The sequence below is a fragment of the Vibrio sp. MED222 genome (genome assembly GCF_000153005.1).
Lineage (GTDB): Bacteria > Pseudomonadota > Gammaproteobacteria > Enterobacterales > Vibrionaceae > Vibrio > Vibrio tasmaniensis_A.
Window position 1 is genome coordinate 334,056 of the sequence record NZ_CH902606.1, and the last position, 57,671, is coordinate 391,726.

Sequence of the window (57,671 nt, forward strand, 5' to 3'; positions counted from 1 at the left end):
CATTTGCAATTAGAAGGCGGTGAGTCGATTTTGATCGATCTACCGTGTCAGTTGCGGGTGAATACCATCACGGCATGTCTAACAGCGTGTGTGGATGGGCTCGGCTTGGCGGTGCTTCCTGAATTCATTTGTCGGGAACACTTCAAGACAGGTAAGCTGATTCGCTTGTTACCTGAATATGAGATGCCAGAAGTTTCAGTAAGCCTAGTGTATGCAGACAGACAGTTGATGCCGAAACGTAAGAAGGTCTTTATCGACTATCTACTGACTGCTTTTCAAAATAGGAAGCACAAGTAACGGGCTGAACATTAGCGGTTAAATAAGTGCTTAAGCTTCCTATTATTCGTTTTTGTCTAAACCGTATCGAAGCTAACTATGATTGTGCTGCCAGTCGACGACTTGCCCATTCGCCAATATAGCTTTGACCGATAGGGCAGCAATATCGATACCGTTGTAACGAAATGCCTTGTTAGAGAAGTTGGCAATGATCTTACTCCCGTCACTGAACTCGGTTTGTTGAACTTCGCCGCTTTTGTCTAACCAGTCGAAATCGACTAACTGTTTATCCCATAACTGTTCGTGCATCGGTTCAAAGCCATCTTGATAGTGTTTGAGTGCTTTGATCCTTGGACTTGAACTTGATAAAGCTTCATCTCTGGTCAAGTGAACCATCGGTGGTGTGTTGTACAACATGGCGGTTAAGTCTCTTTCTGCTTGTACATTAGTGAACTTAAGGCTGTCTGAGTGCCAATGGTGCGTATTGATTACTTCATCATGGAAAACGGCTTGGTAAAGCGGAATTCGATATTGAGGCGAAAACAGCAATGACTTGTAGGGTTCTTTGACCTTAGCTGACTTGAAGAAAAAGTCAGGTTTATGGTCTGGATACCAACGACCCAAGTAATAAGGTGATTGTAGGTCTTCTTTCATCTCTTTGTCTGACCAACCAAAGCCGACCGTTTCTAAGCCGTGTGCAAAAGCGATGCCTTTTGTCGTCAGGCTATTACCATCTTCAGAACCAAGCACCAAATCGGGTTGATCGCTTAACCACTGCATTCGGTTATTGAAGGCAGAAAGCATATCCGTCTCACTGCTATTATCGCTGTAGTCCTCACGCGCCATCGCAGTCGCATCAACATCTAGGAACAGGCTATTGAAGTGACCAAAACGCATGATGTCTACGGCGCGCTGTTTTACATAATCCAAATGGCAATTCGGGTTCAAGTAAAAACCGTTTCCTCGAAACCCTTTTTTTAGGCTGCCATCCGCCATTTCAATCGCACAACTTTCACGCATCGGTTTTGGTAATTGGGCGGTTAGCCAGTTGTCATTGAGCTTCGCAGGGATGGCTGTGTTGTAGGAGTCATAGGTTCCAACCAGATAACCAGATTGCTTAGCCAGTTCTACTGCATTCGGTTGATAGAATGCTGGCATCCAGTTATCAAAACCTAACCAAAGCTTATTCAAGCCCGCTTTGTTTAGATTGTTGACCATGCCTGATGACAAGGCTTGTCCCCAAGTATCCGGTGCATTGAGATAAGAAGAGGCATGCTTAATCAACCAGCTTTTCTTGCTCTGAGCAGCGGTGTGTTGAGCTTTTATGGTGTTATCAGGCAGTGTTGGCGTTGCAACAGGATACAAGCTTTGTAATGACTGGTTAATAGAGTCCAACAACAGTTGTTTGTGATACTGGCTAAACCAATCTTTGCCTTTAGACAGAGGGGATAACTCACGCTTCGCTTCACTTGAAATGTTTAATTGAGAGTCTTCGAGATACCAGGCTTTTAATCCCCACCAGTCTCTCACATCTTGGATACTTAAAGCATCTTTACCAAACAAGTAGACGTGGCTTGCGCCGATTAGCTTATTTACATCTGGGTTACGCTTTTGCTTTTCGACAAACGATTCAGAGAGACCATTCTCAATACGCCAATCACGGTATTGTTTAGCACCATCTAACCAAGAGTCTCCAAGTGTTATCCGAACCGTAAAAGGCCGTGATTGATTCAGCGTTGTAAATTGGTGTGAAGCGCTCATATCAATCTTGGTCTTCTCATCAGAGGACGTATCCGACGATACATCAGAAAAGAACAATTGGTTGTTGGTTGGGGTAATCATCTGATAACTGATGAATTGATCGTTCTGTTGTACCGTCCAAAAAGGCATTTTTAAGTCTTGAGTGGTGTTGCTTCCAGAATGGTTGTCGACTAGGTAATTGGCCCACTGCTTATTGTTGGTAGGAACGCGCATACCCTCACTAAAGGGCAGAAATAGAGTCTGAGTTTGTTGTTCTGCTAGGTCAAACCAAACGAGTTCAATGGGTTGGTTTCGTTTTACTTGTGTGTTTTCAGGTAAGGTGAATTGGACAAGAAGATTATGTTCCTTCAACTCAGCTTCAACATTGATTCCACTCGGCATGAGTGTCCAAGATGCCTTGGTTTTTGAGTCTATGACTAGGTGAGTAACTTTTTGAGGTTGACGATCAACGGTCAAAGCAGCGCTATTCACACTTAAGCCATTCCAATCTATCGCTAATGTTTTTGTTGAAATCGACACTATATTGCTGGCGTTAATGTTGTTGGTGTGGCTATTGCTGATAAGAGTGACTTGATTATCTTGTGCGTTTGCCGAGAGCGCACAAGTCGTGAATAGAGCTGCAATAGCAAAAGACGTAAAATTAAGTTGATGACGAACGTTGACCATATCTAGATTCCGTAAAGGGTAAGTACGGTCATTACACCCAAATCGCGTTGGTATTTTGTCACCTATATGTCTCTATTTTTTCCCTTCGGTGTTTAATGCCATTGTATAGCGAGCTTAACTTAGAAAGGCATCGCGACACGCTGTACATATTGGATTTCAATCGCACCTTGGTATTCAAACATTTCAACCGATGCACTCAAGTGTTTAGCTTCAGATCCGGTTGGGCTTTCTGTAGGAAGAGATGCTTGCGTTGTTTTGATTGGCACCTTGAAACCTAGCATATCGTAGTTTTCGTCAAACCACTGCCAACTGACATTGGCGTCTGGGCAGCTGTCGATTATCTCAGGCGGTGTTACCACAATGTGAGGGTCGTTGAGTTTGCTTTCGAGTGTTAGCCATCGCTTGTTGTCGTCTAAAGCAACAATAATAGGGTAGTTGTTCGAACCTATCGTTAACTGATAAACACCCGATTCCGGTTTGATGAGCATCTCACTGGTTTCAATCTCTTGATATTCGACATCAGAATTGAGTTGTCCTTCGATAACCACTTTTCCATCAGGCGAGACCAGAGAAATACGTTGTGTTTGATCTTCTAACACTTCGTTGAGTTGCTCCGCAGACACTTTGATCTGATAGCCTTGTGATGAAAGACCGTGGCGCTTGATAAAGCTAACTTGAATGTGGTTGTTGGGTGTAGCACTTTGTTCAAGAGTGCTTCCACATTGAGTCCGACTCAGGATCTCTTGTTTAACGGGTAGCCAAAGTTGGCTATTAAGCTCTGCCTGATCAAGCGCGATTTGCAGTTCTTGCCATGCCACTTGCGGTTGATCATCGAGCAGTGATTGATAGGTGTGTTGCAATGGCGTGTCTGTAAACCAAGCCGCATTACACGCAAAGGGCATTGTAAAGGGTAATGTGCAGAACAGTGTTGTTAATAAGCTTACTTTCATTGTGATTCCCCAACCAAACGATAACCAACCCCACGATGCGTTTCTAGTTTCAGCGTTGGTAGCTTTTGACGTAAACGCAGTATGTGGTTATCAACGGTTCTTGTGCTTGGGAAGGCTTGATAACCCCAGATTTTATTCAATAACTCATCTCGGTGGAACACGCGCCCTTGGTTTTGAACAAACAAAACTAATAGCTGAAACTCTTTAGGTTTCAACGTGATTGGGCTTTCATCCAGATAAGCGATCCGTTCCGACAAGTTGATTTGGATATTTGCGTAATCTAAATGGCTAACACCTAACGGCCGAAGCTGCGTAATGACTCTAGCAAGCAATTCATCATTCGAAAATGGCTTAGTCACGTAATCCTTGGCACCTGCCATTAAACCTTCAACACGTTGTTGAACTTCAACTTTGGCGGTCAACACTATCACAGGTAGCGCTTTGATCAGTAACCAATTAGGCAAGTGTCGCAAGCTGTCGCCGTCTTCAAGTTGTCGATCAAGCACCACGAGATCGGCTCGTAACCACAGCTTACCGGCACTCTGAGCATCTTGCACCCAAAGGCATTGATAACCATTGGACTCAAAGAAGCTGACGAGGCCTTGCCCAAGCAGTTGGTCGTCTTCAATCAGCAGTAGGGTGTTCATAAGCGATTTCCAAAATACATCGAGTTGGATTACGGAGAATGATGAGACGGCCATTCGCTTGTTTCATCAAGTGTTCGACAATAGTCAGGCCAATGCCCATATTATCTTGTTTGTGATTGGCGCACCGTGTTGTTCTTGAAATAAGTCGTTGTATCAAAGAGGGGAAGTGACCCTCATCTTGTACTTCTATTCTCAGTTTATCTGAAAGGGAGATCTTAACTAAAACCTTACCTTGTCCATGCTGCTTAGCATTCTTGATTAAGTTATCAAGACAGATGGTCAGCCAGTAATAAGGCAGGTTAAGTTCAACATCTCTTGCTTCACATTGATAAGCAATATTGTGCTTTTCGCAGACATGGTCGAGCCACTCTTCCAATGATGCGTTTTGCTTCAACAAAGGCTCCGACTGATCCGAACTTAGATACACTTTGCTGTTTTCGGTGAGCTGAGAAAGCCTTTGATAGTCTGAAATTAAACGCCAAACTGCCCCTTGGATCTCATCGGGAAAATCGTCGTAGCGGTTTCTGAACATTTCGACGGTTAGACCTAGGCTAGTAATTGGCGTGCGCAGTTCATGAGTAAGAAGCTGTAAAATGAACTGCCTCTCTTTTCGTTGTTTTGTTCTTAGGTATAAGACTCTACCTAGGCCGGAAATCAACGTTAACAGCAATGTAAAGATCAACGTTTTCATGATCAGATTGTCATTGCTAGGCTCGCTTAAGCACACGTTGCTGTAACGAAAAGTGCAGGTTTCACCCGTCAAAGACACCTCTTGCCGCTCTGCAATAGGTTGCCAAACATTTAAGGGAATGGCTTTCCAGCCTTGTTCGCCACTTAACCAAAGCACATCGTCCTGTTGCCAAGCTCGGTATCCACTGAGCAGTGCTTCTCTGCCTTGTGCACTTAGGTTTTCTAGCTGGTTATATAAAGGGTGCTGCGGGTTGGTAAGACTCAAAAATGGGCGTATCTGCTCGGTCACATCTGGGTAAGCGGCTAAATAACGATCAGCAAAACTGCCACCTGCAGGGTGTCGTTTGGAGTGTGCTGCAAACCAAATGGAATCCAATGCTTGTTGCTGACACAAAGCGAGCTCAAACTCGATGGCATCATCTAATGAAGGGTTATTGCTTTCAATCGCTCGGCAGTGATCTTGTATTGACGCTAACGCTGCGATGTCGTCCCAACTGAATTGGTTGAAATCAGGATAGCGGCTACGTTCATGAAGCAGAACTTTCGGATACTGAGCCAACTCTTGTTGAGAGACTAGGATTGGGGATGATTGCCAGCTCAGTTGATACAGGGTTTGCCACTTGTCTTGCAAACTTTGGGCATTGGCTAGAGTTGGGAGCCAAAAGATCAAGCCAAGGGCTAAGGTAAACCTGCGCATCCAATCATTCTCGTTAAAAGTCGTGGGGAGAGTCTAAAGAGTTTTGGATGCGATTTGTAACCTGAATGTCAACAAGTGTTCTTTTAACAACAAATTGTCGAGTGGGTCATGCTTTTAAATAATAAAGTAAAAATACAGTAAGTATCATTTGTTTGGGTTAAATTAGATAATTGTGTACTTATTGTCATTACTGGGCGTGTGGAGGGAACTATACTGGACTCATACCTAATAAGAGGAACTATCATGAAACTCATCATCAAATCAGTATTAGCAATTAGTATTTTGGCGGCAGGCTCTGCTCAAGCGTTCGAATTAATCAGCAACGATATTCAAGAAGGTCACCCAATGGCGAAGACCTTTGAATACTCAAGTTGGGGTTGTGACGGCGGTAACCTATCACCACAATTGATGTGGAAAGATGCTCCAGCAGGAACCAAAAGCTTTGCAGTCACGGCTTATGATCCAGACGCTCCGACTGAAAGTGGTTTCTGGCACTGGGTCGCGTTTGATATTCCAGCAACAGTGAGCGACCTACCTCGCGGTGTCGATATCTCTAAAGTGGGTGGCAAAGAAGGCCGAATCGATTATGGAACGGTAGGTTTCGGTGGCGCTTGTCCTCCAGAAAAAGATGGTATGCACCGTTATCAATTCACGGTTTGGGCATTACCAACGGACAAACTTAACCTAGACGAAAACACGCCGTCGGCAGTGGTTGGATTCACGTTGAACAGCATGGCTTTAGACAAAGCGAAACTGACGGCAACTTATACACGCTAATAGCTTATGTACGTTAAAAGCTTATACACGTACATAATAAGCAAATAAGCAAATAAGGGGATGAGATGAATCAATATCAAGTGACGATCTTTCGTGCAGAGCAGTTACAAAAACTGCGTAATGTGAGGATTCTATCCCCTAGTATTATTCAGATCATTACAGGCAGTAAGCGCCTGTTTTGGAAAGACTCAGCGGCAGAACTCTCACATTCTGAGCTGCTGTTGTGTGAGGCATCAGCGTCATTGAGTTTTGAGAACATGCCCCACAAAGGGCGTTTCCTTTCGCGTGTATTCAGTTTTCATTTCCAACCGACGCAAGCAATGCTCGATCTGAGTGAGGATCGAGCAATTGAACTGGATTTACCCACCGTGGAGGCAGATCGAGGTTTGCAAGATTCTCTCAATGCGTTGTTTTCGTTTGATCGTCAGAGCATGAGTGAACAAACCCAACAATTTTGGTTGCAGGGTTTGTATCAGCAATTAGCCGAGAAGGGCGTGTTGCATCGATTGTTTATTAGCTCAAACGTTTCGTTTAGCCAGAAACTTAGCCACTACCTTTCGCATTCACCGGACGAGAAACATCCGTTAGAGTCGGTAGCAGAGCGCTTTGCGATGAGTCGCGCCACGCTTATCCGAAAGCTCAAACTGGAAGGTATGCAATATCGTGAGGTGTTGGCTGAAGTTCGGTTGAGTCACGCACTTTATCTGATGCAAAACGGACAGCAGAATGTGGCGATGTTGGCCCAGTCTTGCGGTTACCAATCGGAAGGACGTTTTAGTCAGCGCTTTAAAGGAAAATTTGGTTTATCGCCTAGTGAGTACATCAAGACAGTGGTCAGCAATTAAGTCGTAAGACGTATCGAGCAAAGTAAGCCTAGTTAATTACAGGTCATTGAATAATTAAATAAATACCGTTTTAATAAGCTCAAAACCAAATGTTTGTAAGAGCGCAGATTGCTGTGTACCAGAGATGATGGCGCTATACCAGAGAAGGTCACCCATGACTGATTTGAACCCAAAAAGTGAATTAAATATAGAGAAGCTCACCAACGATTTCCCGTTGTTAAAACAACTTATAGCGTTAGAAGAAGTGAGTTGGTTTAACCCAAACATCACGACGTTAGAACAGGGTTTACCTTATGTGGGGTTAAGCGAAGAGGACATTCAAGATGCAAGCCTGCGATTACAAAGGTTTGCCTCTTATCTGGCGAAGGCATTCCCTGAAACACAAGTCACCAATGGCATCATCGAATCTGAGCTTATCGATATCCCTGCAATGAAGTTAGCATTAGAAGCTCATTATCAGCAGCCAATAAAAGGGCGTTTGATGATGAAGAAAGACAGCCATTTACCGATTTCAGGTTCAATCAAAGCGCGCGGTGGTATCTATGAAGTACTAACGCATGCCGAGAAGCTTGCCATTGAAGCTGGGTTACTGTGTGAGAGCGATGACTACAGTAAGTTACTCGAACCTGAATTTCGTGACTTCTTTAAACAATACAGTATTGCGGTAGGGTCTACGGGTAACTTAGGCATGTCGATTGGCATAATGAGTGCCAAGTTAGGCTTTACAGTGTCGGTTCACATGTCTGCTGATGCGAGAGCGTGGAAGAAAAACAAACTGCGTGAGCATGGTGTCAATGTGGTCGAATATCAGCAAGATTATGGCGTTGCAGTAGAACAAGGACGCAAAGAAGCCGCACAAGATCCTCGATGTTTTTTCATTGATGATGAAAACTCACAAACCCTGTTCCTTGGCTACTCGGTGGCGGGGCAAAGACTAAAGCAACAGTTTGAACAGCAGCAGATTCTGGTCGATGAAGACCATCCACTGTTCGTTTACTTGCCATGTGGAGTCGGTGGCGGCCCCGGTGGTGTGGCATTTGGCATGAAGATGGCTTTTGGTGACCATGTACACTGTATTTTTGCTGAGCCAACCCATTCGCCTTGTATGTTGCTCGGTGTTCATACCGGTTTGCATGATGAGATTGCGGTGCAAGATCTGGGTATCGATAACCTCACCGCCGCAGACGGTTTGGCGGTGGGTCGGGCTTCAGGTTTCGTGGGTCGCGCGATGGAGCGCTTGCTTGATGGTTATTACACATTAACCGATGAACGCATGTATCAATTGCTAGGCGAACTGAACCAAGCAGAGGGTATTCAACTTGAACCTTCAGCACTCGCAGGCATGCCAGGTGCGGTTCATGTTGAGCGAAATAGCGAATACCTTGCTCGTCTACAAATTGATGAATCGACGCTAGCGAATGCAACGCATCTTGTGTGGGCGACTGGCGGAGGCATGGTGCCAGAGCAAGAAATGGCAGCTTATTTAGCTAAGTCATCGGTGTAAATTGGATAGAAAGACGGATGATTGATGAGTTGAAACGAAGCAATAAGTTACGCAGATCGTTATCTCAAACACATATTTTATAAATTAGGCTTCTTAGATGTTCTAACTATCAGTTAGGTTGAGTGGCATTCAACTTGATAGGGATTGAGCAATGCAGACGGACAAAGTGATACAGACAAGACATATAAACACACCAGAAAAATTACTACAGCGTTTAGATGCGATTGGGGAGTCTTTGGAAGCATCGGGTAAGGCTCATGCTTTACTGGGATTGGGCTCGGTAGGTATTGAAACAGAACGACTTGATCAGTATTCAGATGTCGATTTTTTCGCGATAGTACAAACGGGGCATAAGCAGTATTTCTTAGACAGCTTGCATTGGCTCTCAGACATTCACCCAATCGACTACGCGGTGAGAAATACCGTCGATGGCTATAAAGTCCTGTACGCTGACGGAATCTTTTGCGAATTTGCGGTGTTTGAATCCCACGAGTTAGCGCATATCCCATTTGCTAAAGGGCGCATTGTTTGGCAGCAACCTGAATTTGATACTCAGTGTTGTGTTCCACCAGCAAAAGGCGAGGCACACGCAAACTCTCAAGAATGGATCATCGGTGAAGCACTGACCAATCTTTATGTGGGCATGAGCCGATATAATCGCGGCGAGAAGCTTTCTGGCTCTCGCTTTGTTCAATCTTACGCTCTTGATCGTTTGATCGATCTTGTGGATCAAACTGAGCATTCTGAGCCTGAATTCGTTGATGAATTTATGTCGGATAGAAGGCTAGAAGCACGCTTTCCTAAGTTTGCTCAATTGCTACCAACCTTTACCCAAGGTTACGAGCGCACGGCTGAATCGGCACTTGCCCAACTAGCGTTCCTCAACACCCACTTCACAGTTAACCAAGCCATGTGTGACCGAATCACTGAACTGTGTTCCAGTAAAGATTAAGCCTATAACCTGTTAATCTTAAGACCTATTTTCTTGGTGCGCGTAAATAACAGTTGTCGCTCGTCTGTATTGTTGATAGGTTTTAACCATGAAATTTAATTCTGCTTCAACTTCAACTTCAACTTCAATTTTCTTTTGGTGGTGCTCTCAATAGAGCAGCACGGAATACTTACATTCTTTAGCTGCTGGACGGTAGCTAAGAATGTCATCAAAAATGTCGCCTCTTTTTATCTCCAGTAGCCTTTTTAACTTGGAGATACACCATGAATACCAACTCAAACAGCCATACCGACAGCAATAATATTGGCAGTAAGAACAATACCAACAAGCCTGAAATTATTCTGACTGGCGATAGAGCAACTGGGCCTTTACATTTGGGTCATTACGTCGGTTCACTTAAACAAAGAGTCTCTTTGCAGCATATTCACGACCAAACGATATTGGTCGCTGACATGCAAGGGCTTACCGACAACGCCCATAATCCTTCGAAGGTTTCTTCCAACATTCTCAATGTAGTCGCTGACTATCTTGCGGTGGGTATCGACCCGACCAAGACCACGATTTGTCTGCAATCACAGCTGCCGGTGTTAGCTGAGCTCACCATGTTCTACAGCAATCTTGTTTCTATCGCTCGCTTAGAACGGAATCCAACAGTCAAAAGCGAAATTCAGAACAAAGAGTTTGGACGTTCAATTCCAGCAGGCTTCCTCACTTATCCCATCTCACAGGCGGCAGACATTACTGCTTTTAACGCGACTTTAGTGCCTGTTGGCGATGATCAACTGCCGATGTTAGAACAAACCAATGAGATAGTAAGGAAAGTGAATTCGCTCGCTGGCAAACCAATCTTGAATGAATGCAGGCCGCTTCTCAGTAATGCATCTCGTCTGCCTAGTACTGATGGTAAAAGTAAGATGTCTAAATCGATGGGCAACGCCATTAATTTGGGTGCAACAGAGAAAGAGATCAGAGCTGCAGTCAAATCCATGTATACCGATCCAAATCATCTACGAATTGAAGAGCCAGGCAAGGTAGAAGGCAATATCGTGTTCACTTATCTTGATGCTTTTCACACAGACGCTAACTATGTCAGTCAACTAAAAGAGCATTACCAAAGAGGTGGGCTAGGCGATGGACAAACTAAGAAAGTGTTGGAAGAGTGCCTGCAAGAGATGCTTCGTCCTATTCGTGAAAGAAGAGCTGAGTTACTGGATGATAAAGCGCAGCTCATCGATATTTTGCGAAATGGTAGCGAAGTCTCTAGGGAAAGGACGCAAAAGGTACTGTTCGATGTAAAAGGCGTCTTTGGTCTGAATATTATCTAGCACTGGCTGTATGTAAATAAAGTCAATTAATTTGAATGATGATTACGGTTGATTTATAAAATGGATTTTGTGAATGGAAATGAGGTTGTATGGCAACGCATGATTTCACACTCCAGCTTTCAAGTTATGGTAATTAAATGAAAATTAACGTTTTACTCTCTGTCTTATTTTCGGCTTTGGTTTCAATGTCTGGCTGTTCAGATGTGGTCAGCGATGAGTACTCGACTTATGCGCAAGCCAAACAAGAGCGATTGTTTGACAGGGGATGGTTACCCGACATTCTGCCTAAATCTACCGTGAAGATTGAAGTGAAAAATGATTTGGATGCGAATACTTCAGAAGGAAGCTTCGTTATCAACGAGCCAGCATTGTCTGAATTTATTGGGAAGTTAAAACCGACTGAATCAGCCAATCAATTTCAGTTTGTGGATGGCGAGAATGTTTGGGTGTTCAAGATTGGTGATGATAGTGTAGTTTCCTACACGCTCAGTAAGCGCGAAGGCTAAGTTCAGTAATTCCAACCTACATTTCTGTTATGAGTTATGTGGGTTGTCGAATGACATTGTTCACCTAACTGTGCCTAGTCACCGCCAATAAGCCCTTATCACTCTCAATTACAGGCAAGTAATGACGGAAATCAGTCATTTAGATCATTTGGTATTAACCGTGAAAGATTTACAAGTTACGGTCGATTTTTACCAACGGGTACTTGGAATGAAGCCTATCGAATTTGGCGAGGGCAGGTTGGCGTTGTCATTTGGGACGCAGAAGATCAATTTACACCTCAGCGGTAGCGAGTTCGAGCCGAAGGCAAGGCGTGTGCAGGTCGGTAGTGCAGACCTCTGCTTTGTTACCAATACACCAATGGCTCAAGTTGTCGAACATATCAAATCGCAAGGAGTCGCGATAGAAGAAGGGCCCGTACCACGAACAGGTGCAATAGGGAAAATTGTCTCTGTTTATATTCGTGATCCTGATGGCAACCTGATTGAGCTCTCGAATTATTAGTCTTAGGCACTAAACCTGTACGCTTTTGTTTACTCTTCAAGAACGCGACTTTTTGTGTTTACTCCGCTTATCACTGGATGTCGTCAGCCAAACAAAATACAATCGAACAATGCTTTATTGAGGTTATGTTTATCATTATGGTGAGACACTTACTCACATTCATCGTTAGCCTGTTTTTTTTAACCGCTTGCTCCACAACGAGTAATGAGCAAATCGAAGAGAAGACACTGACCAACGAAAACACTTTGTCGAACACTGTCGAAGAAGATACGGATCTAAATGTCATTGCTGAGTCTACTGATGAGATAAATGCGGATTTAGTTAAAGACTCAAATATAAGCGGCAAGACGCAAGCTGAATCAGTTGGAGCTCCTCAAGCTAATGCTACGCAAGAAAGCACATCTCAAGTAACCGTTAAACAAGCGACCGAAGATCAAGTCGAGACCGATAATGAAAAAGGGCTTGGAAGTTACCTATTACTTAACAATGAGCCGACTAAGAAAGTGATTAAATCTCTAGAAGGCGTGACAGACGCATTGAACGTCATGACGTTTGGGATATTTGCCACTGGTAATGGTTAAACCGTTAACCAAGAACACTAACCTAATAGATAGAATGAGACGTGAAGGCGAGCCAAGTGGTTCGTCTTTTTGATCTTACAAACCTTGTCGTCGTTGCATTTTATATGCATTGATCGCTTATCAAGCCGCTCAGTCAGGGGACAGTCAACAAAGTAGGAAATTACTCGTTCTGGAAGGGAGTCGCCGTATTTACTGTGTTTGACTTGTTCTATACATCTAGGGTTCTAATACTCATCCCAAAGTAAGCAATGAAATCTAATCTTACAAAGACAACCCTTATATTCACTTGTGAGCATAGTAAGATGTTTGCTGTTAGGTTCGGTTTAGGTATCAATATTCTAGGGAAGAAATATGAACAACAAGAGTGTGTTTTTAAGCGTCGCGATGGTGATGTTATCTGCTCAAGCAAATGCATCTGATGTGAACCATGAGTCTGTCTCAGATGGTGTTATCGCAGAACAAAGAGCTAAGCTTTCTGAAAACACCCAAGGGCAAGGTTTTGGCCCGCAAGCCCCACGAGATTTGGGTTCATTAGAAGGAACAAATACCAGACTGTTTTCGGATGCCCCTGATTCAACAGCAATGAACTTATGTAATATTCACTTCCATAAGAACGCTGAGCATAAAGGCGGTGAGTTTACTCAATACGCTGGCAACGGTGATGGTAAGGGATTCCAGAGTGGATTTAAATACACAGGCAAGTTGAGTTCAGCTGAGCTGAAACCATTTGAGGGCAAGGTTTGTCCGAGCGCTCATGGCTCTTTGCATTCAGGTGACACCATCGAAGTGCATTATGTGTACTCGACAGCACAAGTTGAACCGGGTGAAACACTGGGCGCTTGTTTTAACGATGCAATTACCAACCCGCAACTGCGTGTAGAAACCCAAGTTTACGTATTAGTGAATGACGACAAAGCACTCGATTTCGAAGCATTGGCGAAACACTCTAAAGTGGATGGTTTGCACCAAGCAACCAACATTCCACAAGATACTGGCTCAGCGATTCAATACGCAGGTTCTACAACAGGCCCTGGTTATAATGAACAAGGTTCGCCCTTCCAAGTAACATGGAGCGTTCGTCCACAAGTCGCGAAAGTAAATATCGCGACAGTAGGTAGCTGGTGTGAAGGCAATGACTTTAACGAAGATCACGCCCACGGTGTGAGAAATATAGTCGTAAGCCCTGAGTTGTTGTCACCAATATTGAATTAATCTTGTTACGTTGATTTTCGATCATTGTTTCGAAGGCGGGCCTCTAGGTTCGCCTTTTTTGTGTCTTAACGAAAAACAATTTGGTGATTGGTTTAAGTTGAAGTTTATGTCTGGGGTTAAGGCTAGGCTAGGCTTAGGCGTAGTGGGGAAATTACGTGTGACACTTATTCAAAACATGAGTTGTGTGAATCGTTTTTAGTTAAAAACGTTCTTTACCCGAATCGGAGCTCCGTGATACGTTCAAAACTTATAATGTTGAATGATATTTGAGGGACGGCAGATGTCACTAGAAGGCGCAGTTACATTCTTTATTGCCATGTTTATATTTGGTATTACTCCGGGACCTGGCGTATTTGCGATTTTGGCTCGTGGTATGGTTCATGGATGGCGCAAGTGCATCACGCTTTCGTTAGGTATGATTTGCAGTGACCTTATTTATCTTACGCTCGCCTGCTTCGGCCTAGCGACCATTGCCGAGAATTGGTCGATTGCGTTTGAGGTGATTCGCTACGTTGGTGCAGCTTATTTGATTTACTTAGGCTATAAGATGTTTAAGAGCTTACCTGAAGTGCAAGGCTCAGCTGAACTCGCTGCCAAACAGAGCCAGAAATCCGAACTCGCGAGTTTCGCGCAAGGCTTTTTGATTTCAGCTTCAAACCCTAAAGTGATTCTGTTTTATATTTCGTTCTTGCCGACTTTCATTGATCTGACAGTTCTGCGCTCACAAGATATTGTCTTGGTTTCTGGTTTAGCATCTGTTGCTCTAATGTCCGGTTTAATGCTTATCGCTGTAGGCGCGGGTAGAATGGCAGGTTTGCTAAAAACGCCACGCGCGCATAGAAGATTAAATCAAAGTGCTGGTGGAATAATGATTGCTGCTGGCTCATATTTGGCGATAAACAGATAAATACAGCTCAATTTAAATAGAAAAAGCGCGTTGCTGCCTAGTGGCAGTAACGCGCTTTTTTGTATTTACTTTCCGGTGCGGTATTCGCTTACTAAAGCAGTATTAGCGAATTGCTGCGTTAATTGAAGGCAGTAAATCGCGCTTCTTAATCACGAATCGCAAGCGAACTAACATCAGCGTAGCAGAGATACTTAAACCCGTAAGAATACCAATCCAAAATCCTTCTTCACCCATTGCTGGAACAATGTGGTCTGTTAGCCCGAGCACCATGCCCAGTGGTAATGCTAAGCCCCAGTATGAAGCGATGGCTAACATCATCGGGATCTTAGTATCTTTATAGCCACGTAATGCGCCGTTAGCAGAGGTTTGCAGAGCATCACTGAATTGATACATAGCAGTAAAGGTCAACAATACCGCTGCCGTTGCGCTTATCGCAGGATCGGTAGTGTAAAGCCTGATGATCCACTCTGGGAACAACAGGAACATCGCAACCGAAAGCAAGGAAATTAACGCTGCAACTAAGATACCGACTTTACTGCGCTCAATTGCGCCTAGTTCGTCTTTCTCACCCAAAGCGTGACCAACACGAATCGTAATACCAAACGAAATACTCATCGGAATCACGTAAGTCAGGCTCGAAATGTTAAGTGCAATTTGCGCGGCTGCCACGTTCTCTGCACCAATACGACCAATCATCAACGCGATAACCGCAAAGATACTGCCGCACACCGCGATGTTCATGCCGATAGGTAAACCTAATCTTAGAAGGTGAAGCATCTCTTTTGCTTTTGGCTTTGCATCTGAAAAGTTGATGATGGTTTTGTAGTGGTGATGACCTTTAATGTAGGAATACAGCATTCCCGACATTAGCCAATACACTAAGCTAGTCGCCCAGCCACAGCCCACAGCCCCCATTTCAGGGAAGCCAAACTTGCCGTAGATAAGCACGTAGTTGACCGGAATATTCACCAACAAACCAACCACCGAAATGATCATCGGTACTTTGGTGTTGTTCATACCCTCACAAAAGCCATTCAAGGTGTAAAACAGGGCAATACCCGGCACACCGAAGGCTAGGGCAAACGCATAGTCGCTACCAATTGGAATGATCTCAGAGGCAACCCCAATCCACTCTAAGATCGGTTTCGCACTCACTAAGTAAGCGATGAGCAAGACGCTAGCAATTAATGCCAACCAAACCATTTGGAAGAACTCAACAGAGATACTTTGAAAGTCACGTGCGCCGCGGTGGTAAGCGACTACAGGCGTTAGCGCCATAATCACGCCACGAAGTAGCAGCAACACAGGAATCCAAAGGCTAGTACCCAGTGCAATAGCGGCGAGATCGGCAGGGCTTACTTGGCCAGCCATTGTCGTATCGACAAATCCCATCGCTTGGGTCGCTATTTGAGTCAAAATAATAGGAACCGAAAGATGCATAAGCGCACCCGATTCACGAGTAAAAGGACGAAGTTTCGTTAGCATGGAAGTTCACAACATCAATATAAATACACGAATGATGGCAGGATGGCCGGTGTGCATTTTAGGATGTGCCCCGTTGGGCGGGCGACAATATAAACACCTTACCGTATAGGGTCAAGCATTGGATTTATAGGGGCTAATTTGCTCTGGAAGAACGCTAGATTTGCATGGTGTTAGATACTGTTTCTATGTACATAACCTGATGATTTTAATGTGAATCATGCTAGATAGAAAGTTTCTATATTTGCTTGTTGAATTTCAATGTACACATCATAAGTCACTGTTATGGATGAACTAAATTTAGTACAATTGATGGCATAAGAAACTAGATAGAAAAATTCTATATTAAATACAGAATTTTTCTGTCTAAGAGCTGTTGAACTAAGCCGCTTCGCGGAGGGCTTTCCTCTCACTTACCTGATAGACCAAACTTATGATGTATCCATAGATTAAGGAATACATCATGACCTTATTAAGACAACAACTTATCGATGAAATGGCGGTTCGCCGTTTTTCTCCGAAAACCCATGCAAGCTATTTACGTTGGGTTAAAGAGCTATCTACTACTTACGATCTGTCTCCCGATTTACTCACTGATCAACAGATTAGTGCGTATTTACGTACGCTCACCACAGAGCGGAGCTTAAGTAGTAGTACTTGTGCTCAAGCTTTGAATGCCATCTTGTTCTTTTATCGTGCCGTTTTGAATAGAGAATTTGAAGAGCGACTGGTTCCCCCGATTAAACGCGCCAGTAAAATACCGGAGCTGCTTAATCGCGAGGAAGTAAGAAGTATCATTAGTCATTGTCGAAGTCTTAAATATCAGACCGCACTTGAAATGTGTTATGGATGTGGCCTACGTGTCAGTGAGGTCGTAGGCTTGTACGTGAAAGACATTGATGGTGCGGCGAAACGACTGCACATTCATTGTGGTAAAGGTAAAAAAGATCGCTTTGTTCCACTGGGTGATAGCCAACTGAATCATCTTCGAAATTACTGGTGTCATTATCATCCCACCGTAGTGCTGTTTCCCAGCCTAGAGCCCGAAAAGCCATTGGGTATTAGCTCTCTGCAGAAATGCTTCAAAGCAGCAAAAGTAGAGGCAAACGTCAGAAAATTAGGAGGAATACACGCCTTGAGGCACGCTTATGCGACTCATCAGCTTGAATCGGGCATGCCTTTGAATGTTCTTCAGCGTTACCTCGGACATTCGAATATCAAAACGACATTGAGGTACACCCATTGGATAGGTCATCACAACGAAAGCTCGGACGGAAGTAAGTTCGACTTAGTTGCTCAACTATGGGAGGAGAGCGAATGAACGCATTATCTCCTTACCAAGCCGTATTAACACAAGGCTTAGAAGAGCTTGATAAAAGCAAAGTCACACCGAGACAGTGGCAAGTGCTTAACCATTTAAGAGACTGCCGAACAGAGCGTATGGGCAGCTACGACTGGCGTTGTCAGCAATGTGGTCATGAAACGCGTTGGTACTGCTCTTGTCGAGACCGTCATTGCCCCAATTGCCAAGAGCAGATGAGACAGCAATGGCTAACAAAGCGAAGCCAAGATATTTTACCTGTGGCCTACCATCATATGGTTTTTACCTTACCTCACGAGTTCAATGCTCTGGTTAAAGCGCATCCTAAGGTGGTTTATCAATGCTTGTTTCATTCAGTGTGGGCCACATTATGCGCGTTTGCTAATGAGCGGCATCACCTTGTCGGTCAACTTGGAGCATTAATGGTTCTTCACACTTGGGGAAGAAATCTGAGTCAACATACTCATATTCATTGCCTACTACCGAGTGGGGTGCTTACAAAAGATCGGCAATGGCAACCGACAAGAAAAGAGAGTTACCTGCTTCCGGTTAAAGCCCTATCCGTTCGCTTTAAGAAAGAGATGTTATGCCGAGTAAGCGAGTTGATAGCAACGCACAGTAATTTATTAGAGGAAGCCGCTAGTAAGAGGTGGGTTGTGTACAGTAAACCTGTACTCCACGAGCCTACAGCGGTAGTGGGTTATCTATCTCGGTATTGCAATCGTATCGGGTTAAATCCCAACCAATTAAGTTATAACGTGGATGGCCGTATCACGATGAGTTACAAAGACTATCGAACCAATGGGACGCAAAGAATGTGTTGTAATGCGGGCGAGTTACTTCGACGCTTACTTTTACATGTGTTGCCTAAAGGGCTAATGCGAATACGCTATTATGGCTTTTTAGCTAATGCGGTACGGGTAAAAGCGATAGCGGAAATTAGGCAAAGCTTACGAAAGCGACCCGCAGAGAAGTCGGAAGTGTCGAAAGAGAAACCGTGTTGTCCGAACTGCCATAGCAACAGCATGGTACTCGTGTGCATCAATATTAGACCTAGGATAGTCGTTTCAGAGCATCGACTGACCTAGTTGTCTGATTGTAATGAATAAAATTATCGTTGTGTTATGGCGAGAGAGGGGCATTGTTCGCTTTTAAAAAGATTATGCAACGGGTATGGTCGCAGTAGATAAATTGGTGGCTAGAAGTGGAAAATGGACGGCTGATGGGGTACCAGTCTTAATGATAAGAGTGGAACGTAAGTCAGTCCTAAAAAGCAAACTCCATAGATAGAAGCGGCCAAGTCCAACAGGTATTTATCCATTGTGCTACGACAACGGATAAATACTTAAGCGTTATATTCACAAAGGAGGGTACAGTGTTTGACGTAAAGGAATGTAAATTCCCAGAAACTACCACTGATGAGTTTTTTAAATACACATCGAAAAAAGTCACTGGCTTTGCTGGTTTACAAATACGAAACGGTGCATATGGAAGTATCTCAAGTCCTGAAAAATCAGATGGTACAATCCACTTTTGTTGCGATAAAGACTTATCAACAGAAGAGTTTTTTGATGTAGTGAGTTGGATTGAAAAAAATGCGCTAGGTGTACTGAATAAATCGCTTGAGTCTTTTGTTGAACAATATTGGTATATGCGTGATTTAGTAATCGATAGCCTGATTGATGAAAAACCTGATGATATCGTTCCTCAAATTTCAACGCATAAAGATCTTTCAAAACTTTGTGGGATTGTAGCGGTTCATATCAAAGGTGATAGTACTATGGATATTCCTCGTTTCGGAATTGAATTCGGTTGTAATTGGGAGGAAGAGCATGGCGCAGGAGCTAATTTTAAAGGTTTAGATTTAGTAGAGACTGGAAGTTCCTCGGTGGGCTTTGATTTCGAGTGATAATTCGTTGCAAAGTGAATATAACTAATAAGGATTAAGGTGTTGCGTAGCCAACACTAAATCCCAAGTGTTGAACAAGCCCGAAGCCACTTTATTAAGTAAATTGTACGATTGAACTTGAAGGGCACATCGCTTTGAGGCTTTTCTCAAGGCGAGCGAGGTCAAGATAAGGTTGCGATAGCAATCTTATCAACCAGTTAGCTGTTTTTCGTTTCTTTCGTCGTCACATCTCCTCTGTTTTCGTCAATGCCATTCTCCTTATTATCCAATGCCTTTCGGCTAGGTGGGTCGGCTTACTCCAACACATGCCATTTCATGTGCACAGCAAGGGCATACTCGTATCGCTTTGCTCCTTATCGGTGCTGTCACTGGCGGCATCATATAGAGTAGGTTCAACAGCAACAGCTGAATACGAACTCTTAAGGCGTGTGCTTGACCACGTAAAAATCCGTAGTCTCTTACTCGCTGTAACCCTTTGGGGAGCACGTGCTGCAAAATGAGCAGCAAGAACTTAAGGATGGGCAAAGTGCGCGTTCGCCATGTATTGGTTTGGCTCTCTTTATAGCGGAACGTGACCGTATCATCGGTGATATGGATGATGTCTTCATCAGGCAACACACCACGATAGAGATAGCGAGCTAAATAGCTCAGTGCAGCCTGACCATAACCAACCTGCCTACAATCGACCACCCATTGTTTGGGAATGCCACTCGGCAGCCACAACGTTGGGTGCTGATTAATTGCTTCTAGCATTCTTGCTCGCCAGACTTTGGCTAAAGCAAATGCGTTAAAAAGGTAACGTTTGTTGCCTTTGTGCCACGTTTGTCTTGATGGGTCGTATTGGCCTGCCGCCACAATAATGTGCAGGTGTGGGTGCAAGTTTCGTTGTCGGCTGTGGGTATGCAGCACGGCTGTAAACCCAAGTTCACCTTGCATCTGCCTCTTCGCAAAGTCCTTTAAAACCCCCGACGCCACCTTAAACATACCGTTATATGTCGCTTTAGGTTGATGCCTTGCTAAAACCCTTAGTTGATACGGTAAAGTGAAGGTCACCATGAAATAGTGAACAGGCAACCGCTTTTGCTGCTGACGTTGTAGCCAGTCAGAAGTGGTGCGTTGTTGGCATTGAGGGCAGTGTCGATGACCACAAGAAAGCGGTAATCGATCGCCTTGATGGCAGTGGCTGCAGAACCACTGTGAGCGACCTTGTTGCTCTGTTTTACAACGCAGCATCGCACCAATGGCCCGATGCATATCGCCATTCATCTGCGCATAATAGTGACGCTTAATCGCAGAATGATGTTGGCGAAGCAGTTCAATAAAGGTACTCATGTAATGCTCCCCGTTAAGTCTAGAGCATCAGTTAAATGGTTGATGGCCATTGCCGCATCACGTTGCTTTATCTGAGTCATTCGGGTGTAACGGGCCGTGGTATTAAGGCTTGCGTGACCCAGCAGCGTTTGCAGTGAACGCAGGTCAAGCCCTTGCTCAAGCAAGTGCGTTGCAAAGCAGTGTCTGAGAGAGTGGGGACTCGCGTGTTTTTGGATGTCACACTCTTTGAGCACAAGCTTCATGGTTTTTTGAATGCCGCCTCTGTCCATCGGTGCGTCGTCACCTTTTCCAAGCCCGGGAAACAGCAAGCGAGGGTGCTTGTGGCTGAGCCAGTGTGTGCGGAGTGCCTTAAGTGTTCGCAGAGGAAGCGGCACCATTCGGTCTTTGCCGCCTTTTCCTTCGCGTATGTGAACCCGCATCGTTTGGCTGTCGATATCGTGAACCGTAAGGTTGAGTCCTTCACCAAGGCGTAATCCCATGCTGTAAAGAGTTAAGAAGAACACTTGATAACGGGCTTGTCGCGTGTGGTTAATCAGCGAGCTGATTTGTTGCGGTGTGAGTATGTCAGGCAGTCGTTTTACCTGTGGCGGCTTGACGATATTGAGCCACTTCCACTGTTTACCCAGTGTGTAGCGATAGAAAAACTGCAAGCCATTACGATCGAGTTTAATGGTGCTCCACGAGTGGGTTTGGATAAGAGACGCAAAGAACTGTTTGAGATCGGCCGTGGTTAATGTGTCAGGAACGCGATCGAAATGAGCGGTGATCCGACGAACTGCACGAGAATAGGCATCAATGGTCGCGGGTCGTTTACCTTGCAGCTTTAGGTTGGTAAGGTGTTGTTCATAAAGGGCGTTGTAGCGTTTTAAGTCGGTGGGATTCATAAGTTACTCCTGTCAACGACCATCAGGGTGATGGTGTGACAAGAGTATGGCTTGCACTTGTTTTACTCTGCCGCGCAGCGGCTTCGTTCAACAACCTGTTTAAGACAGATTCTGTAGTTGACCCGATCTACTGGACACCTTCAATTGTAATTGGAGGTGTTTATGCCAGCTTATAAATCAGGTAAAAAACTCAACAATATCCCACGGAATTTAAGGTAATTGCCATCCGATTTTCGCTTCGAGAAGGAGCTACAGTTAAAAGCGTGGCGCTATCATTAGATATCCACCCTTATATGCTTTCTAAATGGCGAAAGGACTATCGAGAAGGGGGTATTATGGAAGATAAACGCAAGAAAAGGACTCAGATCCCGAGCCAGAAAACTGAGTCTAGTCGGATTGCAGAGCTTGAACGTCAGAACGAACAACTTAAGCTCGAGAATGACTTGTTAAAAAAATGGCAACGATTCGTTGCCCAAGAAAATCGACAAAACTCCGATTCATAGCCCATTACAAAACACGTTATTCCATAGTATTGATGTGCCGTTTTCTATCTGTTTCTAAGTCGGGTTACTACGCATGGCTTGGCAGAGAGCCAAGTCGCTATGCTCAAGAAGAGCAGGCTTTGAAGAAGCGAATAATTAAAGTGTTTTCTCAGAGTCAAGAGACCTACGGTAGTCCAAGGGTTCATGCAGAGCTTAGGCGCCAAGGAGTTTTGGTTAGCCGCAAGCGTGTGGCTCGGATCATGAGAGAGCAAGGCCTACGAGCGCGAAGTTATCGGATTTACCTAAAGATGGCCAAGCTACATCGGTTCTATCAATCGATTAAGAATATTGAAAAAGATACACCAAAACCAACGGCAGTTAATCAACAATGGTCTGGAGATCTAACGTATATAAAGCAAGGTAAACGTTGGATGTATCTAGCGGTCGTTATCGATCTTTACTCGCGTAAAATCGTCGGTTGGTCGCTTGGTAGCAAGAAGAGTACACAGCTAACGATGAGTTCGTTGAGAATGGCAATTAGAAATCGAAAGCCACAAGAGCGATTATTGTTTCATACCGACAGAGGCTCTGAATATCGAGCCCATGAAGTTCAAGCTTTACTATCAAAAAATGGAATTGTCCCGAGTATGAATCGTCCAGGTCATTGTACTGATAATGCGGAGGTGGAGTCGTTCTTTCATACGCTCAAAGGCGACATAATTAGGAAATATAGCTACGTGGCATTTTTGAACTCCCTCGAAGTAAATTCTTACTGTTTTGCATAGTAAACTAGTTGCTCTTAGCCTATTGGCTTTACAATGCCAATTAGGAGTGGATATGTTCAAGTGCCCAAACTGCGCAGAGCCCTTGACTGTGAGGGATAAGTTTAAATTCATCCCTGGCAAACTAATAAAATGCAAAAAGTGTTCTCATGAGTTAAAGCTGTTCAAGGTCTATTATTATGCTACCTTTTTTGTTGCAGCTTCGGGTAGTTCCCTTTTCGTCAATCAATTCGGACTTAACGAGTTAAATGCCGCAGGATTAACGTTTGCGTGTTGTTTTTTGTGGTTTATATGTCAACCAATTAGGAAAGCGTAGTTTTAACAAAACGACGTTTAAGACGGATTCCCAACGCTTGGCATTTTCGGATTGCTTTGAATTTAGTGTTTACGGCACGATGGTTTAGGTTTGGTGGTCAACGTTTACCCACTGCTTAACGCGGTGCTAGTTGCCGTACGCCGTATTACGTTGCTCACCACATAAGCGGCCGTCATACATCGCTAGCCAATGAGTGATAGATATATGATTTACAAATGGATTTGTGTTTTAGGATGTATAACTCTCTTGATTTACAGTTGTAGCCGAAAACAAGAAATACAAAATGGCTGCTTTCAATCGTTCTCTATATTGGCAACCGATTATTTTGGAACAAGTGAGCCTCAGGTATGGAAAATTATTGGAAAGAATGCGGGTGACGACTTCTTGCTGGATAATGAAATTTTGGGTTTTGTTGTAGACCGTGATTTTAGCTCTTATATGGAGCCACTTGCTGATAGGGAAGTGCTTAAGTTCACAGGTCGCGTATATAAGTCTTGGCCGAGTTGGCCAGAAAAACACCTTGGTGGCGGCCGCAAGAACATTCAATATGAAGTCCTTATTAACCATGGTAAGTATTTGGTTCTTGATAGAAGGTCTAGAAGTAAACACATACCATCAATTGAAAAGCGCTGTGATTTTTAACGCACAGGCGTATAACAAGCATTTGAGAGTGATTCGCAACGCTTGGCGTTTTCGCTTTGCTCAAAGTATAGCTAAGCGCCGCTCACAACTTAATGCAGCGTATACGCTTCGATGTCAATGGAAGGGAAATCGATGGAAATATCAAAGAAAGTTATTGTAATCATTACCCTTACTATTTTGCCTTTAGTATTTTTAGGTTCAAAAGTACTCACGGACACGAAACAGCGGCTGGTTGATGAAGAACTTAATCTTGTCCGTCCGATATTAGAGGGGATTGCTGAAAATTTAAAAGAGCCATATAGATTTCCTCTGGATTCACGTTCAGAATTACAGGGTTTTGCCTCATTTAATACTGCTTCTCGATTTCCTCATTTATATCATGCTGCCATAGACTATTTCGCTGAAGTTGGAGAGCCGGTATACGCTATTGCTGATGGTGTTGTAAGTTATTCTGGTTACATGAACGGTTATCCTGGCGTTGTGATTATTGATCACCCAAAAGAAAACCTTTATTCATTGTACGGTCATCTGTCATTAAAAAGCTGGTTAGTCTCAAAAGGGGCAATTAAAAAAGGGGATTTGCTTGGTTATATAGCTGACCCTTCAGAGGATTTTGGCATTGGTGTAAATGCCCATATACATTTTTCAATAAGAATGGGGTCACGTATGGAATACCCAGAAACTGGTCCCGATCGTTGGATGGGGGGATACACAACAGAACCTCCAATATTTAAAGGGTACATAGACCCTGAACAATTCATATTACTAACCAAGTCTAAATTATCACGAAACTAATCCAATACGCGTATAACAAATAATGATTGAGCGTTGCCTAGCCAACGTTAAATCCCGAGTGTAAAACAAGTCCGAAGTCACTTTATTAAGTAAATTGCACTAGCAACCAAATAACTACAAAAACAAAAAAGCGAACCAAGTGGTTCGCTTTTGTTTATCTAAAATCTACAAAAATTAGTCTTCGTAGTTATCGATACTTGGGCAAGAACAGATTAGGTTACGGTCACCGTATACGTTGTCTACACGGTTAACAGTTGGCCAGTACTTCGAGTTCTTGGTTGCTTTCGATGGGAAGCAAGCCAGTTCGCGAGAGTAAGGGCGATCCCATTCTGCGCCTGAAAGGTCAACTTGTGTGTGCGGTGCGTTCACTAAAGGGTTGTTGTCTAGTGGCCATTCACCGGCTTTCACTGCTGCCATTTCGTGACGGATTGCGATCATCGCTTCACAGAAACGGTCTAGCTCTTCTAAATCTTCTGATTCAGTTGGCTCTACCATTAGTGTGCCAGCTACTGGGAAAGACATAGTAGGCGCGTGGAAACCGAAGTCCATTAGACGCTTAGCAATATCTTCTTCGCTGATGCCTGTGTCTTCTTTAAGTGGACGAATATCGATAATACATTCGTGCGCTACGCGGCCGTTAGTGCCACGGTAAAGAACAGGGTAGTGAGGACGTAGTTTCTCCATCACGTAGTTCGCGTTCAGAATCGCTACTTTCGTTGCGTCTGTTAGGCCAGGTTCGCCCATCATTGCGATGTAAGCCCAAGAGATAGGTAAGATTGAAGCACTACCTAGATCTGCTGCTGATACTGCGTAGTCAGAACCTTGTACACCGTTTTCGATGTGACCTGGTAGGAAAGGTGCTAGGTGCGATTTAACACCGATAGGACCCATACCCGGACCGCCACCACCGTGTGGGATACAGAATGTTTTGTGTAGGTTCAAGTGAGATACGTCTGAACCGATGAAGCCAGGTGAAGTTAGGCCTACTTGAGCGTTCATGTTCGCGCCGTCTAGGTAAACCTGACCGCCCGCTGCGTGAACTTGTTCACACACTTCTTTCACTTGCTCTTCGTATACGCCGTGCGTAGAAGGGTAAGTGATCATGATGCTTGATAGGTTTTCTTTGTGCTTCTCGATTTTCGCTGCTAGGTCTGTCATGTCGATGTTGCCATCTTCATCACACTTAACAACCACTACCTTCATTGAAACCATTGATGCTGTTGCAGGGTTAGTACCGTGCGCAGAGCTTGGAATCAGACAAACGTTACGGTGAGCTTCACCGCGGCTTGCGTGGTAACGTTGAATCGCGATTAGACCTGCGTATTCGCCAGATGCACCAGAGTTAGGCTGTAGTGAGAAATCGTCGTAACCGGTAATTTCACAAAGCTTCTCTTTAAGATCTTTCGCTAGCGCTGTGTAACCTGCTGCTTGATCAAGAGGTGCGAATGGGTGAATAGAACCAAACTCAGGCCATGTTACTGGGATCATCTCAGCAGCAGCGTTCAGCTTCATCGTACAGCTGCCCAGTGGGATCATGCCGTGCGTTAGTGAGAAGTCTTTGTTCTCAAGCTGTTTTAGGTAACGCATCATTTGCGTTTCGCTGTGGTGCGTATTGAATACTGGGTGAGTTAGGAACTCTGATTCACGACGGCAGTTTTCTGGAATTGCTGCAAACTCGTTTGATGCAATGTCAGAAGAGAGTACTTGAACGTCTTCTTTCACGTCGAAGATTGCGAACAGTGCGTTCACGTCGTCGATTGTTGTTGTTTCATCTAGGCTGATACCAATCTTATCAACAAGTCGGCGAAGGTTGATGTCTGCTGCTTGCGCTTTCGCGTACAGTGCATCTGTCTTGTCTTCTGTGTTCAGCGTGATGGTATCAAAGAAGCTGTTGTTCGTTAGCTCGTAACCCGCTTTAGTCAGGCCAGCCGCTAGGATAGCTGTCATGTGGTGTGTACGACGAGCAATTGTACGTAGGCCTTCTGCACCGTGGTAAACCGCGTAGAAAGACGCCATGTTTGCTAGAAGTGCTTGAGCTGTACAGATATTCGATGTCGCTTTCTCGCGGCGGATGTGTTGCTCACGAGTTTGCATTGCCATACGAAGTGCTTGGTTACCGTGCGTATCGATAGATACACCAATTACACGACCTGGCATTGTACGCTTATGCTTTTCACGTGTTGCCATGAATGCAGCGTGTGGACCACCGTATCCCATAGGAACGCCGAAACGTTGCGCTGAACCAATTGCTACATCTGCGCCCATTTCGCCAACAGGCTTAAGTAGTGCAGAAGCAAGAAGGTCAGTTGCAACGGTTACAAGAGTCTTGTTAGCTTGAGCTTTCGCAATGATGTCAGTTAGGTCGCGAACTTCGCCTGTTGTACCAGGGTATTGGAGAAGCGCACCAAATACGTCTTGCTCTGGAAGTGTTTCAAGAGCACCAACCATGACTTCAAAGCCGATGTACTCTGCACGAGTCTTAACAACTTCTAGTGTTTGAGGATGAACATCGTCGGCAACGAAGAATACTTTGCTCTTGCTTTTACCAGCACGCTTACACAGTGTCATCGCTTCGCCAGCGGCTGTCGCTTCATCAAGAAGGGATGCATTCGCGATTTCCATACCAGTTAAGTCCATTACCATTTGTTGGTAATTGAGTAGAGCTTCAAGGCGACCTTGAGAAATCTCTGGTTGGTATGGGGTGTAAGCTGTGTACCAGCCTGGGTTCTCTAAAACGTTACGTAAAATAACGTTTGGAGTGAATGTGTTGTAGTAGCCTTGGCCAATGAAGGTACGTTTCACTTGGTTTAGGTTAGCGATCTCTTTAAGAGAGGTCAGCATGTCCATTTCGCTCAGTGGCGCAGCAAGTGTCATTGGTTTTTCAAGACGGATTTGTGCAGGAACCGTTTCGTCGATCAGTGCGTCTAGGCTAGTCGCGTTGATCGCTTCAAGCATTTTTTGCTGGTCTGCTTTATTAGGGCCGTTATGACGAGCAACAAACTCGTTTTGCGTACCCAAGTCTTTCAGTAATTGGCTTTGAAGTAATTCAGTCATGATATGTTCTACTTTCTCTCTGGAGCCGTGAGCTAGCCCCTAAAATTAAGCTGCTCCAAAGAGCAGCTTTATCGTAATGAGGTTACCTATTAGTCTTCTTCTACAGAGCTTAGGTATTCTTCCGCATCTTTAAGGTTGTTTAGTTCAGACGCATCAGACATCTTCACTTTAACAATCCAACCACCTTCATAAGGTTCTTCGTTGATTAGCTCTGGGCTATCTTCTAATTCTTCGTTGATTTCTACAATTTCGCCAGAGATTGGTGCGTAGATATCAGAAGCTGCTTTCACTGATTCAACCAGAGAGAAGCTTTCGCCAGCTTCAATTTCGTCTTCAGTGTCTGGCAGGTCAACAAACACAACGTCACCTAGTAGCTCTTGAGCGTGCTCAGAAATACCAATAGTTACAGTACCGTCACCGTTGTCTTTTACCCACTCGTGGCTGTCTGCAAACTTTAGTGTATTGTCCATTGCTTATTCTCCAAAAATTTATGAGGTTTTAATTTAAATCTTAAAATTGGTTTAACGGTAAAGAGGGAAGCGTTTGCAAAGCTCTTTAACTTGCTTGCGAACACGTTGCTCAACTTCAGCATTGCCTTCAGGGCTTTCAACTAAGCCATCAAGTACATCACCGATCCATTCACCGATAAGTTTGAATTCTTCAGTGCCAAAACCACGACTGGTTCCAGCTGGCGTGCCTAAACGGATACCAGAAGTAATCATAGGCTTCTCTGTATCGAATGGTATGCCATTTTTGTTACATGTGATCCCTGCACGCTCTAATGCTTCTTCAGTTACGTTACCTTTCAAGCCTTTAGGGCGAAGGTCAACCAGCATTAGATGTGTGTCTGTACCGCCAGTCACAATGTCACAACCGCGAGTTTGCAACACTTCAGCAAGAACTTTTGCGTTGTCGATCACTGAATCAATATAAGTATTAAATTCTGGGCCAAGTGCTTCGCCAAACGCCACTGCTTTAGCCGCGATAACGTGCATTAGTGGGCCGCCTTGAAGGCCAGGGAACACTGCAGAGTTGATCTTTTTGTTGATGTCTTCGTGGTTCGTCAGAATCATGCCGCCACGTGGGCCACGAAGTGTTTTGTGCGTTGTTGTTGTAACAACGTGTGCGTGTGGTAGAGGGCTAGGGTGAGCACCTGTCGCGATAAGACCCGCGATGTGTGCCATATCGACCATTAGGATAGCGCCAACTTCGTCAGCAATTTCGCGGAACTTAGCGAAATCAATAACGCGTGGGATAGCACTACCACCTGCAATAATCATTTTAGGTTGGCTTTCGACAGCTAAAGCGCGAACTGCTTCGTAATCGATTTCAAGTGTGTCACGGTCTACGCCATATTGAACTGCGTTGAACCACTTACCAGACATTGCAGGACGTGCACCGTGAGTGAGGTGACCACCAGCATCTAAAGACATACCAAGGATTGTGTCGCCAGGTTGAAGTAGGGCAAGTTTTACTGCACCGTTTGCTTGAGCGCCAGAGTGAGGCTGCACGTTTACGTATTCACATTTGAACAGCTGTTTAGCACGTTCAATTGCGATAGCTTCAACGGTATCTACGTGCTCACAACCACCGTAGTAGCGACGGCCTGGGTAGCCTTCTGCGTATTTGTTGGTTAGGCAAGTGCCTTGAGCTTGCATTACTGCTTTAGAAACGATGTTCTCAGAAGCAATAAGTTCGATTTGTTCGTTTTGACGAGTGTTCTCTGCTTGGATTCCAGCAAATACGGCGTCGTCAGTACCTGATAGGTTCGTAGAGAAAAAACTGTCTAAGCTGTGGTTTTGGTAAGCGTTCATTGTCGAGACCTTTCATTAAGCTAATGGTAATTGTTTTTATAGTCCATTAGGTCTTACGTTGATTTCTGCATCGGTATCGTTTGCGCTATATAGGTACAGACATACGTTGATTGCGTATTAAATATACTCTTACAGCGTCTAAGCGATCGTTGTAGGGTCAATGCAGCACGAATTGGTTCCCAAAAAATAGGGTAAAAAACAGCTCTTACAAATGTTAAATCTATCATTTGCGGCAAGCCGAAGTAGCATCTCTTCATCTAACAAGTCGATAACATAGCTCCGTTAAAATCAATTTTCAACAAAAATTTCCAATAGGAAACAGATTTTCTTGTTTTGCTACGGGGAGCACGCTTTATTTCTCTGTGTGCTCTTTAATCAACAAAGCGCTTTATGCAACAATGAAATTAATAGACAGGAAGTAAAAAATTAGTGAGGGACCTATGTCAGAAGACATTTATGATGAGTACCCATCTCTAACGTTGGCGAAGGAAACGTTAGACCAGAATATTGAACCACTTAGGCTTGGCCAGCGCATTAAAGACATCCGCGGTAAGCTTGGGATCACGCTAGAAGAAGCAAGCCAAAGAACAGGCTTGGCGCGTTCTACGCTCAGTAAAATAGAGAATGAACAGATCTCTCCGACCTTTCAAGCGATGCAGAAATTGGCTATGGGGTTGCAGATAGATATGCCGCAACTCTTTGAACCACCAAGAAAAAAAGTCGCTACAGGACGTCGTGATTTAACCAAGGTAGGCCAAGGTAAACCACACCCAACACCCACTTATGAACACGAATTGCTTGCCACAGAGCTCTCTAATAAGAAGATGATGCCGTTTAAGAGTCGAGTGAGAGCTCGTACTTTTGAAGAGTATAACGATTGGGTGCGTCACGATGGTGAAGAGTTCTTAATGATCATCACGGGTGATGTGATGTTCTACTCAGAATTCTACGAACCCGTACCAATGAGTGAAGGTGATAGCATGTATTACGATGCGAATATGGGTCATATGCTGATTTCAACTAGTGCTGAAGATGCACTCATTCTGTGGGTCACTGCAAAATAACTGTAGGTCACTGCAAAATAAGCTAACAAACTTTGAATTTCTTATAGTGAATGCAAACGTTTGCTTTTGTTTTGAACGTTAGCTAATAGACGCGATATTGATGCGAAAATCATCAATATCGCGTTTTTGTATGTATCGAAAAATTGTTTTTAAATTGTTAAATGTCACATTTTGAACTGTTTGACTATTGTTAAGGGTGTAAAACTGACGCAGGCTTGTTTATTATAGTGAACATGGTTTACTCATGTTGATTGAAGTTTACTGAAGTGAATTCTTAGAAAGTGAGTTGTATGGGTTCTGTACAGTTATTCATAATTTATAGAGCCAACGATATAAGCCTATATAAAGGACATCACTTTTTACTATCTACTGTTTCTAACGTTAACCAGTATCGTTAGAGGCGACTCTAAATAGAGATATAAGCGGCAGACTCGATTTTGGACAGCCTGCAACGCTTCATGGAGAATAAAATGACTCAAGAACACGCTAATCAAGACCTACTAACAACACCACTGCATGCACTTCACGTTGAAGAGGGTGCAAAGATGGTTCCTTTCGCTGGCTACGATATGCCAGTCCAGTACCCACTTGGTGTAAAGAAAGAGCATTTACATACTCGTGATGCTGTTGGTCTTTTTGATGTTTCTCACATGGGGCAACTTCGTCTACATGGTGCAAACGCAGCTGCTGTCTTAGAATCTTTGGTTCCTGTAGATATTATTGACCTTCCTTCTGGTAAGCAGCGCTATGCGTTCTTTACTAACGAGCAGGGCGGCATTATGGATGACCTGATGGTTGCTAATTTAGGCGACCACCTATTCGTTGTTGTGAATGCAGCTTGTAAGACACAAGATATCGACCATCTAACGGCGCACCTTCCAGCTGACGTCGAAATGGAAGTGATTGATGACCGCGCTCTATTAGCCCTTCAAGGCCCTAAAGCGTCTGAAGTTCTTGCTCGTTTCCAACCTAGCGTTGCAGACATGTTGTTCATGGACGTTCAAAAAGTCGATATCGATGGCGTTGAATGCATCGTGAGCCGCAGTGGTTACACGGGGGAAGATGGCTACGAGATCTCTGTTCCTAACGATCACGCTGAAGCATTGGCACGCAAGCTAACTTCAGAAGCGGAAGTTGAGTGGATTGGCCTTGGTGCTCGTGACTCACTTCGTCTTGAGTGTGGTCTATGTCTATATGGTCATGATCTAGACACAACGACAACGCCAGTAGAAGCTAGCCTTCTATGGGGTATTCAAAAAGTACGTCGTACAGACGGTGAACGTGCAGGCGGCTTCCCTGGCGCTGATATCATTCTTGAGCAAATCGCAACGAAAGATGTTCAACGTAAGCGTGTTGGTCTTGTTGGTCAAACTAAAGCGCCAGTACGTGAAGGTGCTGAATTGTTCGATGCTGAAGACAACAAGATTGGCGTTGTAACAAGCGGTACTGCTGGCCCTAACGCAGGCAAGCCTGTTTCTATGGCTTATGTTCGTACTGACTTAGCGGTAATTGGCACTGAAGTATTCGCTGAAGTTCGTGGTAAGAAATTACCTATGACAGTAGAAAAAATGCCATTCGTACCTCAACGTTACTACCGTGGCTAATCTATTTTAAGAGAAACTATTGAGCTAAACAAAGCCTACTGTTTGCTTCTCTGTGTAGAGAAGTTCAACGGTAGGCTTTTTGGTTTTAAGCCCATCTCCCTTTTTATGAACGTATCTATTTTTAAGAGCGTTTAACTTTCTATATAGCTACAAGCCCAGATACCTGAAAGTTCGTTTTTTTAAAACGAGACAAATGGCTATATCATTAAAATTGCTTACTATAATATTAGTCGTAACGTGTTATGGTGACGATTCATCATTTTTGTAAATAAGTAGTAAGGGTTACAAGGAGTTATCTATGAATGTTAACGATACAATGAGTCCGGTTCGTAAAGCCGTTTTAGGGCTGTTAGCTCCATTGATTTACACATCAAGTGTTATGGCGACGGAAAACTCGGTCGAAAGTGCTCCTAATGTCGGTGTTTCACCTTATATCGTTAACGGTAGCAACGCTTCAGTCACCAATTTCCCATCAATGGCGAGCTTGTTTATCGATCGTATTGATTACGATGGGGTTTACTCAACTGGCTCATATTGTGGTGCGACGATTCTTGACCCAAGCCATGTTTTGACTGCTGCGCACTGTATTTATGGTGATGAGGAAGGACAGTTGTTTACTGTCGTTGTTCCTCAGATAGAAGATACCTCTCAATTCCCTAAGGGTAATATCCAGAAAGCGCGCGTTTCTGAGGTTTATTACCCTAGTGATTACTCGGATGAAATCAGCGACTTTTTACGCAATGATGTTGCTATTCTCAAGCTAGAAAGTGCACTCAATGTTGATTCGATCAACGATGTTGTGAAGCGTCCATCAAATGAAACTTATCGTAATGCGGCGAGTGATTTTGTGGCCGTTGGTCATGGTAATACACGTACAGGCTTTGACGGAACCACCTTATTACAGAAAGTAACTCTGGCTTACGTAGATAACACAACCTGCAAGAACGCATTTGCAGACAAGGACAACCCAAATCCTCCTCTAACTGGTAAACAAATTTGTTTCACTGGTGATTTCAACATTTTCACTAGTTTATATGGAAGTACCTGCCAAGGTGATTCTGGTGGTCCTGTTTACTGGAAAGATGGTTCAGATTATCGACAAGTCGGTATTACTAGCTTTGGTCCTGCAACCTGTGGCGGTAATTCTGTTGTAACGTCCGTATTTACTGAAATATACGATTATAAAGATTGGCTCGATAGCGTGATCGCGGGTACAGAAACCGCTAAGTTTGTTTCAACTCACGCTAAGAGGTCGGCATACTCCGGCTTGAAGAAGAAGCCCGTTACAAGCTCTGGTAGCAGTGGTGGGAGCGTATCATTTAGCTTGCTAGGTATGTTGATGTTGTTTGCTGGCTTTAGAACGTTTAATCGTTTTAGAAAGTAGCATTACGTTAAACACCCTGTTTTTGATTAAGTCGACGCTTTAACAAGCGACAGCGTCGACTTAGTTACTTCTCAATTCTATCAGTTCAAACTTGTCGATAAGCCTGCTTATTGATTTTCGCCTTCCTGCTATACCTTTCGACAATTTCATCCATTTGCTTTATTGCATCGTTGATATTTTGAATACCACCTTGTACAACACCTTTCTCGCTTTGGTTCAATGCAGAAAAAGCCTGTTTTAATTCTTTATCTTCCAGCATATTTCCGTGTAACAGTACTTCTTTGTAAGTCAGTAATCTCTGCTGTACCGCAACAATTTCATTACGGGTATCTTCTGATTCTAAAGCCTGTTGTATGCAAGGAAATGCCAATTTATAGAGATTCGCAATTTCCAATTTCACGCTATCATTATTCGCAATTTGCAATTTTTCTTATTTCCTAGCTCTGATAATTCAAACTTATCTACCCGCGAGTTAACGTCGTTGTAAGTGTGAAAGTCCATGAAACGTAACGTTTTTATCGGCCGAATAATATGCCTTTAATCGCTTATGTAAACTGTTCTAAGTCAATATGGTCTGCTTCTTGCTGAAATTAGGTCATAACTGTCTATTCTGGAGGTGCTTATGTCACAAGAACCTATAGTCATTGCGCTGATTGAGCGTAGGAAGCTAGGCAATTGGTCTCAAGAAAAATTAGCGGCTAGCGCAGGAATGAGCTTGAAAACCTATCAACGAATTGAGCGCGGAGAGGCTGATATCAAAATGTCTCAGTATCGTTCGATCACGAGAACTTTGAAAGTGACGGACTTGGATGTCGTACTCGACGTTGTAGGAGCGTCTGAAGCAGCAGCGGAAGATGTAGCTGCTGCTAGTCGTTTGTTAACCAGTGAAGAGCGAATGCTGTTGATTAAACTGATTTTGTCGGTCAAAAAACAGAAGTAGCGTTTTGTTCTAATAGATACTTTCTAATCAATAGTATTGCGAATATGTAGCCTCAAAGAACCAGTCTTCGAATAAATAATGTCAGGTATCGTCTTTTGTCCAGCTAGTTAGAGCTAAAATGATTGTTTCATGGTGAGGTGCTCACTACGGACATGAAACAATTAGTCTACTCTTCCGCGAAGTTGTTTGGTGGTGCTTCTTTGCTTTTTACTTTCTAAACGTCTTTTTTGAGAGCCGCGTGTTGGCTTGGTTGCTCGTCTCACTTTTTGAACTTTTGTTGCTTCTAAGATCAGCTCTTTCAAACGTACCAAAGCATCGTCTCGGTTTTGCTCCTGAGTTCTGTACTGTTGAGCTTTAATGATAATCACACCATCTTTAGTGATACGACCATCTTTATGTGAAAGGAGTTTTTCTTTATAGAAATCGGGTAGGGTTGAGTGCTTGATGTCAAAACGTAAATGTATCGCACTCGATACTTTATTGACGTTTTGACCTCCGGCTCCTTGAGCTCTGATCGCGGTTAGCTGGAGTTCCCAGTCTTGAATTGAAACAGAGTTAGATATTTGTAACATAAACATCCATTTTGAACAGTAATATGGGGTCATGATACTGAATATTGGGTATGGTATCAGTAACTTTCTTAAAGAGTGATAGTAGTGATGAAAATTGATTTAACGGCATATGAAGGATTAATCTTTGATATGGACGGTACGTTGATCGATACAATGCCAGCACATGTAAAAGCATGGCAGCAAACGGCGGAAGAGTTCGGCTTTTATTTCGAAGCGTCTTGGCTGCATAGCTTAGGTGGAATGCCGAGTTATAAGATCGCGGGTGAGGTAAATAGTAAGTACGGTTTATCGCTCGACCCACAAGCGGTTTCTACGTTTAAAATGGCTTCGTTTGCAGCTATTGAAGACAAAGGAGATATTATCCCTTGTACGTATTCTCTTTTGATAGACCATCTCGGTGACAAGAAGATAGCTGTTGGAACGGGCAGTCAACGCAAGAGCGCAGAACAACTGTTAGATAAAACGGATATCTTGAGTAAGTTGGATATCTTAGTGACAGCGACAGATGTGAAGAATCATAAACCAAACCCTGATACTTTCTTAGCTGCTTGTTTTGGTATGGGTTTACAGCCAAAGCAGTGTGTTGTGTTTGAAGATACTCACCTTGGTAAGCAGGCAGCCCATGCTGCGAATATGGATTGCATTCTGGTAGTCGAAGGGAATACGCTTGAGTTCTACCCCGCACCGAGTTGATTGTTGAGTGAACGACTCTAGAGTGAAATGAACAAGTTAGCGGGGCGGTGGTGCGATGCAGGCTCCCACTATGCAATTTCGCTCATTTCGCTATCAAGGAACAAACATACATTGTTTCTACCTACTGCTTTTGCTTCGTAAAGAGCTAAATCGGCGCACTTATAATTGAGTGCAGGTTCACTTGTTAGGTTGGTTATTCCGCCACTTATTGTAACGACGTTGTCGAACTCGATACTGACCGCGATTCTCAGCCTATTAAGCACATAGTCGGCTTCTTGTGGTGTCGTGTGAGGCAAGATAACCCCAAACTCTTCTCCCCCAATACGAGCCACGAAGTCGGTATCTCGGCATTCACGTTGCAGTACCTGTGCTACGATTTGAATCGCTTTATCGCCATAATCATGTCCAAACCTATCGTTAATGCGTTTGAAATGGTCAATATCCAATATGGCTAAGCAAGACTGCTCGCGAGTAGGGTAACGACTAACGCGAGAACACTCGTCACGAAGCTCCAGGTCGAACTTTCGTCTATTCCAACAGCCAGATAGTGCATCTTTTTCGCTAAGGTTTCTCAATTTATTCTCGAGCTCTTTGCGTTTGCTGATATCAACAAATGATGCAACATAAAATTGAATCACATCTTTTGAGTCTTTGATGGTTTGTATTCGAAGAATTTCCGTGATGAAGGTGCCATCCTTTCGTCGGTTCACCACTTCGCCTTCCCACATCCCTGTCTCTTTAATGACGCTCCACATTTTAATGTAGAACTCTTCATTATAGCGGCCAGCGTTAAACAATGAAGGCTGTTTACCTTTTACATCTTCTAACTCGTAGCCACTGACACGGGTGAACTCTTGGTTTACTTTTATGATTCGGTTATTTTTGTCTGTGATTAATAGGGCAGACATACCGTTCATTGCTGCTTTGGCGAGTTGGCTTTCGATACTGTTCTTCTTATGATTTCTGTTCCACAGTACGAAACCTGCAGAAATCATTGAAATCAATATCGAGAGTATGATTATCTGAACGACTATGGCGTGATTTTCTTGTTGAAACTGAGTGTTAAATTGATGTTCTTCAATATGAAGAACCATATAGATGGGTCCTTCAAACTGCTTAATCTTAGGGCTGATGTCAGAGTGAAAATACCAGTTTTTACCATCAAAATAGCTGGATGAGGTGCCGCTTTGAATATTCTGCCACAGGCCTGGGGAGAGTTTTGCATACGTCTTGTCTGAACGTGATTCAATCACATGCCCAAATGAATCCTCAGGGTCGGGCCCCATGATGACATGACCAGTATTATTAAGGATGACCGGAACTGTCGCTGATGTACCTATCTGGTAATGTAAGCGATCATAGATCTCGCGCATATTTAGGTTAGCAATGAAATAGCCAATAATGTGCTCCCCTACAGTGACAGGCGTCATAATGCGAAGTGTCGGCGAAAAGGGGCGAACTAACTCTCCATTTTCAACTTCTAGATCAATGCCTGTAGCTTTAACTTCTCCAATCTCTAATTCTTGTAGCTTTTTGTAGTAATCACGAGAGGATTTGTTTTGTAACTCGTGGTCTGGAGTGACAGTTGCGTGGCCATCTTTATAGTTGACGCGGAATACTTCATTAGCGTCTAGATCTAGGAAACGCAGTTGAGAGTAGTATTGTTGCCCGTGTGCCAATACAACCCACAGATCCTGCAGTGCTTGTTTGTTAGTAACTGAAGGCTCGGAAATGGAACGAAGTAGGGTCTGTGAGTCGGCAATAGAGGGAACCGCGTTTGATATTTGCTCAACAATAATAGCGAGTTGATGGAAGCTGTATTCGATTTGGTTTTGATTAGATTGTTTGATGTTTAGCGCATACTGGGCTTCAACCCGTTCAAATTCAGAGTTTATATAGAGAGCAGGGACTAATCCTAGGACAAACAGGGTACATAGAAATTGGCTGATTAGTTTTTTTATACTCGTATTCATCACTGTCCTCGAAAATCAGCGCAATACTATATATTTTGTAGGTCTATTAATGTGATCTTGACCCAAAACTTATAATCAGATGTGCATATTATTTTGGTTTCAATGAAATTTATTGCATTTGGGGTGTTAATTGAGCAATTAGGTATCAGGAAGGAGACCTGTCCGTAAATATTATGGGGAGCATAGTACGGACAGGCTATTTTAGATAAAGCTAATTTTTAGCCTATGTCTTGTCGTAATTAACTTAAGCCAACGATGTTTCCTTTGCTATCAATGTCCAACGACATAAAAGCCGGCTTATCAGGTAGGCCTGGCATGGTCATTACATTGCCGCACAGCGCGTAAATAAAGCCAGCACCAGCACACAGTTTTAGCTCCCTAACGGGTACGTCAAACTGAGATGGTGCACCTTTTACGTGTGCTTCTGTCGAGATCGATAATGGTGTTTTTGCTAAACAAACCGATAGGTCGTTGTAGCCATGCAGTTTGAATTCGGCCAGTTGTTTTTTAGCCAGTGGAGATAGCGAGATACTTGCTGCGCCATAGCCAACTTCAGCGACGGCCATCAGTTTTTCTTCTAGGCTTTGCTTTGAGTGATACAAAGGCTTAAATTCACTCTGTTTTTGGCAAGCTTTTACTACGGCGTGAGCCAATTTAGTCGCCCCTTCGCCACCCTGACCAAATGCTTCGCTTACTTCAACACTAACGCTTGGGTCGAAGTCGGTGATCATCTGTTTCAAAGCATCGAGCTCTTGAGGTGAGTCTTGTGGAAATCGATTGATCGCAACAACTGTAGGCACTTGGTATTGCTTAACGTTGTTGATGTGCCATTTAAGGTTCTCAAACCCTGCAATGAGCGCGTCTTGGTCATCATTAAAGATTGAATCTGGTAGCGGAGTTCCCGGTCTCAAATCGTATAAACCTGAGTTGGCTTTTAGACCTCGTAATGTTGCGACAATAACAGCACAATCTGGCTTTTTGTTCGATGCTTTCACTTTGATGTTGCACGCTTTCTCAAAGCCCATATCTGAGCCGAAACCGCCTTCAGTCACAACAAAATCACTCAGCTTTAACGCAATCTTATCGGCAATAATAGAAGAGTTACCGTGTGCGATGTTAGCGAAAGGCCCTGCGTGAATTAGGGTAGGAATCCCTTCAAGGGTTTGCATCAATGTTGGCTCTATGGAGTCTTTCATTGTGACGGTCATAGCACCTGCTACGTTGAAGTCATCTGCGGTTAATGGCAAGCCTTGGTTGTTGTATGCGAGTACCACTCGCCCGATGCGCTTTCTTAAATCTTGAAGGTCATCAGTTAGAGCAAGAATAGCCATCAGCTCTGAAGCGGCTGAGATGTCAAAGCCATCCTCGCGCTCAAAGCCATTAATTGTTTTGCCTGCTTCGTTCTTGCCAACCGTGATCATACGCAGTGCGCGGTCATTGTGGTCAAGTACACGTCGCCACACGATTCTGCGTGGGTCGATATCCAGAGCTTTTAAGCCTGAGCGAGCCTCAAAGGCTTCTAACCCTTCACGTTGCTCATGATACAAACGAGCGTCAATAGCGGCAGAGGCGAGGTTATGAGCGACTGTTACGGCATGAATGTCGCCAGTCAGATGAAGGTTCAATTGCTCCATTGGGGCAACTTGAGAATAGCCACCGCCAGCTGCACCACCTTTTACACCAAATACCGGGCCCATTGAAGGTTGGCGAATGCAGGCCATAGCGGATTGGTTAATCTTTGCTAGGCCTTGCGCTAATCCGATAGTGGTGACGGTTTTACCCTCACCAAGAGGCGTCGGTGTGATGGCCGTAACCACGACTAATTTACCATCTTGTTGGCTAGCGAGGCGTTCAAGTGATGTGAGAGACACTTTAGATTTGTATTGCCCTAATGGCTGATGTTCGTTGTGGTGCAGGCCAGCTTGCTTGGCAACCTCACTGATGTTTTTAAGGGGAGCAGAGCGACAAATATCAATATCAGACAGCATATTTGATCCTTATATCAGAACCGAAAGGTGGTACGTAAACGTTTGCGTGGCGATAGTACTGTATAAATTTGCCAAGTAAAGGCAAACCACATCAATTATGTGCTGGAAGATAACAGATCTAAAGAGTCATTGCGCGAGATCAAATCTTAAACGAGCAAAATATTCGATCTGATTACCTTCAGTTGCGGCTATATTGGTGTTGAATACAAAAAGGGCTGCATATAGCAGCCCTTCAAGGAATGGGTAATCTAACTTGGTGTTAACCTCTAAGAGTTAACTACCTAATAGGGTCGATTAACGATCCCAGTATGTTTCTTCTAAGCTATCTTCGCGTTCAGGTAGTGCACGAGAAAGGCGGGGAGAGTGCTGAGTCAACACTTCATAGCTTACACGGTTTGCGTACTTACAAATTTGAGACAGAGAAGAATACGTTAGACACGAGTGCTCGTGCTTTTCTGAGTTTGGAACATTTACGTGGTGGTAGCTGTTTGCTGCCATGTCGTGTAAAAGTGCAGAAAGTGCACCATCACCAGCACCATTGGTGTTTTTAATCTCACGCGGGCCACCAAGATAAGGGCCAATGTGAGAGTATACTTTTACCGGATCTTGACAGTCTTGCTTACGCATAGCACGGCTGAACTCGAATTTATTGAACTCAGGGATGTTACCCGGTAACAATGGCAGAGTGGTTTCGCGTTTCGCAGGCTCGTCAGTGTAGCCAGCCATGTATAAACCGATAGGGCCTGCAGTACAGAGAACTAGGTCAACCCACTCAAGTGCTTTGTTAGCAGCTAGAAGCGGATCTTTTTCACCCGTTAACGCTTCACCTTCGTCTTCGTTCATCGCGACGATGGTTACGTTTTCTTTCAGATATTCTTGCCACCATTCCGCATTACCTTCGATCACGTACTTTGTACCAAGTGTTAGTACAACTGGCACATTGTGCGCTTTCGCGTATTCAATCGCTTTTTGTACCGCTTTTGGCATCGGATCTTCAGGTTTGCCGCGCATTAGGTATGACGACACAACCAATGCTGATGCTTTCTCGAATACTTTTTCAGGAACGCTTTCAGGAAGCAGTTGGTTCATGTGGCCTTCGTTGATTGCAAACGTACGTTCACCATCTTCAGAAATAAGCGTGTAGCAACGACCAATAGGACCATCAACCGTTTGAAGGTGATTTAGATTCATACGAGAAGAAGTGCGGCAAAGGTAACGATAACCAAATGAGCCAACTTCAATCTTCTTAGACATAACGCCGAGCAAGACAGATTTACTGTCTGCAAGTACGGAATAGTTGTGCAGTGTGTTGCCGATAGTATCGCCAGGGTATTGATGCGTGATCAAACCGCGCTCAACTAACTCTTCGTACAGCGCATCTGCTTTACTCTCTTCTAATACCAGTGAGTGACCTTTACTCAGCTCATATTTTTCAAGGAACGCGTTATCAACACGGGCTTCGATATCAACAATCGTTTGACCAACACCGACAATTGTTGCGCGGTGAAGCTTAGGCGTTTGTTGCATTTGGTTGACCAACGGATCACGTGCGTGAGTTGGAAAGTAGTGTTTAGATTTACGCTGTCCAGGAAACTTCATATGAAAAATACAGTGAAAAAATTTTGCCGCATGATATCACATTTTGTTTCTGATTCTTTCATTTTTATTACATTTAGAATCACCTGTACGATGTCTGTACAGGTGACTCGTTTTACTTTTCGCTTGAGGGCATTTACGTGAGCCTATTCCGCAGGGACGAGTGTTGCTGGATCAACGTAAGCCTCAGTACCCCATAGGGGAACGGTTGAAAGGCTATGCTTGAAACTGCCTTCTGTTTCTTTGGTGGTGTATGATAAGTAAAGCAGTGATTGATTCTCTGCATCGTAGATACGACGAACCTTCATTGTTTTAAAGAAGATACTTTTTGATTGTTTGAATACCACTTCACCAGATTTGCTTTTGTCTATTTTAGCAATCATTTCTGATGTAATTTCACCGGTTTGACGACAAGAGATAGAGCTATCGCTTGGATCGGAAAGGCTAAGGTTTGCTTCGATTGAAGCGATATGACAAGTCACACCTGCGATTTTATCATCATCTAAAGAAGACATTTTGATATCCTTCATTGTGAAGAATCCAAGAGAGACGTCGCCAACCTCGTTGTCCGAACAGCCAGCCAACATTGTGATGATACCCGCTGCTATTAAGGCTTTTTTCATAAGAAGTCCTTTTTATTTATAGAGTTCTGTTTACTATAAGGATATTGAAAGCTTGAATACGAGTGTAGAGCTTTTCGTTAAGTTCTTAAAGGATGTTGTTGGATAATGGAAAATATGAAGCATTTAAAGTACTTGTTGGCCTTGGTCATGCTCTGTATGCTCTGTGCTTGTAGCTCGGCACCTCAGTCGAATATATGTCTTCCAAATAGCTGTGACATTTGGGGATACTAACCGTAGGTACTAAAAGAATGAATAACGAAATACCTGAAATTGTACAGAAGAAAAACCAATGGCTGTTTAGTCAACTCGATATTGCCTACCCCGCAAAAGAGAGCCTGCTAGGCCGAGAACTTTATCAAAGCAAACTCCCGTCCAAGACATACCAACTCCTCACCCAAGATCAAACACCTTCCCAAATTGATGAACTGCATAAAGTCGACTTCCATAAACTGACCGTACTTTTTTCACTTAACCAAGCCAGCGCTTACCAAGATGAAACCGAAAGGGCGCACATGTTAGAGTTTTTGAGTCAGATTATGTTATCTGACGAACATGTCTTATACATAGGGACTCAAAATGGTGATGTAGCAGCGAGCGCTATCGTTACAGAAGCGGAGGATTCTCTGCTAATCTCAGATGTTGTGGTTGGAGGTGGTCAAAGTATCAACGCTTTTGCTAAGCAGATCCTTGATTTTTGGGCACAAGATCATGCTTCTCGCGATAAAGTGTGGGTCGAGAACTAAAGGTTCTTTGAGAAAGCGTTAATCTAAGTAAAATACCCCGTCTTATTTAAAGGGTATTGTATGTACAAGCTATTGTTCTCAATCGCTGTATTGTGTGTTAGCGCTTATTCTTCACTCAGTTTTGCTAATGACTGGGATATCAAACGCATCCTAGTTTTACACTCATACGAACCTTCTTATCAGTGGACCGCTGACTTCCAAAAAGGGATAGACAGTGCGTTCAGCCAATCTCAAGCCGAAGTTAAACTCTCAATCGAGTATTTGGATTCAAAGCGCGTCCATAGCCCTGAGTACTACGATTCTATCGCGAACTACTTACGTACCAAATATGCAGATTATAAGTTTGATGGTGTAATCGCGACTGACGACAACGCGGCTAACTTCCTTGAATCTCTGCCTAGTTTGAACGATCGCTCCACACCTGTCGTTGCTGCCGGTATTAACGATTTCAGTACCGACATGTATTCGGTGTCTGATAGAGCAACCGTGCTTTATGAGAACGATCAGATAGACGTCAATATTGATCTAATTTCGAAGTTAAGACCTAACCTAAAAATACTGTATTTCATCAATGATTACAGTGTCACTTCTGAGTTGATTCGCAAAGAGATGAATCGCGTGATGACTGAGTTCCCTAATATCACATTGGTTGAAATACGCGATCTATCGTTAGTGCGTACCCGTCAGTTTTTGGAAGGTATCTCCGCTGATGACGCGGTTTTGCTCAGTCATTACAATACCGAATTGAATCGAGGCGTGTATCATACTTATCAAGAGGTTTCGGATACTTTGTCTAAAGCAAGTGCTGCTCCAGTGTTTGCTTTGTGGCAGTTCTATATTTCGGGAGATGTACTTGGTGGCTATGTGAATCACTCTCAAAGCATGGGGGAAGAGACGGTTAAGGCGCTCGATAAGTACCTACCTCTTGGTTTCAGCGAACCTTTAACGCCAGGTGATAACAAACGTTTTGTTTTCAATTATCCAGCGATGAAAAAGTTCGGTATCCGTGAGAGTGCGCTACCTGATGAGGCTGTATTCATTAATGAGCCTTCATCCTTTATTCGTAAAAACTTTCAGTTGCTATTGGGTTTGTCGATGGTCATTGCAGGTTTGAGCCTGATTATTTTGATGCAATTTGTCACTCTACGCCAAAAGAAAGAACTGGCTAAAAAGAGCAAACGAATCTTAAAACTTCAGAAGCAAACACTGAATATTCAAAAAGATATGATTCATGTTCTCGGAGAGGCGATTGAAACTCGCTCTGGCGAAACCGGAAATCACGTTAAGCGTGTCGCCAAGTTGTCTGCGTTGCTTGCTAAGTATCGTGGCTTGAGCCATCGCGAGGTCGAGATGATAGAGATCATTAGTCCGATGCATGATGTGGGTAAAATTTCAGTCCCAGAATCAATCTTGGATAAACCAGGTAAATTGACCGAGCAAGAGTGGGAAGTGATGAAGCTTCACACAACGGCAGGCTATAACTTATTGAAGAGTGGAGCCGGTGATATTACCAATCTGGCTGCTATCATTGCCAACGAGCATCATGAACGTTGGGATGGGGCTGGATATCCTAATGGCAAAGTGGGTGACGAAATTCACTTGTTTGCCCGTATTACGGCCGTCGCGGATGTGTTTGATGCACTACTCAGTGCCCGTTGTTACAAAGAGCCGTGGCCATTAGAGATGGTTATCGATTTGTTCGAGAGAGAATGCGGCTGTCAGTTCGACCCTGAGCTTACTCAGTTACTACTGAGCCACTTACCCGAGTTTGTTGCTATTCGTGATTCGTATCCAGATACCATCACCGCGGAATGTCGCATTGAATTAACGGATAAACCTATTGTTATTGAAGAATTGGCCGTGAATTAACGGTTTATTGGCAAATAAAGTCGTGATTGGTGACGCTCAAAGTATATTAATTTAATGAGTACTGTTGCTTATGGTTAGGCATAAAGTGATCCACTGCATATTTCGCGTAGAGAAATAAGGGGCGATAGGTAAAGTGTTACCTTAATCATCACGCGTATTGAAAGAACACTATAGGATAAAACTTGAATTCAATGCGAGTGAGAGAGCTATGCGGTTAGAACAAACTAAATGTGTAATTTTCGATTGTGATGGAACACTCATCGATAGCGAGAAGCTGTGTTGCCAAGCCTTAGTGAATGTGTTTTCTGGCTTTGGGGCTAAGTTAAGCGTTAATGACTGCTATGTGCACTTTCAAGGTGGGAAGCTAGCTGACATCTTAATGGATACGCAAGCACGTTTAGGGCTATCTATCTCCATCGATACACTCGAGCCGATTTATCGCACTGAATTAGAAGCCTTGTTCCAACGCCATTTAAAACCGATGGATGGTGCTATTGAGCTTATTGAATTCCTCAAGCAACAAGACATTGAGTTTTGTATCGCTTCCAATGCGCCTAAATCTCGAGTTGAATCCTCATTGGCTATGACAGGAATGCTCGACGACTTCAAAGGCAAAGTATTTTCAGCTTTTGATGCCAATAGCTGGAAACCTGAGCCCGACCTGATCATGTATACCGCAATGAATATGGGCTTTTTACCAAACGAATGTATTTATGTTGATGACACGGTGAAAGGCATTGAAGCAGGGGTTCGTGCGGGTATTCAATCTTTTAGATTGCGACCAACGTTTGAAGGTTCATTGAGTGATAATACCGAAGCCGACATAGCAGAGCTAGCGGCTCAGGATATTTACAGTTTGGAAGAAATATCGATTTGGATTAATGGCAAGCGCTGCTCAAGTGGTGGTATACCGCACTCTGGAGCTTTGGTGGGGTAGAGCCTAATTGAAGGCTGACTACTTTGCTTAATTGTGTTGTGTGGAAACCACATGCAGCACAAGTGAACTTCTCTCCACTTTCTGAAAGTAGATATTCGTCATGTTGGCATAAAGGGCATGTGATGTCGTCGGTGTATGGTGCATCTGTTTTATTCATTATGTGTCACCTGCAGCAAAAGGGTAAGCGAAAATAAGACCCGTTCAAATAGATTACCCCTAAGCTCGATTATTAGACAGTTTTGGCTCCTCTTAATCCCTCCTTTGCGACTTACTTCATGTTAATAACTGAGGAGTATGGATTTGCCATGGTTATTAATCGACACCAATAAAAGAAGGACTCTATATGAGTCCTTCTTAGGTTTGTTCTTAATTCTGAGCATTAAGCATTAAGCATTAAGCATCAAACATTAAGTGCAAATAGCTGATAGCTAAGTGCTAAGTGCGGTATCTTGCCAAAGTTTGAGACAGAGAAACCGATGCTTCAGTCAGCTTAGATACGCCCTTTGAAGAGTTTTGAGCGACATCTTTGATTACGTCTGATTGGCCTCGTATATCATTAAGCTCAGCAGCGATGGTATTCGCTACGTTGCTTTGTTCATCAGCTGACGTTGCTATTTGTAGACTCATGTCCATTAGCGCTTGTGCGGAATCTGCAATCGAGTTTACGTCATCACCGATATGTGAAATGAGTTGGCTACTGGTTTGCGCTTGATCAACCGTTTGCACCGTGATCTTAGCAATATTTTGACTCTCTTGCTGTAAGCGTTCAATCATCGTTTGGATCTCAACTGTAGCGGATTGAGTTCTGCTAGCAAGCGTTCTTACTTCATCAGCAACAACGGCGAAACCACGACCTTGTTCACCCGCACGAGCTGCTTCAATCGCGGCATTTAGCGCAAGTAAGTTGGTTTGCTCAGAAATTGCGTTGATCGTGGTGATGACTTCGTTGATTTGGCTTGTATTTACATTCAAGCTCGTAACAGAAGACGAGGTTTGCTCAATCAAAGAAGAAAGGGTGGTTATCTCTGAGATTGCTTGCTGAACCATAGCATGGCTATCATTGATTTGTTGAGCATCTTGCTCCGCTTGCTCTGTAGAGCGCGCAGAGATATTAGATACTTCATTCGCTGATGCCGTCATCTGATCCATTGCCGTTGCAACAGAGTCTAGAGATGAATTCTGGCTCATAATCTGTGTTTCACTACGCTTCATCTCTTTTTCGAAAGAAGCTGACGTTTCACTCAGTGTCGCTGCGTTTTGGTTTACGTTATTGACTAGTTCACTTAGCGTATCCATTGAACGGTCAAGGGCGCAACCAATCGTACCAAACTCATCTCGGCCTGGATGGAAGCCAAGGCGAGATGTTAAATCACCATCACCAATCTTTTGAGTGGTTGAGTAAAGAACCCAAAGTGCGCCTCCTAGGAAGGTTGCAACCCAGTAACAGAAAAGACCAAAAGGCAAACACCATAAAAGACTGAGTAATAATGTGTACAGAGCTTGCTGCTTTTGGTTCTGTGTATCAGTAGTTGAAACGGTAAGAGAGTAGTAGTTGCCATCTTGTGCCAGTGCCGTAGCAGTCACCGAACCCGTGTTTGAAATAGTGGTTTCTTGAAGGCGTGTTTGTTGGCTAACAGAACGAACCGAAGCTGGGGAATCTGACGCTGATAAAATGCCTTGCAATTGAAACTCAACCTGCTGTTTTGCACTTGCGTCAATTTGTTCTAGCTTGTTGACATAGTTGAAGCCAGCGAGGCTTGCTACAGCGGCGAAAAAGATCAAGAAAATGACCCAAAACTTGTCGTTAATAGACATTTTAATAAACAGTTTGTCTATCGTTCTAAATTGTACTTCTTTCATAAAAACTCCACGGTAAATCCTTTACCGTGGACTCTAAATAACCGACCTTAATAAAAATGTGATTCCGATCGATTAATTATGAAAATTCATGACAGCAATATATCGTTAATGAGACATCAATCAAGTATTTTTGCTCTCGATGGGTTTATTAGCCTAATGATGGTAATAACCCTACTGAAATAAGGATTTGAATTGCAATGATAAACACGCCAACGCTACCCGCTAAAAACAGCGCTTTGCTTCCACCTAACACTTGGTAAGTTGATTCTGTAGCGTGAGGTTTTACTAATAAATCTGTGTAACGAACTTTGTATACCATTACTGTCGGCAGCAGAATTGCGAGCACTGAAAGTGCAATGGCAGCGTAACCCAAAGCCATGATAAAACCTTGTGGGTAGAACAAGGCAAAACCTAATGGTGGTAAAAAAGTGATAGCGGCCGTCTTAACGCGTTTAGCATTGCCTAGTTTCTTGCTTAGAGAGTCCCCCATGAATTCAAATAACCCCAAGCTCACGCCAATAAAAGAAGTAAGAAGTGCAAGGTCAGCAAAGACACCCACGATCAAGCTTAAGTTTGATTGATGAACAGTTTTCGATAGTGAGACTAGAAGCGCACCCAAGCTAGTATCAGACAATAATTGCTCTTGGCTAATCACACCCAACGTAACACTCTGCCAGAAAACATAGATGACCAAAGGCAGTGCAGAGCCAATAATCATCACCTTACGTAATGAGCGAACGTCACCATCCAGGTATCGAACAATTGAAGGGATGCTGCCGTGGAAACCAAAAGAGGTAAACACAACCGGTATCGCAGCAACAATCAGGCCTTGCTGCAAAGGCATGCTCATTAGGTATTGAGAGGTGATGTTTGGTGCAAGGAAACTGAGTACCAGTACCATCGCAATCAGTTTAAGCCCGAATAAAACGCGGTTAACTTTATCAACACTGTGTGTACCAATCGTCACAACTCCCGCAACTAAGAGTGTAAATAGGAGTGTGGTGACTTGACCATTGAGTTCAATCCCTGCGATATCCGAGATACGTTGGTTAAACTGCGCACCGCCACCTGCAATGTATGCGGCACACAAAGCGTAGAAAAGAAACATCACGGCGAAGCTTGCGATCCACTTTCCTTTCGTTCCCAAAATCGTGTGAGCTAACGTGTGTAGAGTTGCGTCCGATTCAGCGAATTGATGAAGCTCTACCATTAATAATGCGGTGAAGGCCATTAGAGCCCATAAGCCAAGCATTAGAAATAGTGAGGTTGAAAAGCCAATTCCTGCAGATGCGAGTGGAAGAGCGAGCATGCCGGCACCAATGGTTGTGCCTGCAATGATCAAAGTACTACCAAAAACCTTTGATTTATTCATTGTATATAATTCTTTACGTTAGGGTGGGTTTTCGTTGTATTTCTTCTGGTCTAAGAGAATAAACCCAAAGAATATCTCGATTTTTAAGTATCTTGATTGAGTTTAATTCCAAATGCAATGTTTAATGTAATTAAAAATATCCACTGTATATAAATGTGTACAGTGATTGGTGCGTAAGGAATTAAAAATGCTTAAGCAAACGTTTGAGTGTGATTTGCTTCAAAATTTATAGGGTAATTTGTTGTAATTGGTGTAAGGTGGCAGTACATATGTCGTTCGCGTATGCCCCTTTAGCGTAAACAAGCGCTAATGATCGCGAGTAGCTTCAAGCTATAAATATGGAATGGGTAGAGTAGAGTGCGTTCATCAAAGTGACATAATTTAAGTCCAAGATGGTGCACTAGTTAATCGGACAACATGTCCACACCAAGGAATAGAGGGGGCACTATGAGTGACCAATCTTATAATGACGAAAGTCTAGAGTTGTTAGATGCTATGGAAATTGGTATCGATTTATCTGACTATGAACAGACGGTTAAACAATTAGCAGAAGAGCTTTTCAAGTCTTCGAACTAAGTTTTTAAGATCTTTAATTAGGTTTTACTGAACTAAAGGTTTCTGTAGTTCAACGTTCTCAAATTAAACAATTTTTAAACTGAGCAAATCTCATTCGCTCACGCGTCATAACAAAACTATCCTCATTAAAGTTCGCGAAGATAAACGAGTACGTTTACCATGTTACTTAGTTCTCGATACTTTAATGAGGTTCAATGAACTTTCTCGCACACCTCCACATCGCCAAGCATTGTAAAAGTAACTTAGCGGGTAATCTGTTAGGTGACTTCGTTAAAGGCGATCCTAGTAAATATTATTCAAACTCACTTTCAGACGGAATAAGACTTCATCGATTCGTTGATAGCTATACTGATCATCATGATGTGTCTCGTTCTGCAAAATCGCTTTTCTCACACCAAACACGACGCTTTGCACCTATCGCACTCGATGTATTTTGGGATCACTGCTTAGCCAATCATTGGGCTCAGTTCTCAACGCAATCACTTGAGCGCTTTTGCGTAGACAGCCATCAACAGATCTTTGAACACCAAGAGCCTCATTGGCCTGAGCACTTCATTACTGTTCACCAGAAAATGGCAGAACAACGTTGGTTGCTAAGTTATCAAGACATGTCTTCCATTGAGGTGGTATTGCAACGCATGGCTTTGAGACGGCCAAAGCTTGGGATGCTTAAGTCTTGCTATCACGACCTAGAACAGCACTACAACACGTTGCAGTGTCACTTTAATGAGCTTTATCCTAGTGTTTTAGAAGAAGCGAAGCAGTTTAATTCGCTTCAAATGAAGAAAAATCAAAAGGAAAGGTAAACAGCGTAATGCTGGTTTGCTACAATCCGCGCCTATTTAATCTTTGAGCATCATACTATGTCTGAATCTACAAAATCTTTTAACCAACTAGGATTATCTGAGCATCTTCTTGCTACGCTATCAGAGCTTAACTTTACGGCTCCTACCAGTGTTCAAGAACAAGCGATTCCATTGGTATTAGAAGGCAAAGATGTATTGGCTGGTGCTCAAACGGGTACAGGTAAAACGGCCGCATTTGGTTTGCCCATTATCCAAAGATTAATCGAGACAAAAGACAACGTTATTCCAAACCCGAAGCTAGTTCGTGCGCTTGTGTTGGTACCAACACGTGAACTAGCGCAACAGGTTTTCGATAACGTAACCAGCTACGCAAAGGGCACCGACATCAAAGTCGTGGTGGCTTACGGCGGCGTTAGTATGAAGGTTCAAACTGAAAACCTACGCGGGGGAGCTGATATTCTTGTCGCGACTCCGGGCCGTCTTATCGACCATATGTTCACTAAGAACATCATGTTGAGCCACTCTGAAGTGTTGGTACTGGATGAAGCAGACCGCATGCTAGACATGGGTTTCATGCCTGATATCAAACGCATTCTTTCTCGTATGAATGAGGTGCGACAGACTCTGTTCTTCTCTGCGACGTTTGATAACAAAATTAAAGCTCTGGCACATCGAATGATGCAGTCGCCAAGCGAAATTCAAGTGACGCCAAAAAACAGCACCGCTGACACCGTTACCCAGATGGTTTATCCCGTTGATAAATCGCGCAAGAGTGAATTATTGGCTTATTTGATTGGCTCAAAGAACTGGCAACAAGTGTTGGTGTTCACTAAGACTAAGCAGGGTACCGATGCTCTAGTTAAAGAGCTTAAGCTAGATGGCATTAAAGCGGCATCAATCAATGGTGATAAGAGCCAAGGTGCGCGCCAAAAAGCACTGGATGATTTCAAATCAGGCAAAATACGCGCGCTAATTGCAACCGACGTGGCAGCTCGAGGTATTGATATCCAGCAGCTAGAACAAGTTGTGAATTACGATATGCCATTCAAAGCGGAAGACTACGTTCACCGTATTGGTCGTACTGGCCGTGCTGGCAACAGTGGTTTAGCGATCTCTTTGATGAGCCAAGATGAAGCTTATCTTCTGGGTGACATTGAACGCTTACTTGATACTCGCTTGCCTCAAGAGTGGCTAGAGGGTTTTGAACCAAGCCTAGAAAAAGATATAGCCCCCGATCGAGGTGGTCGCAGTAAAAGTCGTTCATCAGAAAAACGTAAGATGAAAGCGAAACTTAAGATTCACCAAAATCGCGGTAAAGCGCGTCGCTAAACCTGCTACTGGTTGAATCGTTTAAAACATAAGCAGACTCACTCCGACATAAAAATGCCCCGCTACTGATATATGTCAGTAGCGGGGCATTTTCGTTTTCGTTTTCGTTTTCGTTTTCGTTTTAAGCACTAAGCACTAAGCATGAAACTTAAAGCCGCGATTTTAGTGTTTGTTTTGCTAGTGTTCGCATTTCCACACACAAGGGACTTCATAAATAAGCTCTTCAATCGAACTCGTATTCAATACCCATTCATCACTGATATTGAACGTACTGATCATTTGCTTGTTGAACAATTGCCAATGATTTAACAATGCTTCTTCAGGTGTCGATTGCATGTCGCCTTCATTCCATGTGCTTTCCATGAAAGGAGTAAGGCATACCGCTCCGTGCGCATACATGATCATTTGCCATTTAATTTCATAAATGTTGATCAAATTATCTGGATTCGCATCATTATATTCATCTGCCAACATATTAATTTGTTTTTCGATATCACCAACATTGTCGATAAAGTAATCGACCAAGTTGTCTTTTTGGCGAACAGAGTCGGTGATAAGTTGCATCGGTTTGCGTGAGTGAATCATGTTGCTAAAGAGGCGCATACTGAATAAATAGATAGTAATATTTGGCGCGACGCCTTTTGGTAACTCTTCTACGATTTTAGCAATGTATGACTGAAAATAATCATGTAAACAATCACTTATCGCATGCCAGATTTTCTCTTTGCTACCAAAATGGTGGCGAATAAGGCTATGAGATACGCCTGCTTTCTCACTGATGTTACGAAGAGAAACACTGTCATAACCATGCTCACAGAACATATCCGCAGCTACACCCATGATCAAAAATCTCGTTTCTTCAGCGTCTTTCGCGCTTCTTCTGCCTTGTTTCTTTTCAGTCATCTTCATTTCTACATTTACCTGATTACCACATTCTACACTGTTTTCCTTGAAATAAAAAATACTGCACAGGTGGAAAGTAAAGCTTGAGAATTCTTTAATAATAAATATACTGCCCACCTGTGTAATAAATCATAATAATTAAATGGAGAAGCATCATGCAATCCAATTTGTCTATCAAAGCGATACCGACCAAGCGTACGGGCGTGGTTATTGCCGCACTATTGCTCGCCGGCTCTCTAACTGGATGTAACAAAGTTCAGTCAGAGGAAAATGAGCAGGTAATCAAGCCTGTAAAGTTATTTGAGATTCCTCTGCGGGCAGATATCGAGCTTGATAGTTTTATCGCAAAAGTGGATGCAACCGACCGTGCTGCGCTTTCATTTCAAGTGGGTGGCGATATCGAAGTTTTTGATGTTCGTATGGGACAAGAAGTTAAGAAAGGTCAGGTGCTAGCCGCATTAGACGCGACGGATTACCGTATTGCCGTTGATGCAGCTCAAGCTAAATTTGACTTGGCGAACAGTCAATACAAGCAAGCTTCTGAGCTGTATTCAAAAAAGTTAGTCAGTACCGATTACTACGACCAAGCCGTCAACACCTTTACTGCCGCTGACGTTGAGTTGGAACAAGCAAAAACAAACCTTGGTTACACCACATTAGTTGCTCCATTCGATGGCGTGGTATCGATGGTGTTTGGTAAGCAATATCAGTTAATTGCTGAAAAGCAGCCAGTTCTTAATATTTTGAATCACAGTGAAATGGATGTGACGTTCTCTATTCCGGTATCTAAGCTTGAAGACCGTTCTATTCAAGACCTAACGAGCTCAAACATGTGGGTTGTAATGGATAGCCACCGCGGTATTCGTATCCCAACGCGTTTTAAAGAGATCTCTACACAACCAGATGAAGACACCAACAGCTACCAAGCGGTTGTATCTATCGACAAGCCGGTAGGCATCAATCTACTTTCTGGAATGACAGCGCAAGTTGAAGTTCAGAAGAGTAAGTCATACTACGGTATTGGCATTGTTGATTCAGCTTGGCTAACCAAACAAGCTGACCATGGCGAGCTATGGCGCTATAACCCAGACTCTCGATCGATTTCTAAAGTACAAGTCCTGCTTGATGAGCAAGGTAAAGTTATAGAAGGTCTTTCTTCTGGTGATCTTATCGTTGAAGCCGGTGTGGATGTGTTATCTGACGGACAGCAAGTAAAAGCTTGGCTTCGTGAGGGGGGTATTTAATGAACCTTTTAAAATCATCAGTTGTTGTCGCGTCGGTTTTGTTACTTCAAGCCTGTAACAATGAAGCTGTACACCGTGAACAACCGCCTTTATTGGTTTCTACCTTTGACGTTGGCGCGCCGCTGACTGATCAGTTCAGAAGTTTTAATGGACAGGTGATGCCTGCAGAACTTACACCGTTGGCATTTAAGCTTGCAGGCGAAATTCAACAAGTATTGGTGGAAGCCGGTGACAAAGTCGAAAAAGGGCAGTTATTAGCCACCTTAGATAACGCAACGTACCTTCAAGATCTAACTGATGCTAAATCTCAATTCAAACTGGCGAGCAAACAGTTGGCCCGTGGTACGGAGATGTTTGGCAGCAAGATGTTATCGCAATCAGAACACGACCAACTGACGGCTAACTACAAACTAGCATCGGCGAATTTGGCGGCAGCAAAACGCAAGTTAAGTTACACAGAGCTTTTAGCGCCATTCTCAGGAACAGTTTCAACCGTCGATAAGCAACGATTCGAAAACACGACTCCTGGAGAAACACTCCTGAGTGTGTACCAGAACGATAAGGTGTATGTGCGAATTCAAGTGTCAGATTCTATTTTGGCGTCGATCAGCCCAGACATGCGTTCGAGCAGTTACCGCCCCCAAGCAACTTTTGGAGGTCACTCGGGGGAATATCCTTTGACGTATCTAGAGCACACTAGCGAATTGCACCCACAATCACGTACCTACGAGTTTTGGATGCAGATGCAGCAGCCTGAAAGTGAAATTCTGCCGGGCACGAGCGTTACGGTCAATGTGGATATGGCGAAAGCGGGTCTGAGTGATGTTCAAGGTTACCAGTTACCAATGACAACGCTAGAAGCGGGCTCTGAAGCTAATCAGTTCTATGTGTGGAAAATGGAAGACGGACAAGCATTCAAAAGCGAAGTAGAAGTCGACAAAATCAGTGGCCAAGGCGCATTAATCGCTCATGGTGTTGAGCAAGGTGATCGACTCGTAAACTCGAATCTAAGAAAACTCCGTGACGGAATCGAATTGTCAGGAAAAGCAGAATGAACATCGCAGAATATTCAATTAAAAACAAAGTAATCAGCTGGCTGTTTCTAGTCATTTTGGCCATTGGCGGTGTGTCGTCTTTTGGCAACCTATCCCGTTTAGAAGACCCAGCTTTTACCATTAAAGATGCAATGATTATTTCAACTTACCCTGGCGCTACGTCTATGGAAGTTGAAGAAGAGTTAACGTATCCACTTGAAAAAGAGATACGACAACTGCCTTATATCGACAAGATCACTTCAACGTCGTCGAATGGTATGTCTCAAATTATGGTCAGCATGAAGATGGACTACGGTCCAGACGAGTTGCCCCAAATTTGGGATGAAATGCGTCGTAAAATCAACGATCTACAGCCAACACTACCCAGTGGTGTTAATTCAGTTCAGATTATTGATGATTTTGGTGACGTATTTGGTGTGATGATCATGCTGACCGGTGATGGTTACGATTATGTCGAGCTAAAACAGTACGCAGATTACCTAACGCGTGAAATCGAATTGGTTGACGGTGTTGGCAAAGTGAGTATTGCGGGTGACCAACAAGAGCAATTGTTTGTTGAGATGTCACTTGAGCGTTTAGCGGCGTTGAACCTAGATATGTCGATGGTAACGTCACTGTTAGCACAACAAAACAGTGTGGTTTCGGCTGGAGAGGTGATGCTGAATGGTCAAAGCCTAACGATCAAGCCTAACGGCACTTTGAGCACGGTTGAAGAGTTAGAAAACCTGATCATTCATGGTCGTGATACGGGCAACCTCATTCGCTTGAAAGATGTCGCTGAAGTGACTCGCGGTATCCAAGAAAAGCCAGGTAACGTATTAACTTACAATGGCAAACCAGCGATCAACCTAGGTATTGCGTTCTCTTCAGGCGTAAACGTCGTCGAAATTGGTAACGCGTTAGATGCCGAACTGGATCGTTTAGAAAGCATTAAGCCTGCCGGTGTAGAGCTGAACTACTTCTACAACCAAGCGCAAGAAGTAGACAAATCAGTGGCTGACTTTTTAATCAGCCTAGTAGAAGCCGTTGCTATTGTTATCATCGTACTGCTTTTTGCAATGGGTTTACGCAGTGGTTTGATCATCGGTCTAGTGCTTCTATTGACGGTATTTGGAACCTTCATCCTGATGGATTACAACGATGTCGAACTGCACCGTATCTCACTGGGTGCACTTATCATCGCTCTCGGTATGCTGGTGGATAATGCGATTGTTGTCGTTGAAGGTATTTTGGTTGGCTTGAAGAAAGGCAAAACCAAGCTTCAAGCAGCGAAAGACATCGTGACACAAACACAATGGCCACTATTGGGTGCGACCATTATTGCTATCACGGCCTTTGCACCAATCGGTTTGTCGAAAGACGCGACAGGTGAATTCATGGGCTCACTGTTCTGGGTTTTGTGTTTTTCATTGTTCTTGAGCTGGGTTACAGCGCTAACGCTGACTCCGTTCCTTGCAGAAATGATGCTGAAAGAAGAAGACAAGGTCGATGAGAACGAAGACCCATACAAAGGTATTCTGTTCGTTGTATTCGGCGCGTGTCTGAAAGTAGCACTTCGATTTAGGTGGCTTACCGTAGTAAGTATGGTCGCGCTATTAGCAGTTTCTGTGGTTGGTTTTGGTATGGTGAAGCAGCAGTTCTTCCCGCCATCAAATACGCCAATGTTTTACGTCGATATGTGGATGCCGGAAGGTACCGATGTACGTGAAACGATTAAGCAGACAGAAAAAGTTGAAAGCTACATTCGCCAGCAAGATGACGTTGAGTTTGTAACTACAACAGTTGGCCAAGGCATGCAACGTTTTGCGCTGACATACCAACCCGAGAAAAGTTACGAAGCGTACAGTCAACTGCAGGTACGAACGACTGACCGAGACACCATGTTTAAAGTCCTAGAAGGGCTAGACAAGGACTTGGCCAATAAATTTGAACAACCTACGTTCCAATTTAAATTGATTGAGTTTGGCCCGTCGCCAGCGTCAAAAATCGAAGCTCGTATTAGCGGTGCAGACCCGCAGATCCTTCGCAGCATAGCTGTTGAGGTAGAAGATATCTTGTTGGCGGATCCTGGTTCTCGAAATGTGCGTCACGATTGGCGTGAACGCACCAAAGAGCTCGTGCCACTGTTTAACGAATCAAAGGCACGTCGCCTTGGTATTTCAAAAACTGATTTGTCTGAGACGTTACAAATGGCGTTTGGTGGCTACAACATCGGTTTACTGCGCGATGGTACGCACATGTTACCTATCGTGGCACGCCTGCCTGAAGAAGAGCGTTTTGACTTTGAATCACTGAACAATGTGAAGATCTGGAGCCCATCACTGCAAACCTACATTCCCGTAGAACAAGTGATCGATGGGGTTGAGCTTCAATGGTCTGAGCCACTGATTCAACGTCGTGACAGAAAGCGTACGCTAACCGTATTGGCTGACCACGATGTATTGGGTGATGAAACACCCGCGAGTTTGTTTGCTCGTGTGAAACCACAAGTAGAAGCATTGGCTCTACCAGAAGGTTACAGCATCAGTTGGGGCGGCGAATACGAAAGCTCTAAAGATGCACAAGAATCTCTATTTGGTTCACTACCAATGGGTTACTTGCTGATGTTTATTATTACCATGCTTTTGTTTAACTCGGTTCGTAAGCCGCTTGTGATTTGGTTTACGGTACCACTTTCTATCATTGGTGTTTCGATTGGTCTGTTAGGTACCAATATGCCATTCAGTTTCACGGCTTTCCTAGGCTTACTGAGCTTAAGTGGCATGATTTTGAAGAACGGTATCGTACTGCTTGACCAGATCAACAGTGAGCTACAAACAGGTAAAGACCCATATTTAGCGGTTGTCGACAGCGCGATCAGTCGTGTACGACCGGTATCTATGGCAGCACTAACGACTATCTTGGGCATGATTCCCTTGGTATTCGATGC

General features: G+C 43.7%; 49 protein-coding genes and 1 pseudogene (2 of these 50 cut by a window edge). 31 read left to right on the plus strand and 19 right to left on the minus strand.

Features of this window, described 5'->3' with window-relative positions; genetic code table 11:
- Window positions 1-297, plus strand: the 3' portion of a protein-coding gene (locus MED222_RS21190) for a LysR family transcriptional regulator (RefSeq protein ID WP_017097897.1). 606 nt of this gene lie to the left of the window's left edge; only the last 297 of its 903 coding nucleotides appear in the window; its start codon lies off the left edge, out of view; its stop codon occupies window positions 295-297.
- A 72-nt stretch (window positions 298-369) separates the two neighbouring features.
- On the opposite strand, the gene MED222_RS19870 is transcribed toward MED222_RS21190, so the two are convergent.
- The 4 genes from MED222_RS19870 to MED222_RS19860 form a co-directional block, all read right to left on the minus strand.
- Window positions 370-2,703, minus strand: coding sequence for a glycoside hydrolase (locus MED222_RS19870; RefSeq protein ID WP_032555014.1), 2,334 nt, complete (start codon window positions 2,701-2,703; stop codon window positions 370-372).
- A 119-nt stretch (window positions 2,704-2,822) separates the two neighbouring features.
- Complete coding sequence (locus MED222_RS19865) at window positions 2,823-3,653, minus strand: DUF2861 family protein (protein ID WP_032555015.1); 831 nt, start codon at window positions 3,651-3,653, stop codon at window positions 2,823-2,825.
- Window positions 3,650-4,300, minus strand: a complete 651-nt coding sequence (locus tag MED222_RS21195; RefSeq protein WP_032555016.1) for a response regulator transcription factor — start codon at window positions 4,298-4,300, stop codon at window positions 3,650-3,652. The genes MED222_RS19865 and MED222_RS21195 overlap by 4 nt, the downstream gene beginning before the upstream one ends.
- A complete protein-coding gene (locus tag MED222_RS19860) occupies window positions 4,278-5,687 on the minus strand; it encodes an ATP-binding protein (RefSeq protein ID WP_032555017.1) in 1,410 nt (469 codons plus the stop codon). Before MED222_RS19860 ends, MED222_RS21195 begins: the two co-directional genes overlap by 23 nt.
- Before the next feature lie 243 nt (window positions 5,688-5,930).
- On the opposite strand from MED222_RS19860, the gene MED222_RS21200 reads away from it, so the two are divergent.
- The 10 genes from MED222_RS21200 (at window position 5,931) to MED222_RS21240 (ending at window position 14,798) form a co-directional block, all read left to right on the plus strand.
- Window positions 5,931-6,464: a YbhB/YbcL family Raf kinase inhibitor-like protein gene (locus MED222_RS21200; protein ID WP_029225307.1), complete on the plus strand. Its 534-nt coding sequence runs from the start codon at window positions 5,931-5,933 to the stop codon at window positions 6,462-6,464.
- A gap of 65 nt (window positions 6,465-6,529) precedes the next feature.
- Entirely contained in the window at window positions 6,530-7,309 is a 780-nt protein-coding gene (locus MED222_RS21205) for a helix-turn-helix transcriptional regulator (RefSeq protein ID WP_009845017.1), read from the plus strand.
- Window positions 7,310-7,433: 124 nt separating this feature from the next.
- On the plus strand, window positions 7,434-8,813 hold the full coding sequence (locus MED222_RS21210) for a D-serine ammonia-lyase (protein ID WP_050395107.1): 1,380 nt from the start codon (window positions 7,434-7,436) through the stop codon (window positions 8,811-8,813).
- Window positions 8,814-8,964: 151 nt separating this feature from the next.
- On the plus strand, window positions 8,965-9,765 hold the full coding sequence (locus MED222_RS21215) for a hypothetical protein (protein ID WP_032555020.1): 801 nt from the start codon (window positions 8,965-8,967) through the stop codon (window positions 9,763-9,765).
- Window positions 9,766-10,028: 263 nt separating this feature from the next.
- On the plus strand, window positions 10,029-11,090 hold the full coding sequence (gene trpS, locus MED222_RS21220) for a tryptophan--tRNA ligase (protein WP_050395109.1): 1,062 nt from the start codon (window positions 10,029-10,031) through the stop codon (window positions 11,088-11,090).
- A 137-nt stretch (window positions 11,091-11,227) separates the two neighbouring features.
- On the plus strand, window positions 11,228-11,596 hold the full coding sequence (locus MED222_RS21225; RefSeq protein ID WP_032555021.1) for a hypothetical protein: 369 nt from the start codon (window positions 11,228-11,230) through the stop codon (window positions 11,594-11,596).
- 121 nt (window positions 11,597-11,717) lie between these two features.
- On the plus strand, window positions 11,718-12,098 hold the full coding sequence (locus tag MED222_RS21230; protein ID WP_032555022.1) for a VOC family protein: 381 nt from the start codon (window positions 11,718-11,720) through the stop codon (window positions 12,096-12,098).
- 137 nt (window positions 12,099-12,235) lie between these two features.
- Complete coding sequence (locus MED222_RS19855) at window positions 12,236-12,679, plus strand: hypothetical protein (protein WP_032555129.1); 444 nt, start codon at window positions 12,236-12,238, stop codon at window positions 12,677-12,679.
- 351 nt (window positions 12,680-13,030) lie between these two features.
- A complete protein-coding gene (locus MED222_RS21235; protein WP_032555023.1) occupies window positions 13,031-13,891 on the plus strand; it encodes a delta-class carbonic anhydrase in 861 nt (286 codons plus the stop codon).
- 280 nt (window positions 13,892-14,171) lie between these two features.
- Window positions 14,172-14,798: a LysE family translocator gene (locus MED222_RS21240; RefSeq protein WP_032555025.1), complete on the plus strand. Its 627-nt coding sequence runs from the start codon at window positions 14,172-14,174 to the stop codon at window positions 14,796-14,798.
- 102 nt (window positions 14,799-14,900) lie between these two features.
- Here MED222_RS21240 and MED222_RS19850 read toward each other — a convergent pair whose 3' ends face one another.
- Window positions 14,901-16,283 (minus strand): MATE family efflux transporter, encoded by a 1,383-nt coding sequence (locus MED222_RS19850; RefSeq protein ID WP_032555026.1) that lies wholly within the window; start codon window positions 16,281-16,283, stop codon window positions 14,901-14,903.
- A 460-nt stretch (window positions 16,284-16,743) separates the two neighbouring features.
- Between MED222_RS19850 and MED222_RS21245 the strand changes: the two genes are divergently transcribed.
- The 3 genes from MED222_RS21245 to MED222_RS21255 all read left to right on the plus strand — a co-directional run bounded on the left by MED222_RS21245 (window position 16,744) and on the right by MED222_RS21255 (window position 19,510).
- Window positions 16,744-17,601 carry a tyrosine-type recombinase/integrase gene (locus MED222_RS21245; RefSeq protein WP_032555027.1) on the plus strand — a complete coding sequence of 286 codons (858 nt, stop codon included), beginning with the start codon at window positions 16,744-16,746 and terminating at the stop codon, window positions 17,599-17,601.
- Window positions 17,598-18,689, plus strand: a complete 1,092-nt coding sequence (locus MED222_RS21250) for an IS91 family transposase (RefSeq protein WP_017101402.1) — start codon at window positions 17,598-17,600, stop codon at window positions 18,687-18,689. Before MED222_RS21245 ends, MED222_RS21250 begins: the two co-directional genes overlap by 4 nt.
- A 287-nt stretch (window positions 18,690-18,976) precedes the next feature.
- Window positions 18,977-19,510 carry a DUF6985 domain-containing protein gene (locus tag MED222_RS21255; protein WP_032555029.1) on the plus strand — a complete coding sequence of 178 codons (534 nt, stop codon included), beginning with the start codon at window positions 18,977-18,979 and terminating at the stop codon, window positions 19,508-19,510.
- A gap of 279 nt (window positions 19,511-19,789) precedes the next feature.
- Here MED222_RS21255 and MED222_RS19845 read toward each other — a convergent pair whose 3' ends face one another.
- Window positions 19,790-20,842 carry an IS91 family transposase gene (locus tag MED222_RS19845; protein WP_032555030.1) on the minus strand — a complete coding sequence of 351 codons (1,053 nt, stop codon included), beginning with the start codon at window positions 20,840-20,842 and terminating at the stop codon, window positions 19,790-19,792.
- Window positions 20,839-21,726 carry a tyrosine-type recombinase/integrase gene (locus MED222_RS21260; RefSeq protein ID WP_032555032.1) on the minus strand — a complete coding sequence of 296 codons (888 nt, stop codon included), beginning with the start codon at window positions 21,724-21,726 and terminating at the stop codon, window positions 20,839-20,841. Before MED222_RS21260 ends, MED222_RS19845 begins: the two co-directional genes overlap by 4 nt.
- A gap of 162 nt (window positions 21,727-21,888) precedes the next feature.
- Between MED222_RS21260 and MED222_RS21650 the strand changes: the two are divergent.
- The 3 genes and pseudogenes from MED222_RS21650 to MED222_RS21285 form a co-directional block, all read left to right on the plus strand.
- Window positions 21,889-22,945 (plus strand): annotated as a pseudogene (locus MED222_RS21650) (IS3 family transposase); the annotation flags it as partial.
- 565 nt (window positions 22,946-23,510) lie between these two features.
- Window positions 23,511-23,948 (plus strand): hypothetical protein, encoded by a 438-nt coding sequence (locus MED222_RS21280; protein ID WP_017097967.1) that lies wholly within the window; start codon window positions 23,511-23,513, stop codon window positions 23,946-23,948.
- Window positions 23,949-24,080: 132 nt separating this feature from the next.
- Complete coding sequence (locus MED222_RS21285) at window positions 24,081-24,743, plus strand: M23 family metallopeptidase (RefSeq protein WP_029223951.1); 663 nt, start codon at window positions 24,081-24,083, stop codon at window positions 24,741-24,743.
- A 174-nt stretch (window positions 24,744-24,917) separates the two neighbouring features.
- Here MED222_RS21285 and gcvP read toward each other — a convergent pair whose 3' ends face one another.
- The 3 genes from gcvP to MED222_RS21290 all read right to left on the minus strand — a co-directional run bounded on the left by gcvP (window position 24,918) and on the right by MED222_RS21290 (window position 29,611).
- Entirely contained in the window at window positions 24,918-27,797 is a 2,880-nt protein-coding gene (gene gcvP / locus MED222_RS19840; protein ID WP_032555034.1) for an aminomethyl-transferring glycine dehydrogenase, read from the minus strand.
- 89 nt (window positions 27,798-27,886) lie between these two features.
- Window positions 27,887-28,267, minus strand: coding sequence for a glycine cleavage system protein GcvH (gcvH, locus tag MED222_RS19835; RefSeq protein ID WP_009845137.1), 381 nt, complete (start codon window positions 28,265-28,267; stop codon window positions 27,887-27,889).
- 51 nt (window positions 28,268-28,318) lie between these two features.
- Window positions 28,319-29,611, minus strand: a complete 1,293-nt coding sequence (locus MED222_RS21290; RefSeq protein WP_017097964.1) for a serine hydroxymethyltransferase — start codon at window positions 29,609-29,611, stop codon at window positions 28,319-28,321.
- A gap of 440 nt (window positions 29,612-30,051) precedes the next feature.
- On the opposite strand from MED222_RS21290, the gene MED222_RS21295 reads away from it, so the two are divergent.
- The 3 genes from MED222_RS21295 (at window position 30,052) to MED222_RS21305 (ending at window position 33,663) form a co-directional block, all read left to right on the plus strand.
- A complete protein-coding gene (locus MED222_RS21295; protein ID WP_009845147.1) occupies window positions 30,052-30,675 on the plus strand; it encodes a helix-turn-helix domain-containing protein in 624 nt (207 codons plus the stop codon).
- 470 nt (window positions 30,676-31,145) lie between these two features.
- Window positions 31,146-32,279 carry a glycine cleavage system aminomethyltransferase GcvT gene (gene gcvT, locus MED222_RS21300; protein ID WP_032555035.1) on the plus strand — a complete coding sequence of 378 codons (1,134 nt, stop codon included), beginning with the start codon at window positions 31,146-31,148 and terminating at the stop codon, window positions 32,277-32,279.
- Between the two features lie 298 nt (window positions 32,280-32,577).
- The gene (locus MED222_RS21305) at window positions 32,578-33,663 is read left to right on the plus strand and encodes a S1 family peptidase (protein ID WP_032555036.1); all 1,086 of its coding nucleotides are present in this window, start codon (window positions 32,578-32,580) and stop codon (window positions 33,661-33,663) included.
- A gap of 85 nt (window positions 33,664-33,748) precedes the next feature.
- Here the strand turns inward: MED222_RS21305 and MED222_RS19830 are convergent, their stop codons facing one another.
- The gene (locus MED222_RS19830; RefSeq protein ID WP_009845170.1) at window positions 33,749-34,087 is read right to left on the minus strand and encodes a hypothetical protein; all 339 of its coding nucleotides are present in this window, start codon (window positions 34,085-34,087) and stop codon (window positions 33,749-33,751) included.
- Between the two features lie 198 nt (window positions 34,088-34,285).
- Between MED222_RS19830 and MED222_RS19825 the strand changes: the two genes are divergently transcribed.
- On the plus strand, window positions 34,286-34,603 hold the full coding sequence (locus MED222_RS19825; protein ID WP_009845174.1) for a helix-turn-helix domain-containing protein: 318 nt from the start codon (window positions 34,286-34,288) through the stop codon (window positions 34,601-34,603).
- 161 nt (window positions 34,604-34,764) lie between these two features.
- Here MED222_RS19825 and arfB read toward each other — a convergent pair whose 3' ends face one another.
- Window positions 34,765-35,175, minus strand: a complete 411-nt coding sequence (arfB, locus tag MED222_RS19820; protein ID WP_009845176.1) for an alternative ribosome rescue aminoacyl-tRNA hydrolase ArfB — start codon at window positions 35,173-35,175, stop codon at window positions 34,765-34,767.
- Between the two features lie 87 nt (window positions 35,176-35,262).
- On the opposite strand from arfB, the gene MED222_RS19815 reads away from it, so the two are divergent.
- Window positions 35,263-35,868, plus strand: a complete 606-nt coding sequence (locus MED222_RS19815; RefSeq protein WP_009845180.1) for a beta-phosphoglucomutase family hydrolase — start codon at window positions 35,263-35,265, stop codon at window positions 35,866-35,868.
- A 68-nt stretch (window positions 35,869-35,936) separates the two neighbouring features.
- On the opposite strand, the gene MED222_RS21310 is transcribed toward MED222_RS19815, so the two are convergent.
- The 4 genes from MED222_RS21310 to MED222_RS19800 all read right to left on the minus strand — a co-directional run bounded on the left by MED222_RS21310 (window position 35,937) and on the right by MED222_RS19800 (window position 42,048).
- Complete coding sequence (locus tag MED222_RS21310; protein WP_032555038.1) at window positions 35,937-37,841, minus strand: sensor domain-containing diguanylate cyclase; 1,905 nt, start codon at window positions 37,839-37,841, stop codon at window positions 35,937-35,939.
- Between the two features lie 239 nt (window positions 37,842-38,080).
- Window positions 38,081-39,829, minus strand: a complete 1,749-nt coding sequence (locus MED222_RS19810) for a formate--tetrahydrofolate ligase (RefSeq protein ID WP_009845188.1) — start codon at window positions 39,827-39,829, stop codon at window positions 38,081-38,083.
- A 294-nt stretch (window positions 39,830-40,123) separates the two neighbouring features.
- Window positions 40,124-41,428 (minus strand): inosine/guanosine kinase, encoded by a 1,305-nt coding sequence (locus MED222_RS19805; protein ID WP_009845192.1) that lies wholly within the window; start codon window positions 41,426-41,428, stop codon window positions 40,124-40,126.
- Window positions 41,429-41,571: 143 nt separating this feature from the next.
- Window positions 41,572-42,048, minus strand: a complete 477-nt coding sequence (locus tag MED222_RS19800) for a CreA family protein (RefSeq protein WP_009845193.1) — start codon at window positions 42,046-42,048, stop codon at window positions 41,572-41,574.
- A 248-nt stretch (window positions 42,049-42,296) separates the two neighbouring features.
- Between MED222_RS19800 and MED222_RS19795 the strand changes: the two genes are divergently transcribed.
- From MED222_RS19795 to MED222_RS21320, 3 genes are all read left to right on the plus strand, one after another.
- Entirely contained in the window at window positions 42,297-42,791 is a 495-nt protein-coding gene (locus MED222_RS19795; protein ID WP_009845198.1) for a hypothetical protein, read from the plus strand.
- A gap of 60 nt (window positions 42,792-42,851) precedes the next feature.
- Entirely contained in the window at window positions 42,852-44,660 is a 1,809-nt protein-coding gene (locus tag MED222_RS21315) for an HD domain-containing phosphohydrolase (RefSeq protein ID WP_032555039.1), read from the plus strand.
- Between the two features lie 208 nt (window positions 44,661-44,868).
- Entirely contained in the window at window positions 44,869-45,597 is a 729-nt protein-coding gene (locus tag MED222_RS21320; protein ID WP_032555040.1) for an HAD-IA family hydrolase, read from the plus strand.
- Window positions 45,598-46,032: 435 nt separating this feature from the next.
- Here the strand turns inward: MED222_RS21320 and MED222_RS19790 are convergent, their stop codons facing one another.
- Window positions 46,033-47,457, minus strand: coding sequence for a methyl-accepting chemotaxis protein (locus MED222_RS19790; RefSeq protein ID WP_009845230.1), 1,425 nt, complete (start codon window positions 47,455-47,457; stop codon window positions 46,033-46,035).
- Between the two features lie 148 nt (window positions 47,458-47,605).
- Window positions 47,606-48,829: an aromatic amino acid transport family protein gene (locus MED222_RS19785; protein WP_009845232.1), complete on the minus strand. Its 1,224-nt coding sequence runs from the start codon at window positions 48,827-48,829 to the stop codon at window positions 47,606-47,608.
- A 447-nt stretch (window positions 48,830-49,276) separates the two neighbouring features.
- Between MED222_RS19785 and MED222_RS22700 the strand changes: the two genes are divergently transcribed.
- The 3 genes from MED222_RS22700 to MED222_RS21330 all read left to right on the plus strand — a co-directional run bounded on the left by MED222_RS22700 (window position 49,277) and on the right by MED222_RS21330 (window position 51,540).
- The gene (locus MED222_RS22700; RefSeq protein ID WP_017059831.1) at window positions 49,277-49,405 is read left to right on the plus strand and encodes a hypothetical protein; all 129 of its coding nucleotides are present in this window, start codon (window positions 49,277-49,279) and stop codon (window positions 49,403-49,405) included.
- A 194-nt stretch (window positions 49,406-49,599) separates the two neighbouring features.
- Window positions 49,600-50,211 (plus strand): acyl carrier protein phosphodiesterase, encoded by a 612-nt coding sequence (locus MED222_RS21325; protein WP_032555041.1) that lies wholly within the window; start codon window positions 49,600-49,602, stop codon window positions 50,209-50,211.
- Window positions 50,212-50,268: 57 nt separating this feature from the next.
- Entirely contained in the window at window positions 50,269-51,540 is a 1,272-nt protein-coding gene (locus tag MED222_RS21330; RefSeq protein ID WP_032555042.1) for a DEAD/DEAH box helicase, read from the plus strand.
- 177 nt (window positions 51,541-51,717) lie between these two features.
- Here MED222_RS21330 and MED222_RS19780 read toward each other — a convergent pair whose 3' ends face one another.
- The gene (locus tag MED222_RS19780) at window positions 51,718-52,449 is read right to left on the minus strand and encodes a TetR/AcrR family transcriptional regulator (protein ID WP_009845253.1); all 732 of its coding nucleotides are present in this window, start codon (window positions 52,447-52,449) and stop codon (window positions 51,718-51,720) included.
- Window positions 52,450-52,598: 149 nt separating this feature from the next.
- Here MED222_RS19780 and MED222_RS21335 point away from each other — a divergent pair, with 149 nt between their 5' ends.
- The 3 genes in view from MED222_RS21335 to MED222_RS21345 are tightly spaced (each overlapping or abutting the next) and all read left to right on the plus strand, a layout consistent with a single transcriptional unit that may run on beyond the window.
- Window positions 52,599-53,687, plus strand: coding sequence for an efflux RND transporter periplasmic adaptor subunit (locus tag MED222_RS21335; RefSeq protein ID WP_032555043.1), 1,089 nt, complete (start codon window positions 52,599-52,601; stop codon window positions 53,685-53,687).
- Entirely contained in the window at window positions 53,687-54,742 is a 1,056-nt protein-coding gene (locus MED222_RS21340; RefSeq protein WP_032555044.1) for an efflux RND transporter periplasmic adaptor subunit, read from the plus strand. Before MED222_RS21335 ends, MED222_RS21340 begins: the two co-directional genes overlap by 1 nt.
- On the plus strand, window positions 54,739-57,671 hold the 5' portion of the coding sequence (locus MED222_RS21345; RefSeq protein WP_032555045.1) for an efflux RND transporter permease subunit. 127 nt of this gene lie beyond the right edge of the window; the window shows 2,933 of its 3,060 coding nt (coding positions 1-2,933); it begins with the start codon at window positions 54,739-54,741; its stop codon lies beyond the right edge, outside the window. Before MED222_RS21340 ends, MED222_RS21345 begins: the two co-directional genes overlap by 4 nt.

Excerpts from the sequence above, each read along its gene's own strand:
- MED222_RS19870 (WP_032555014.1), bottom strand. The coding sequence starts at position 2,703 with ATGGTCAACGTTCGTCATCAACTTAATTTTACGTCTTTTGCTATTGCA.
- MED222_RS19865 (WP_032555015.1), bottom strand. The coding sequence starts at position 3,653 with ATGAAAGTAAGCTTATTAACAACACTGTTCTGCACATTACCCTTTACA.
- MED222_RS21195 (WP_032555016.1), bottom strand. The coding sequence starts at position 4,300 with ATGAACACCCTACTGCTGATTGAAGACGACCAACTGCTTGGGCAAGGC.
- MED222_RS19860 (WP_032555017.1), bottom strand. The coding sequence starts at position 5,687 with ATGCGCAGGTTTACCTTAGCCCTTGGCTTGATCTTTTGGCTCCCAACT.
- MED222_RS21200 (WP_029225307.1), top strand. The coding sequence starts at position 5,931 with ATGAAACTCATCATCAAATCAGTATTAGCAATTAGTATTTTGGCGGCA.
- MED222_RS21205 (WP_009845017.1), top strand. The coding sequence starts at position 6,530 with ATGAATCAATATCAAGTGACGATCTTTCGTGCAGAGCAGTTACAAAAA.
- MED222_RS21210 (WP_050395107.1), top strand. The coding sequence starts at position 7,434 with ATGATGGCGCTATACCAGAGAAGGTCACCCATGACTGATTTGAACCCA.
- MED222_RS21215 (WP_032555020.1), top strand. The coding sequence starts at position 8,965 with ATGCAGACGGACAAAGTGATACAGACAAGACATATAAACACACCAGAA.
- trpS (WP_050395109.1), top strand. The coding sequence starts at position 10,029 with ATGAATACCAACTCAAACAGCCATACCGACAGCAATAATATTGGCAGT.
- MED222_RS21225 (WP_032555021.1), top strand. The coding sequence starts at position 11,228 with ATGAAAATTAACGTTTTACTCTCTGTCTTATTTTCGGCTTTGGTTTCA.
- MED222_RS21230 (WP_032555022.1), top strand. The coding sequence starts at position 11,718 with ATGACGGAAATCAGTCATTTAGATCATTTGGTATTAACCGTGAAAGAT.
- MED222_RS19855 (WP_032555129.1), top strand. The coding sequence starts at position 12,236 with ATGGTGAGACACTTACTCACATTCATCGTTAGCCTGTTTTTTTTAACC.
- MED222_RS21235 (WP_032555023.1), top strand. The coding sequence starts at position 13,031 with ATGAACAACAAGAGTGTGTTTTTAAGCGTCGCGATGGTGATGTTATCT.
- MED222_RS21240 (WP_032555025.1), top strand. The coding sequence starts at position 14,172 with ATGTCACTAGAAGGCGCAGTTACATTCTTTATTGCCATGTTTATATTT.
- MED222_RS19850 (WP_032555026.1), bottom strand. The coding sequence starts at position 16,283 with ATGCTAACGAAACTTCGTCCTTTTACTCGTGAATCGGGTGCGCTTATG.
- MED222_RS21245 (WP_032555027.1), top strand. The coding sequence starts at position 16,744 with ATGACCTTATTAAGACAACAACTTATCGATGAAATGGCGGTTCGCCGT.
- MED222_RS21250 (WP_017101402.1), top strand. The coding sequence starts at position 17,598 with ATGAACGCATTATCTCCTTACCAAGCCGTATTAACACAAGGCTTAGAA.
- MED222_RS19845 (WP_032555030.1), bottom strand. The coding sequence starts at position 20,842 with ATGAGTACCTTTATTGAACTGCTTCGCCAACATCATTCTGCGATTAAG.
- MED222_RS21260 (WP_032555032.1), bottom strand. The coding sequence starts at position 21,726 with ATGAATCCCACCGACTTAAAACGCTACAACGCCCTTTATGAACAACAC.
- MED222_RS21280 (WP_017097967.1), top strand. The coding sequence starts at position 23,511 with ATGATTTACAAATGGATTTGTGTTTTAGGATGTATAACTCTCTTGATT.
- MED222_RS21285 (WP_029223951.1), top strand. The coding sequence starts at position 24,081 with ATGGAAATATCAAAGAAAGTTATTGTAATCATTACCCTTACTATTTTG.
- gcvP (WP_032555034.1), bottom strand. The coding sequence starts at position 27,797 with ATGACTGAATTACTTCAAAGCCAATTACTGAAAGACTTGGGTACGCAA.
- gcvH (WP_009845137.1), bottom strand. The coding sequence starts at position 28,267 with ATGGACAATACACTAAAGTTTGCAGACAGCCACGAGTGGGTAAAAGAC.
- MED222_RS21290 (WP_017097964.1), bottom strand. The coding sequence starts at position 29,611 with ATGAACGCTTACCAAAACCACAGCTTAGACAGTTTTTTCTCTACGAAC.
- MED222_RS21295 (WP_009845147.1), top strand. The coding sequence starts at position 30,052 with ATGTCAGAAGACATTTATGATGAGTACCCATCTCTAACGTTGGCGAAG.
- gcvT (WP_032555035.1), top strand. The coding sequence starts at position 31,146 with ATGACTCAAGAACACGCTAATCAAGACCTACTAACAACACCACTGCAT.
- MED222_RS21305 (WP_032555036.1), top strand. The coding sequence starts at position 32,578 with ATGAATGTTAACGATACAATGAGTCCGGTTCGTAAAGCCGTTTTAGGG.
- MED222_RS19825 (WP_009845174.1), top strand. The coding sequence starts at position 34,286 with ATGTCACAAGAACCTATAGTCATTGCGCTGATTGAGCGTAGGAAGCTA.
- arfB (WP_009845176.1), bottom strand. The coding sequence starts at position 35,175 with ATGTTACAAATATCTAACTCTGTTTCAATTCAAGACTGGGAACTCCAG.
- MED222_RS19815 (WP_009845180.1), top strand. The coding sequence starts at position 35,263 with ATGAAAATTGATTTAACGGCATATGAAGGATTAATCTTTGATATGGAC.
- MED222_RS21310 (WP_032555038.1), bottom strand. The coding sequence starts at position 37,841 with ATGAATACGAGTATAAAAAAACTAATCAGCCAATTTCTATGTACCCTG.
- MED222_RS19810 (WP_009845188.1), bottom strand. The coding sequence starts at position 39,829 with ATGCTGTCTGATATTGATATTTGTCGCTCTGCTCCCCTTAAAAACATC.
- MED222_RS19805 (WP_009845192.1), bottom strand. The coding sequence starts at position 41,428 with ATGAAGTTTCCTGGACAGCGTAAATCTAAACACTACTTTCCAACTCAC.
- MED222_RS19800 (WP_009845193.1), bottom strand. The coding sequence starts at position 42,048 with ATGAAAAAAGCCTTAATAGCAGCGGGTATCATCACAATGTTGGCTGGC.
- MED222_RS19795 (WP_009845198.1), top strand. The coding sequence starts at position 42,297 with ATGAATAACGAAATACCTGAAATTGTACAGAAGAAAAACCAATGGCTG.
- MED222_RS21315 (WP_032555039.1), top strand. The coding sequence starts at position 42,852 with ATGTACAAGCTATTGTTCTCAATCGCTGTATTGTGTGTTAGCGCTTAT.
- MED222_RS21320 (WP_032555040.1), top strand. The coding sequence starts at position 44,869 with ATGCGGTTAGAACAAACTAAATGTGTAATTTTCGATTGTGATGGAACA.
- MED222_RS19790 (WP_009845230.1), bottom strand. The coding sequence starts at position 47,457 with ATGAAAGAAGTACAATTTAGAACGATAGACAAACTGTTTATTAAAATG.
- MED222_RS19785 (WP_009845232.1), bottom strand. The coding sequence starts at position 48,829 with ATGAATAAATCAAAGGTTTTTGGTAGTACTTTGATCATTGCAGGCACA.
- MED222_RS22700 (WP_017059831.1), top strand. The coding sequence starts at position 49,277 with ATGAGTGACCAATCTTATAATGACGAAAGTCTAGAGTTGTTAGATGCT.
- MED222_RS21325 (WP_032555041.1), top strand. The coding sequence starts at position 49,600 with ATGAACTTTCTCGCACACCTCCACATCGCCAAGCATTGTAAAAGTAAC.
- MED222_RS21330 (WP_032555042.1), top strand. The coding sequence starts at position 50,269 with ATGTCTGAATCTACAAAATCTTTTAACCAACTAGGATTATCTGAGCAT.
- MED222_RS19780 (WP_009845253.1), bottom strand. The coding sequence starts at position 52,449 with ATGAAGATGACTGAAAAGAAACAAGGCAGAAGAAGCGCGAAAGACGCT.
- MED222_RS21335 (WP_032555043.1), top strand. The coding sequence starts at position 52,599 with ATGCAATCCAATTTGTCTATCAAAGCGATACCGACCAAGCGTACGGGC.
- MED222_RS21340 (WP_032555044.1), top strand. The coding sequence starts at position 53,687 with ATGAACCTTTTAAAATCATCAGTTGTTGTCGCGTCGGTTTTGTTACTT.